43 protein-coding genes, 1 pseudogene and 2 riboswitches (1 of these 46 running past the window's edge) are annotated in these 57,671 nt (G+C 55.6%); of the genes and pseudogenes, 15 read left to right on the top strand and 29 right to left on the bottom strand.

Annotated elements, in window-relative coordinates; all coding sequences use genetic code 11:
• On the top strand, positions 1 to 602 hold the 3' portion of the coding sequence (locus HK24_RS12045) for a cobalt-precorrin-6A reductase (RefSeq protein WP_086634668.1). 160 nt of this gene lie to the left of the window's left edge; only the last 602 of its 762 coding nucleotides appear in the window; its start codon lies beyond the left edge, outside the window; the stop codon is at positions 600 to 602.
• Here HK24_RS12045 and cobJ read toward each other — a convergent pair.
• From cobJ to cobU, 8 genes are all read right to left on the bottom strand, one after another.
• Complete coding sequence (cobJ, locus tag HK24_RS12040; protein WP_086634667.1) at positions 575 to 1,327, bottom strand: precorrin-3B C(17)-methyltransferase; 753 nt, start codon at positions 1,325 to 1,327, stop codon at positions 575 to 577. The two genes, HK24_RS12045 and cobJ, sit on opposite strands and share 28 nt — an antisense overlap.
• Positions 1,324 to 2,049, bottom strand: a complete 726-nt coding sequence (locus HK24_RS12035; protein ID WP_086634666.1) for a precorrin-2 C(20)-methyltransferase — start codon at positions 2,047 to 2,049, stop codon at positions 1,324 to 1,326. Before HK24_RS12035 ends, cobJ begins: the two co-directional genes overlap by 4 nt.
• Complete coding sequence (locus HK24_RS12030) at positions 2,046 to 2,687, bottom strand: precorrin-8X methylmutase (RefSeq protein WP_086634665.1); 642 nt, start codon at positions 2,685 to 2,687, stop codon at positions 2,046 to 2,048. The genes HK24_RS12035 and HK24_RS12030 overlap by 4 nt, the downstream gene beginning before the upstream one ends.
• Positions 2,684 to 3,868: a precorrin-3B synthase gene (cobG, locus tag HK24_RS12025; protein ID WP_086634664.1), complete on the bottom strand. Its 1,185-nt coding sequence runs from the start codon at positions 3,866 to 3,868 to the stop codon at positions 2,684 to 2,686. Before cobG ends, HK24_RS12030 begins: the two co-directional genes overlap by 4 nt.
• Positions 3,865 to 7,233, bottom strand: coding sequence for a cobaltochelatase subunit CobN (gene cobN / locus HK24_RS12020; protein ID WP_086634663.1), 3,369 nt, complete (start codon positions 7,231 to 7,233; stop codon positions 3,865 to 3,867). The genes cobG and cobN overlap by 4 nt, the downstream gene beginning before the upstream one ends.
• Before the next feature lie 4 nt (positions 7,234 to 7,237).
• Positions 7,238 to 8,290 (bottom strand): cobalamin biosynthesis protein CobW, encoded by a 1,053-nt coding sequence (gene cobW, locus HK24_RS12015; protein WP_086634662.1) that lies wholly within the window; start codon positions 8,288 to 8,290, stop codon positions 7,238 to 7,240.
• Complete coding sequence (locus HK24_RS12010) at positions 8,287 to 8,700, bottom strand: DUF1636 domain-containing protein (protein WP_086634661.1); 414 nt, start codon at positions 8,698 to 8,700, stop codon at positions 8,287 to 8,289. Before HK24_RS12010 ends, cobW begins: the two co-directional genes overlap by 4 nt.
• A 120-nt stretch (positions 8,701 to 8,820) precedes the next feature.
• A riboswitch (cobalamin riboswitch) is annotated at positions 8,821 to 9,059 on the bottom strand.
• A 37-nt stretch (positions 9,060 to 9,096) separates the two neighbouring features.
• Complete coding sequence (gene cobU / locus HK24_RS12005) at positions 9,097 to 9,657, bottom strand: bifunctional adenosylcobinamide kinase/adenosylcobinamide-phosphate guanylyltransferase (RefSeq protein ID WP_086634660.1); 561 nt, start codon at positions 9,655 to 9,657, stop codon at positions 9,097 to 9,099.
• A 45-nt stretch (positions 9,658 to 9,702) separates the two neighbouring features.
• On the opposite strand from cobU, the gene cobT reads away from it, so the two are divergent.
• From cobT to bluB, 5 genes are all read left to right on the top strand, one after another.
• Entirely contained in the window at positions 9,703 to 10,746 is a 1,044-nt protein-coding gene (gene cobT, locus HK24_RS12000) for a nicotinate-nucleotide--dimethylbenzimidazole phosphoribosyltransferase (RefSeq protein WP_086634681.1), read from the top strand.
• Positions 10,743 to 11,510 (top strand): adenosylcobinamide-GDP ribazoletransferase, encoded by a 768-nt coding sequence (cobS, locus tag HK24_RS11995; RefSeq protein WP_086634659.1) that lies wholly within the window; start codon positions 10,743 to 10,745, stop codon positions 11,508 to 11,510. Before cobT ends, cobS begins: the two co-directional genes overlap by 4 nt.
• A riboswitch (cobalamin riboswitch) is annotated at positions 11,507 to 11,648 on the top strand. It overlaps the preceding gene by 4 nt.
• A 28-nt stretch (positions 11,649 to 11,676) precedes the next feature.
• Positions 11,677 to 11,901, top strand: coding sequence for a CbtB-domain containing protein (locus HK24_RS11990; RefSeq protein ID WP_086634658.1), 225 nt, complete (start codon positions 11,677 to 11,679; stop codon positions 11,899 to 11,901).
• Positions 11,902 to 11,916: 15 nt separating this feature from the next.
• On the top strand, positions 11,917 to 12,654 hold the full coding sequence (locus tag HK24_RS11985) for a CbtA family protein (protein ID WP_086634657.1): 738 nt from the start codon (positions 11,917 to 11,919) through the stop codon (positions 12,652 to 12,654).
• Positions 12,655 to 12,657: 3 nt separating this feature from the next.
• On the top strand, positions 12,658 to 13,296 hold the full coding sequence (bluB, locus tag HK24_RS11980) for a 5,6-dimethylbenzimidazole synthase (protein WP_086634656.1): 639 nt from the start codon (positions 12,658 to 12,660) through the stop codon (positions 13,294 to 13,296).
• On the opposite strand, the gene HK24_RS11975 is transcribed toward bluB, so the two are convergent.
• On the bottom strand, positions 13,286 to 13,837 hold the full coding sequence (locus tag HK24_RS11975; protein WP_086634655.1) for a histidine phosphatase family protein: 552 nt from the start codon (positions 13,835 to 13,837) through the stop codon (positions 13,286 to 13,288). The genes bluB and HK24_RS11975 overlap by 11 nt on opposite strands.
• A gap of 139 nt (positions 13,838 to 13,976) precedes the next feature.
• Between HK24_RS11975 and HK24_RS11970 the strand changes: the two genes are divergently transcribed.
• Complete coding sequence (locus tag HK24_RS11970; RefSeq protein WP_086634680.1) at positions 13,977 to 15,695, top strand: M20/M25/M40 family metallo-hydrolase; 1,719 nt, start codon at positions 13,977 to 13,979, stop codon at positions 15,693 to 15,695.
• A gap of 209 nt (positions 15,696 to 15,904) precedes the next feature.
• Entirely contained in the window at positions 15,905 to 16,810 is a 906-nt protein-coding gene (locus HK24_RS11965; RefSeq protein WP_086634654.1) for a LysR family transcriptional regulator, read from the top strand.
• Here HK24_RS11965 and HK24_RS11960 read toward each other — a convergent pair.
• Together HK24_RS11960 and HK24_RS11955 are read right to left on the bottom strand one after the other, a co-directional pair.
• Positions 16,797 to 17,726, bottom strand: coding sequence for a bile acid:sodium symporter family protein (locus tag HK24_RS11960; protein ID WP_086634679.1), 930 nt, complete (start codon positions 17,724 to 17,726; stop codon positions 16,797 to 16,799). The genes HK24_RS11965 and HK24_RS11960 overlap by 14 nt on opposite strands.
• An 85-nt stretch (positions 17,727 to 17,811) precedes the next feature.
• Positions 17,812 to 18,264, bottom strand: coding sequence for an Lrp/AsnC ligand binding domain-containing protein (locus tag HK24_RS11955; RefSeq protein ID WP_086634653.1), 453 nt, complete (start codon positions 18,262 to 18,264; stop codon positions 17,812 to 17,814).
• A 136-nt stretch (positions 18,265 to 18,400) separates the two neighbouring features.
• Here HK24_RS11955 and putA point away from each other — a divergent pair, with 136 nt between their 5' ends.
• Together putA and HK24_RS11945 are read left to right on the top strand one after the other, a co-directional pair.
• Positions 18,401 to 21,970, top strand: coding sequence for a bifunctional proline dehydrogenase/L-glutamate gamma-semialdehyde dehydrogenase PutA (putA, locus tag HK24_RS11950; protein ID WP_086634652.1), 3,570 nt, complete (start codon positions 18,401 to 18,403; stop codon positions 21,968 to 21,970).
• Between the two features lie 185 nt (positions 21,971 to 22,155).
• Positions 22,156 to 24,789 carry a M1 family metallopeptidase gene (locus HK24_RS11945; protein WP_086634651.1) on the top strand — a complete coding sequence of 878 codons (2,634 nt, stop codon included), beginning with the start codon at positions 22,156 to 22,158 and terminating at the stop codon, positions 24,787 to 24,789.
• A gap of 56 nt (positions 24,790 to 24,845) precedes the next feature.
• Here the strand turns inward: HK24_RS11945 and HK24_RS11940 are convergent, their stop codons facing one another.
• The 8 genes from HK24_RS11940 to HK24_RS11905 all read right to left on the bottom strand — a co-directional run bounded on the left by HK24_RS11940 (position 24,846) and on the right by HK24_RS11905 (position 32,209).
• Positions 24,846 to 26,063 (bottom strand): cation:proton antiporter, encoded by a 1,218-nt coding sequence (locus HK24_RS11940; protein WP_086634650.1) that lies wholly within the window; start codon positions 26,061 to 26,063, stop codon positions 24,846 to 24,848.
• A 111-nt stretch (positions 26,064 to 26,174) separates the two neighbouring features.
• The gene (locus HK24_RS11935; protein WP_064274479.1) at positions 26,175 to 27,110 is read right to left on the bottom strand and encodes an ABC transporter permease; all 936 of its coding nucleotides are present in this window, start codon (positions 27,108 to 27,110) and stop codon (positions 26,175 to 26,177) included.
• A gap of 2 nt (positions 27,111 to 27,112) precedes the next feature.
• Entirely contained in the window at positions 27,113 to 28,159 is a 1,047-nt protein-coding gene (locus tag HK24_RS11930; RefSeq protein WP_086634649.1) for an ABC transporter permease, read from the bottom strand.
• On the bottom strand, positions 28,156 to 29,742 hold the full coding sequence (locus HK24_RS11925) for an ABC transporter ATP-binding protein (RefSeq protein ID WP_086634648.1): 1,587 nt from the start codon (positions 29,740 to 29,742) through the stop codon (positions 28,156 to 28,158). Before HK24_RS11925 ends, HK24_RS11930 begins: the two co-directional genes overlap by 4 nt.
• Positions 29,735 to 30,838 (bottom strand): BMP family ABC transporter substrate-binding protein, encoded by a 1,104-nt coding sequence (locus tag HK24_RS11920; RefSeq protein ID WP_086634647.1) that lies wholly within the window; start codon positions 30,836 to 30,838, stop codon positions 29,735 to 29,737. Before HK24_RS11920 ends, HK24_RS11925 begins: the two co-directional genes overlap by 8 nt.
• Complete coding sequence (locus HK24_RS11915) at positions 30,829 to 31,380, bottom strand: glutathione S-transferase C-terminal domain-containing protein (RefSeq protein ID WP_086634646.1); 552 nt, start codon at positions 31,378 to 31,380, stop codon at positions 30,829 to 30,831. Before HK24_RS11915 ends, HK24_RS11920 begins: the two co-directional genes overlap by 10 nt.
• Entirely contained in the window at positions 31,377 to 31,988 is a 612-nt protein-coding gene (locus HK24_RS11910) for a Rieske (2Fe-2S) protein (protein ID WP_086634645.1), read from the bottom strand. Before HK24_RS11910 ends, HK24_RS11915 begins: the two co-directional genes overlap by 4 nt.
• Positions 31,985 to 32,209 (bottom strand): hypothetical protein, encoded by a 225-nt coding sequence (locus HK24_RS11905; protein ID WP_233126255.1) that lies wholly within the window; start codon positions 32,207 to 32,209, stop codon positions 31,985 to 31,987. Before HK24_RS11905 ends, HK24_RS11910 begins: the two co-directional genes overlap by 4 nt.
• A gap of 131 nt (positions 32,210 to 32,340) precedes the next feature.
• On the opposite strand from HK24_RS11905, the gene HK24_RS11900 reads away from it, so the two are divergent.
• The 5 genes from HK24_RS11900 (at position 32,341) to HK24_RS11880 (ending at position 38,396) form a co-directional block, all read left to right on the top strand.
• Positions 32,341 to 33,180, top strand: coding sequence for an aromatic ring-hydroxylating dioxygenase subunit alpha (locus HK24_RS11900; protein ID WP_086634643.1), 840 nt, complete (start codon positions 32,341 to 32,343; stop codon positions 33,178 to 33,180).
• On the top strand, positions 33,177 to 34,508 hold the full coding sequence (locus tag HK24_RS11895; protein WP_086634642.1) for an amidohydrolase family protein: 1,332 nt from the start codon (positions 33,177 to 33,179) through the stop codon (positions 34,506 to 34,508). Before HK24_RS11900 ends, HK24_RS11895 begins: the two co-directional genes overlap by 4 nt.
• Before the next feature lie 12 nt (positions 34,509 to 34,520).
• Positions 34,521 to 35,015: a nucleoside deaminase gene (locus HK24_RS11890; RefSeq protein ID WP_064274486.1), complete on the top strand. Its 495-nt coding sequence runs from the start codon at positions 34,521 to 34,523 to the stop codon at positions 35,013 to 35,015.
• 152 nt (positions 35,016 to 35,167) lie between these two features.
• The gene (locus HK24_RS11885) at positions 35,168 to 36,529 is read left to right on the top strand and encodes an 8-oxoguanine deaminase (RefSeq protein ID WP_086634641.1); all 1,362 of its coding nucleotides are present in this window, start codon (positions 35,168 to 35,170) and stop codon (positions 36,527 to 36,529) included.
• Between the two features lie 232 nt (positions 36,530 to 36,761).
• A complete protein-coding gene (locus HK24_RS11880) occupies positions 36,762 to 38,396 on the top strand; it encodes a S10 family peptidase (RefSeq protein WP_064274488.1) in 1,635 nt (544 codons plus the stop codon).
• 85 nt (positions 38,397 to 38,481) lie between these two features.
• On the opposite strand, the gene HK24_RS11875 is transcribed toward HK24_RS11880, so the two are convergent.
• From HK24_RS11875 to HK24_RS11820, 10 genes and pseudogenes are all read right to left on the bottom strand, one after another.
• Positions 38,482 to 39,660: a serine hydrolase gene (locus HK24_RS11875; protein WP_086634640.1), complete on the bottom strand. Its 1,179-nt coding sequence runs from the start codon at positions 39,658 to 39,660 to the stop codon at positions 38,482 to 38,484.
• Between the two features lie 148 nt (positions 39,661 to 39,808).
• Positions 39,809 to 41,155: an autotransporter strand-loop-strand O-heptosyltransferase gene (locus HK24_RS11870; protein ID WP_086634639.1), complete on the bottom strand. Its 1,347-nt coding sequence runs from the start codon at positions 41,153 to 41,155 to the stop codon at positions 39,809 to 39,811.
• On the bottom strand, positions 41,152 to 42,336 hold the full coding sequence (locus HK24_RS11865) for an autotransporter strand-loop-strand O-heptosyltransferase (protein ID WP_086634638.1): 1,185 nt from the start codon (positions 42,334 to 42,336) through the stop codon (positions 41,152 to 41,154). The genes HK24_RS11870 and HK24_RS11865 overlap by 4 nt, the downstream gene beginning before the upstream one ends.
• 2 nt (positions 42,337 to 42,338) lie before the next feature.
• A complete protein-coding gene (locus tag HK24_RS11860; protein WP_086634637.1) occupies positions 42,339 to 44,150 on the bottom strand; it encodes a fatty acyl-AMP ligase in 1,812 nt (603 codons plus the stop codon).
• Entirely contained in the window at positions 44,147 to 50,500 is a 6,354-nt protein-coding gene (locus tag HK24_RS11855; RefSeq protein WP_086634636.1) for a type I polyketide synthase, read from the bottom strand. Before HK24_RS11855 ends, HK24_RS11860 begins: the two co-directional genes overlap by 4 nt.
• A gap of 59 nt (positions 50,501 to 50,559) precedes the next feature.
• Positions 50,560 to 52,011 carry an AMP-binding protein gene (locus tag HK24_RS11850; protein ID WP_086634635.1) on the bottom strand — a complete coding sequence of 484 codons (1,452 nt, stop codon included), beginning with the start codon at positions 52,009 to 52,011 and terminating at the stop codon, positions 50,560 to 50,562.
• Positions 52,012 to 52,128: 117 nt separating this feature from the next.
• Positions 52,129 to 54,312 (bottom strand): Hint domain-containing protein, encoded by a 2,184-nt coding sequence (locus HK24_RS11845; RefSeq protein ID WP_086634634.1) that lies wholly within the window; start codon positions 54,310 to 54,312, stop codon positions 52,129 to 52,131.
• Positions 54,313 to 54,921: 609 nt separating this feature from the next.
• A complete protein-coding gene (gene rsgA, locus HK24_RS11840; RefSeq protein ID WP_158093006.1) occupies positions 54,922 to 55,953 on the bottom strand; it encodes a ribosome small subunit-dependent GTPase A in 1,032 nt (343 codons plus the stop codon).
• Positions 55,954 to 56,136: 183 nt separating this feature from the next.
• Positions 56,137 to 56,681, bottom strand: a pseudogene (locus tag HK24_RS14050) (ABC transporter permease).
• Between the two features lie 379 nt (positions 56,682 to 57,060).
• Entirely contained in the window at positions 57,061 to 57,513 is a 453-nt protein-coding gene (locus tag HK24_RS11820) for an ATP-binding cassette domain-containing protein (RefSeq protein ID WP_158093005.1), read from the bottom strand.
• Positions 57,514 to 57,671: the final 158 nt, after the last annotated feature.

Genomic DNA, 57,671 nt, shown 5'->3' with positions numbered 1-57,671 from the left:
CGGGGTTGGAAGCGTTCTTGGCCAAACAGAACATTGGTGCGGTGGTGGACGCGACCCATCCGTTCGCCGCACAAATGAGCCGACACGCCGTGACGGCATGTGAGCAAATGGACCTTCCTCTGCTTCGGATAGACCGCCCTAGCTGGGAAGCCCGACCTGACGATCAATGGGCGTTCGTTCCCAGTATTGATGCCGCCGTAGAAGCGCTGGGGACCGCCGCACGAACAGTCTTTCTGACGACGGGCCGCAAGGACCTGCTGCCGTTCCAGAAGGCTCCGCATCATCATTACGTTCTGCGCAGTATCGACCAGCCTGATCCCTTGTCCCTGCCGTCTAACGTCACGCTTCTGCTCGCCCGCCCTCCGTTCACGGTAGAAAGCGAAATCGCGCTCATGAGAGATCATGCGGTGCAGGTTCTCGTCACCAAGAATGCTGGAGCTGATGCGACGGGCGCCAAGTTGATTGCCGCCAGAGCATTGAAATTGCCCGTTATCATGATTGACCGCCCGACGCTTCCGCCAGCGGAGAGTGTCACGACGGTCGAAGACGCGCTGGACTGGTTGGAGCGCCATGATCACGCGGGCACAGACCGGGACGTGTAAAGCCATGCCTGTCCATCCGGCCGCTCGATGCGATGTGTCAGAGTGGTCCCGATCAGGACAAGTGTACTCATATCCACCAGTTCGGGGTCAGCATGGTCTAGATCCGTTAGGTGCAGCCGTTCATCGACCCTTCCAATAGCCCTTGCGAAGGCCACAGGCACAGTTCCAGACAATTCCTGACGCAGCACTTCGAAAGCCTCGCCCAACTGCCAGGGACGTGCCTTTGAACGGGGGTTGTAGAGCGCAATCACGAAGCCCGCCTGCGCGGCCAACGTCAGACGCCGGCAGACTGTCTCCCAGGGCTTGAGATTATCTGACAGAGACATGACGCAGAAATCTCCCCCAAGAGGCGCGCCAATACGGGCTGCGGCCGCCAGAACGGCGGAAACACCGGGAATGACCGTGACATTCATACCATTCCATCGATCTGGTTCGTGATCGATGGCTTCAAACAGGGCACTTGCCATGCCAAACACGCCCGCATCTCCGCCTGACACGATCGCCACACAACGCCCCTGCTCCGCAAGTTCCAGGGCATGGCGAGCGCGATCCAGTTCGACACGATTATCCGATGGATGGCGAATGATATGCGCTGGCAGGTCCACACGATCCACGTATGGGCCATATCCTATAACGTCCGTTGCCTGAGCAAGTGCCTCTTGAGCCTCAGGGGTTCTCTGGCTGGGCTTTCCCGGCCCGAGACCAATGACGAAGATCCGGCTCACCGGACACCCCGGCGGCCTGGCAACAACGCCAGAGAGAAATAAGGAGCCGCACCGTCCATGTCATTCAACGGCAGAACACGAGCCTCTTCCTGCGTCCCCCGTTCCACATAGACGGCATCCTGCAATCGCCCCGCGCGTTCCAGTGCTGTGCGAAGCTTTGGAAGATTGCGCCCCAGTTTCATCACCACGGCTGCATCAGCCTGCTTCAGCCACTGAGTCAGATCATCTTCCGGCATAGTGGCAGGCAGGACGCACAGGACATCATCACCATGCGTCATGGGGAGTGCCGCCTGTGTCCAGCATCCACTCATTCCTGTGATTCCGGGGATGACTTCGCAAGGTCCGACAGGCTCAAGCCGATCAAACACATACATGGCGGACCCATACAAAAACGGGTCCCCCTCACAAAGAAGAGCAACGCTCCGGCCAGCTTCTATTTCAACCGCAATCTGCTTCGCACACTCATCGTAAAACGACGACATATCAGGATGATAGGACGGGTCATTAACGAGGCGCTCCGTCGTAAAGGGATACGCAAAACGCAGCTCTTTCGTGCCCGGCGTAATGTGCGAGTCAGCAATCTTGCGCGCATGACCCATTTTGTCATGACGGCAGAAATAGGCGATGACGGGAGCTGTTGAAATAACCCGCGCTGCCTTGAGCGTCATAAGTTCCGGATCACCAGGCCCTACGCCGACGACATAAACTGTAGCAGCTGTCATTCTGCCTCGCTGGCAAGGGCGTTCAGGGCAGCGGCAGCCATGGCGCTTCCGCCCAGCCGGCCACGTACGATGACATGCGCGAGGTCAGGGCGAGCCGCCAGTGCGTCCTTGGATTCTGCGGCCCCCACAAAGCCAACGGGCATACCGATAATTGCCGCGGGGCGCGGGCCACCTGCATCAATGAGCTCAAGAAGATGAAAAAGCGCTGTCGGGGCATTCCCGATCGCTACAACAGCCCCTTCAATCTGATCGCCCCAAAGATCAAGAGCTGCGGCAGAGCGCGTATTACCAATTTGTCTGGCAAGATCTGGCGTCCGTTCATCGCGCAACGTGCAGATAACGGCATTATTGGCTGGCAACCGGGCGCGCGTAACACCATGGGCGACCATCTCGGAATCACACAGGATTGGCTTACCCGCCTGCAACGCTGCACGCGCTTTGCTAACAAGATCAGACGTCATGGCGACTGATGCTGCGACCTCCACCATTCCGCATGCATGGATAATGCGCACTGCAATTTTGGACTGTTCAGGCGTAAAACCCGACAGATCGGCCTCTGCACGTATCGTTGCAAAGGACCGGGCATAAATGGCCGCGCCATCCCGAATATAATCGTAGGAAGAGGGTCCGGCGCTCAAACCTGTGTCTCCTTCAATTCATGACGCAACAAGGCCCGTATCTGCGGAATATCCCTGCCGTGCCATGATGGCGTATCTGTTGTGCGCCCATTGCGCACAACCTCATAATGCCCGTCATCGGCAACGAGCGTCATATCTGCCGCACGGGGATGCGCACACCCCTTTATGCAGCCTGAAACATGCAGCACACAGCCGGGCGGCACATCAGATGCCAGAGCCAAGGCTGTCCCGACAACATCTGCGGTTGCTTTCGCACATCCGGCACGGCCAATACAGGCTTCCACTCGCAACAATGGATCTACCGAACTGGTGATGAAGCCGGGCCACGTTCCGTCCTGCTGTGGCAGAAGAACACTACGCCAAGGTGTAATCCGCAGACGTGATGTCCCGGCGAGTTCGGCAAGAATCTCAAAGTCTTTAGCATGGCATCGGCCGAATGGCACACCAACGCCCATGACCTTCCCCGGCAATGGCCCTATGAGAGACACCGGACGAGTACCCTGCGGTTTGCAAGGAATTCCCTCTAGCCCGCCCTTCGCGAGGACGAATGCTGCTGTATCGGCGTCTCGCGATGGTCGGCCAAGGTCAGAATTTTCTGCACAAATCCGGGACATCACCACGGCTGCTCTGACAGCCCGAGCGTTATCCAGCACTCCGGTTTCCATAGCACCACAGACAACTGACCATCCATCCGGGCGGGACTGAAGGGCAATATCCGCTGATAACGTGCCTTCTGGAACATACCCGCCACCATCAACGGCCCAACCGAACTTGCCGCTCAGCGCCGACAATGCGTTTTCCTCAAGAAGCGCCGTCTGAAGCGACTGGGCGACGTCCAACGTCTCCGGATTACATGCAGGATCCAAGCCAGCAAGGGGTGAAACCAGAATGGCCCTTCGGCGCTCTTTTGCTGGATCAGGATCTACGAGCCCTTCTGCCAGTGCGCTTTCTAACGCGAGTTTTGCACTCGTCGAAGAAAATCCTCGCAACTGCACGTTGCCACGATTGGTCAGTTCAACAACGCCGTTTCCGAAACGTCTTGCCAGCTCTGCAATAGCCAGCACTTGTTGCCCCTCAAAACCGCCGAGCGGGGAACGGATACGGACCAGATATCCGTCTCGTGCTTCCATCGGCGCGAACATATCCGGACACCAGCCGCGAACAAGGGGGGGAACTGTCATTCGCTCCCACTCTCCAACATCGCAGAGACGCTATTCAGGCGCGGGTGCCAGAGGCCTCGACGGATCATATCCTGGAACCGCGTGCGCATTGCCTGACGTGCCTGAGGGTTAGCGCTTTTCAGGAAAGCATCACAGGTGTCATCGCCAAGCGTTGCGGCAAATACCAAGTCAAACTGTTGGTCAAACCGAACAGAAAGGGTCGAGGCAAAAGCGCAGAGCGCGTCCAGTCCCCGTGCAATTTCGGCGCCTCCCCGATAATCATGCCGCTGCATCCCTGCCAGCCAACGGGGATTGGCCAGACGCCCTCGAACGATGCGCTTCACTTCGTTTTCAACTCTCCGAAGACGGGGCGCGTCCGCACGGGACGTATCGCCATGCCAAAGGACGGGATCAGCCCCTAGCAAAGCAGCCGCCGCTGCAAGTCCACCCTCATGAGCAGCAAAATCCGGGCTTTCGAGAATATCCGTCTCTGCATGGTCCTGCACATGCAGGATTGCATCTGCCCGTGCCAGATTTTGGGCCAATGCTGCGCTGCTACGTGTCCCGTCACGACCGCCACCATACATCCAGTCGTTGCCATCCAGATAGGACTGGCCAAGATCAGATCGTTCTTCCCAGTTACTCCGCGTGAGAGCGTCTTCAATGCCTGTCCCGTACGTACCGGGCGCTGCACCAAAAATCCGCGCTCCAGCAATTTTTCGGGCCTCACCCTCCAGATTTCTCACACGGGCAGACAACGGGTTCCATTCCTCGCCTTCCTCCAAACAGGAAACAGCTTCAACCACCTGATCGAAAAGAGAAATCTGTGCCGGAAAAGCGTCCCGGAACAATCCTGAAATTCGAAGTGTCACATCGACACGCGGACGATCGAGAACAGCCAGCGGTGTAATTTCAAATCCAGATACCCGACCGCTCGACGCATCCCACGTGGGGTCAACTCCCATCAGGATCAGAGCCAGCGCCAGATCCTCTCCCCCCGTGCGCAGGGTGGAGGAACCCCACAGATCTATAACGATGCTTTGAAGCGGCTCGCCCTCGTTCTGCAAATGACACAGCAGGATCTGCTTTGCCTGCGTTCGGGCAAGCTCTACCGCAGAAGCCGTGGGAACAGCTCTCGGATCAAGCGTGAAAAGATTGCGGCCGGTCGGCAGAACATCCACTCGCCCACGTGTCGGAGCACCGGACGGTCCGGGTTGAATGAACCGTCCTTCCAGCCCAGCCAGAAGTGCATTCATTTCCGCATCTGCGCTGGCTTCGATCAGAGTAGCAACCGTTTGCTGGGGCACCTGTGCGACAGAAGACACCATTTCGGCCAGTTTCTCGGCATGAGGTGCTACTTGACCAAAAACATGCAGACCATCACGGATCTGAAGGTCCTTCACATCACAGAGATAAGCATCCAGCCGCGCCAGAGCCTCTGCTTCGTCGCCTTCCCCCGCTTTGACACCACTTTCGCTCAAAAGCCCCATTCGCGTGGCTCGGTCCAGAATATCACGCTTCAGAATGGCGCCACGACGCCTGTCCAGACCATCCGCCTCTGCAAACTCATCGATCAGTTGTTCCAGCTCTGCCATGTCCGGATCAAGTCCGGCCTTCATAACAGGCGGTGTCATATGTCCGATGGTGACTGCGCCGAGACGACGTTTCGCCGAAGCTGCTTCTCCCGGATTGTTGACGATAAAGGGATACAAAACCGTCAACGCGCCGCGAAGAACGGCGGGAGCGCACTGATTGGAAAGCGCTACAGCTTTTCCGGGAAGCCATTCGAGTGTGCCATGCGTTCCAAGATGAAGCATGGCATCTGTCTGGCAGACATGACGTAGCCAGAGGTGGAACGCGATATAGGCATGGCGTGGGGGTGTATCAGGGTCGTGGTACTGGGCTTTACGATCCTGCGCGCTGCCACGATCGGGCTGGACAGCGACTACGATGTTACCAAGCGCAACGAATTTAAGACAAAATGAACCGTCCTGAACGGCAGGGTCTTCCGCAGAGGTTCCCCAACTCTGGGTCACAGCGTCCCGGAAGGGGACGGGCAAGCGCGCAAAGAGTTCGTTATAATCGTTCAGAGACAAACAGGGCTGTGGCAGGTCTTCACACAAAGCCTCCACCAACGCCCTACTGGCGGGTATTTTCGCAGCTCCACCGTCATACCCTGCCTGTTTCAAGGCCTGCAGGATGGATTCAAGGCTGGCAAAAGTATCTAACCCGACGGCGTGTGCAGTCTGTCCATCCGCACCGGGATAATCAGAAAGGACAATCGCAAGACGCTTCTCGCGCGGAGGTGTTTTCTTGAGCCTTGCCCATGCGAGAGCTTGCTCTGCGACAGCGGCAATACCCGGTTGAAAGGGCATGTGCCTTGCCGCATCCCCCGGGACTGTCTCGGATTTGAAGGAGATCGGAGACGAAGAAATTCGCCCATCAAGTTCTGGCAAAACGACCTGCATCGCGAGGTCGGATTGTGATAAACCGCGCCCGCTCTCAGCCCAGGCCGAGGCTGTCACACCAGGCTGCAAAACCTGAAGAACCGGAACAGCAGCAACATCAAGAGGAGATGCCCCCTCTTTTCCGCGTGCAGAAAAGAAGGTCGCGTTCAGAATAATGTCTGGCAGAGTTTCAATCAGGCGGCTTTGAATCCACTCGGCAACATCCGGGTTCTTCAGCGATGCGACATATAGAACATCTGTCGCGACCCCGGACTTTTCCAGTTCATCGGCAAGACCGTCAATCGCTGCTGTATCGGCAGCCAGAAGGTGAGCGCGGTAGAAAACGATTGTGGCTCTTAAAAGAAAATCCGCAGTCGTCTGGCGATAAATTCCAGCCGGGGGAAGCGCTGCGGGTTGTCCTGAAACGTCTTCTCCATGCCCGGCAAGATAAGCCATGAGCAAAAGGGCGCGACGCGCATTCTCAGGACCACCTTCCCTCAGAAACCCCGTGAGTCTGGAATGGTTTGCTGCTTCGATGCTGGACCACTCTCCAAGCCGTGCATCCTGACGGGCATCTCCGGGCAACAGAGCCAGTGGAATGCTGTTCCTGCTACAAAAATTCCGGAGTTCTTCCGCCCCATAGCGCCAGTAATCCACCCCACCAAGAAGCCGTGCGATGACGCAGCGGGACGATGCTATGGTCTGCTCAACGTATAAATCGACCGACATGGGGTGTCTGAGGCGAGCAAGACTGACCAGCCGCAGCGAAAAACCTGCGCCGTTTGGGGTCTGCTCATTCAGACGGGAATAGGCCCTCTCAAGCGCCAGAAGATCGCTATCCGAGAAGGACAGAAACACGACGTCAGCAGGCGCATGACCGAGATCCTCGGCCACGTCCTGATCGTCTATTCCGTGTCGTTCCCGGACAAGCAGATGCATCAGGTCAGTCCGCCAGCAATGCGGCTTCGATGGCTGCGCGATCCAGGCCTGTCTGGCCAATTACAACGAGGCGCCCGTCCCGGCCTGCATCTGCGAGAGGCACATCAAATTCATGACGGAAACGGGTCCCGACACCCTGCACGGCCAATCGCATTTTCTTACCCTGCACGGCTGCAAAGCCTTTCATACGGAGGATATCGAATTGCCCCGCAACCTCGCTCAAGCGCTTGAGCAACGCTTCAGCACTTTTCTGCTCCGGAAGGACTACGACGAAACTCTCGAAGTCATCATGTTCGTGGTCATCTGCGCCATCATGATTGGACGGGCGCGCTTGAAGATCGTCTTCGGCACCGGCACCAATTCCCAGCAGAACAGCGGGGTCCAGTCGTCCCTCTACTGCCCGCAGCGTAATAACTTTCCGCGGCACGGCCTCGGTAATGCCCTTCTCAACCGCATCAATCCCGGCTTCGTCCAGAAGATCAGTCTTGTTCAGAACAATAAGATCCGCCGCATTCAGCTGGTCTTCATAGACTTCAGCCAACGGATTATCGTGATCCAGAGAAGGGTCAGCCGCCTGCTGTGCGGCAACAGATTCCGGATCGTCCGCAAAGCGACCAGCGGCGACAGCAGGTGCATCCACCAGCGTAATCACACCATCAACGGTCATGCGGGTACGGATCCCGGGCCAACTAAATGCCTTGAGAAGGGGCTTGGGCAGCGCAAGGCCAGATGTCTCGATCACGATGTGCTCTGGCGGATCAGGACGATCGATCAGAGCCTCCATGGTCGGAATGAAGTCGTCTGCAACCGTGCAGCAGAGGCATCCGTTGGTGAGTTCGACAATATCCTCGTCAGCACATCCTTCGATCCCGCAGGACCTTAGAATTTCACCGTCAATCCCAAGCGAACCGAACTCGTTCACGACGATCGCGATACGGCGCCCATCAGCCTGTGCGAGAAGGTTTCGCAGAAGGGTTGTTTTCCCTGCCCCCAGAAAACCCGTGATGATCGTAACCGGAATCTTGCGACCGGAGCCTGAAACAGTCTGGGACATCATGAAAGTTCCTGTGAAGCAGACAATGAAGATGGAAGACGGGCGATAACCATATCAGAAAGCGATGCGGGTCGCTTTGACGGCATCACTGTTCCGGTTTTCGATGCTCGGTAAAGCTGAAGGTAAGCCAGCAGGTCAGACAGCTTTTCCGGACCAAGTTCACCTAGAACAAAAGTCCATTTTTCCGGCATGGAAAGCGTGGCCATACAGCCTCGGCTACAGGCTGCCATACATTCAACGGGCTGGACGCTGAAATCACCTTCAGCAGCCTGGTCAAGCAAGGCATCGTAGAGCTGTCGCCCCTGAACAGGGTCATTCCCGACCGGTAGACCGCGACGACACGTCACACAGACGTGGAAAACTGGCGAAACGGATGATTGGCCCGCTTCAGCATAGGGCAGTGGATCTGCCATGGTTTCGTCTCTCTTGCAGCCACAACGGCATAACAAAAGGCGCGATGAAAGGCCTTCGCAATCGCGAAAGTGACACGCACATGATGGCGCGCCCTCACAGTCCGGGCACCCCGCCGGATCATGACACTTGGCTCAGATGGCAGGTCTCCTGACTCACGGCCGAGGCACCATTGGCACCTCCTCTCCCACCGGGCCTTCCCAGATCGAAATCCAGTGGCTGCCTTTCCTGAAAGAAAGACTGGCAGGACAGAAAACCGTCCACAGTTGCGGGGGCAGTGCCGGGTTTGACCTACTTCTAAGGCCGCACCAGCTTCCCTTTTCATCCTCTTCTCAGAGGAACCATCAAACCCTCTCCTATCTCTGGGATGAAAGCGTGTCAAAGCCCGGGAAATGGGCTCATTTCATTTTCAAAGACAAACCCGCCGCCACAAACAGCACTTCTCCGGCGACTGCGGCGATCTTCTGATGAAGAAGACCCGCTTCATCGCGGAAACGACGAGCCAGGGCATTGTCCGGGACAATTCCGAGCCCTACCTCGTTGCCCACAAGAACGGTACGGCCTTTCCGTGTTTGCAACGCCTCGAGAAGATCTTTCGTCGCGGCGTGTATATTACGGTCTTCCAGAATGAGATTTGTCAGCCATAAAGTGAGGCAATCAATCAGGATCGGCGCGCCCTGCTCTGCCTGTAAGGCATCTGCGATATCAAATGGCTCTTCAACTGTACGCCACCCTTTGTTCCCACGGGTGGTACGATGCAAATCTATCCTGGCCTGCATTTCTTCATCAAAAGCCCGACCGGTCGCGAGATAAACCCAAGGGGCCGGAAGACCAGTGATGATTGCCTCAGCGATCCTACTTTTTCCTGACCTGGCGCCCCCGAGGACCAGTGACACATCCGGTAGTCCTGTTTGCGTGATGGTCTGTGCCACAATGTCTCCTGCGCCTTCTTCTTGCATGGTCCCTGATAACAGCACAAAAGACCTGTCATGCCACCGCACATCATGCCCTCGTCCTGTCAGCCCCCTTTCGCCAGCATGGCAGAACTTCGCACTGCCTGCCTGTCACTTCCAGACCCCGACCCAAAAGTCGCCGCCCTGATAGCGGAGCGAGACGCGACTCTGACCAAACCTCCCGGCAGCCTCGGGCGGTTGGAAGAGCTGTCCATTTGGCTCGGTGAATGGCAAGGCCATCAGAAACCAACGCTAGAACAGGTTCAGATAACGATTTTTGCAGGAAATCATGGTGTGGTCCGCCGGGGGGTATCTCCGTGGCCTTCGGATGTTACGGCCCAGATGGTGTCGAATTTCCAGAGTGGCGGCGCAGCAATCAATCAGCTTGCCCGGAATGCTGGTGCGGACCTTGCTGTTGTGCCCGTCCGAAATCTAAAGGCCACAGCAGATTTTACCGCGACCCCGGCTATGGGCGAAGACGAATTTCTCGATGCGGTCTCGGTCGGATACACCGCCGTATCCCCCACGCTGGATCTGTTTTGCCCCGGCGAAATGGGTATTGGCAACACAACCCCCTCCGCCGCACTTTGCGCAGCACTCCTGGGGGGTACAGGCGCGGACTGGGCAGGACGTGGCACGGGTCTCGATCAGGGGGGCGTCAATCTCAAGGCTTCTGTGATTGATGAGGCTCTGTGTCTGCACGCGGCGTCACTTAACGACCCCTTGGACGCCGCACGTTGTCTGGGTGGTTACGAACTGGCCGCCATACTCGGAAGTGTTCTGGCCGCCAGACACCATCGTATCCCGGTTCTGCTTGACGGCTTCGTCTGTACCGCAGCCGTGCTGCCATTGATCAAATTGACCGCCTCAGCACTCGACCACACACAGCTCTCGCATTGTTCCGCTGAGGCTGGTCACCGCAAGCTGGCAGATGCCCTCAGGCTGAAACCAATACTGGACCTAGGCTTGCGCCTTGGAGAGGGATCGGGGTCTGCCGTTGCCATTCCCGTCCTCAGAGCGGCATTGGCCTGCCACAACGGTATGGCGACGTTCGCAGAGGCTGCTGTTTCCCAATCAGACGTCTCCATTCAATGAGGCTTTGGCGCACCATTCGAGAAGACATCGCCTGTGGTGCGGGCCTGCTGACCCGCCTTCCCTTGGGATGGCTGCGCGTCAGCGGACAGGACTGGTCTCTGGCGCGGTCTGCCTGGTGCTGGCCCCTGGTTGGGGCGCTTGTCGGTATTCTCAGCGCATCAGTGTTCTTGCTGCTGAGCGCCTTGAGTGTTCCCCCTCTGGTAGCCGCAGCCTGGAGCGTCGGCCTACAAGTTCTCTTAACCGGAGGCCTGCACGAAGACGGACTGGCGGATATGGCGGATGGCTGTGGCGGACGCCATACTCCTGAGAAGCGCCTGACCATCATGCGCGATAGTCGTATCGGCAGCTATGGGGCGTTAGCTTTGGGCATCTGCTTAATCGTCCGCGTTACGACGTTAGCAGCGCTGCCTCCTTCAATGATCTTGCCGGCAATGGCTGTAACGGGAGCACTTTCCCGCACTATCCTGCCTCTCCTGACGTTCCTCACAAAGCCTGCTCGTGACAATGGGTTGGCACAGCAGCTCTCCAACCTGACCCGGGATCAGCTACTGGCCGCCTTGTTTTCTGGCTTTTGCATGACGGTGATTTGCCTCCCCGCACACTTAGGTCTTCAGACTATTCTTGCCGCACTGTTCACGATGCTTGGAGTTCGCGCCGTAGCCCGGAAACTGCTCGGCGGATATACAGGAGACGTACTCGGAGCAACGGCCAGTCTCGCTGAGTGCGTTCTCCTGACAGTGCTGGCCTCAGCATGGAAAAGTTGACACTCCCGCATGAAAGGTTACATCCTCCCTGTTAGCGAAAGCAGGGAGAAGCCGGTGCAAATCCGGTGCGGTCGCGCCACTGTAATGCTCGTGAAATCACGTTGCGAAGCCAGACCTCCTTTATCAATTTTCAACCGCAGAACGCGCTTTTCCAGCGGAGCCTATTATGAGCCAGAGCCTTTCCCCGCCCCACCTGCCCGCCAGCATCGCCGCACCGGTTGCGCTGCCGATCCGCACGCTCCTTCCATGGGCTGCCTTTACGGTCGTGCTCAGCCTTATGCTGCTTTATTTTGTTGGTGCAGAACAAGGTGCGACGTCTTTGATTTCAGGGCACGCAGTTCATGAATTTGTTCATGATGGGCGCCATCTTCTCGGCTTCCCCTGCCACTAAACGCAGCATAGTTTCATGACAGGTCGTCTTTTGAGCCGCGGCATGATTGCCGGGATTGCTGCCGCATTGCTTGCGTTCGTGTTTGCGCGTTTTTTTGGAGAGCCGCAGGTCAATCTTGCGATTGCATTCGAGAGCGCGAAAGACCTCGCTGCTGGCGATCCGCCTGAACCGGAAATTATCAGCCGAGGCATACAGGCGTCTTTCGGGCTTCTCACCGCTGCCGTTATGTATGGCGCGGCTTACGGTGGCATTTTCGCGACTATTTTTGCTTTTGTGTACGGTCGCATAGGCCGCTTTTCGCCGCGAGCCTTGTCTGCACTTCTGGCTGCCGCAGCATTCGTTGTGTTCGTGCTGGTGCCGGACCTGAAATATCCTCCCAATCCCCCTGCCGTTGGCCTTCCATCGACCATTGGCCTACGAACCGGCGCCTATTTCGGTATGATCGCTCTGTCACTTTGCGCGGCAGCCGCGTCCTACATGGTCAGCCGACCACTCATCCGGCACCTGGGTCATTGGAACGGCGTACTAGCCTCTCTGGGTATCTTCATCATTCTGGTGGCCGCCGTACAAGCCGGTATGCCTGATATCAATGAAGTTCCAACAGATTTCCCGGCAACAGTGCTCTGGCGTTTCCGCGAGGCAGCCTTGGGGATGCAGATCGTTCTGTGGGCTACGATCGGACTGCTCTTCGGGCCTCTGGCATCCCGTGTCCTGACGGCGGGCGCTGACAAACCTTTTGCACGCAACGGATAAACCATGACGGCACCAGCCTTTTCAGACGATTTCAGAAAAGATCTGGAGCGCCTTTTCACATGGCGCCGGGATGCGCGACATTTCCAACGTGACCCTCTGCCCGCATCGGTTCTGGACGATCTCCTGCATGCATCGACCCTAGCGCCTTCCGTTGGTTTGAGTGAGCCCTGGCGCTTCGTGCTCGTTGAAAACCCGGAGCGAAAAGCAGCCGTTCGGAAGAGCTTTGAAACCTGTAACCGGGAAGCCCTTCAGGGATATGCAGGCGAACAAGCAGCATCCTATGCAACGCTCAAACTGGCCGGATTAGATGATGCCCCGCATCATGTCGCCGTCTTCTGCGAAACCTTCCCGGATCAAGGACATGGTCTTGGACGTGCGACCATGCCGGAAACAACGACGTGGTCCGCTGTGATGGCTATCCATACGTTTTGGCTGGCTGCAACGGCGGCAGGTGTTGGGCTGGGCTGGGTCTCAATTCTTGAGCCCGAGCACGTGTCAGACCTTCTCGATGCCGAGCCGGGATGGAACCTTATCGCGTATCTTTGCATCGGATATCCGGCAGCCCATGCCAAAACGCCAGAACTGGAGCGCATGGGCTGGGAAACAAGAAACCCGGACCGACGTGAGTGGATCAAACGCTGACGTAATGGAGCCTGCTGCTGCCCTGCGGCATTGAAGGTGCTAGCAGGTTCGCCCTTTCTCCTTTGGCAAGCCCATCAAGGAGACGAAGTGGGCCGCCGTGCGAAAGAACTAACGCGGGCTCTCCGGCACGAATAAGGTCTGCCCAGAAAGACTGCACACGTTCCTGTAGCGCTCGCCCACTTTCACCACGCGGCGGAGAAAACCCTTCAGGATCTTCGGCCCAGCTATCGAGAGCCACACGCGGCACAACATTCCAGGATAGCCCTTCCCACTGGCCAAAATTTAGCTCCAGTAACCGGTCATCCAAACGCAGCGGCCACCCGGTCTGCGCCTCAAGTCTTCGCGCGACAGACAGACACCGGGCCGATGGTGACGTGTAGATGACTGAACAACCAGCGCCCTTTGCGAGGGTCAACAGACCAGCGGCCTGGGCCTCCCACCCCGCTCTCAGTTCCATCTCCTGTCGCCCATAACAAAGGCCTTCACTCCCCTCAACGGGGGGATGGCGGGACAGGAGAACCGGAATGGTGAGAGTGGTCATTAATCGTAGATGGGGGTGCGACGCGTTTTCCGTCAACCAGCCAGTCCGATGATTTTATGCCATTTCCTGATCAGCAATCCGATGTGTAAGGTGTGCCTCATCTCGTCAGACACGCGTTATGACAAAGACTGAGGACATGATGCACAAATCTTCCCTTCGAAACCGCCTGAAATTGGCTACCGCTCTTGCCGCTTTCGCGATAGCTCCACTCGCAATCGGCTTTTCCGGGGCCCATGCAGCGTCTGACGCAGGCGCCTCCGGCCCTATCGACCCGGCTAGAATGTCGGAGACAATGCGGGTTCTGGCTTCGGATTCATTTGAGGGACGTGCCCCTGGCACCCCGGGTGAGGCCGTCACGGTCAAGTGGCTGATCGATCAGTATCAGAAGCTTGGACTGGAACCTGGCGGCGAAAATGGCGGATGGACGCAGAATGTCCCCATGATCCGTACCCGTCCTGATCCGAAAGCAATCGCGACGATTAAGACACGGGGTCAGGCTGCTCTGCCGCTTCATCAGCTAACAGATATCGTCATGTCAACGCTCCAGCCGATCGAGCGCCTTCAGCTGTCAAACGTCCCTCTGGTCTTCGTGGGCTATGGTGTGACGGCGCCGGAACGTCGCTGGAATGACTTCAAGCAGGTTGATCTACACGGCAAAATTGCGGTCTTTCTGGTGAATGATCCTGATTTCGATGCTGGACCAGAGGAGCCTGTTGCTGGCCGCTTTGGTGGCAAGACCATGACGTATTACGGCCGCTGGACCTACAAGTTCGAGGAAGCAGCCCGTCGCGGTGCAGCTGGAGCGCTGATCATTCATGATACTCCGGGCGCGTCCTATCCCTGGAGCACCGTCGTCGCACCTCAGGGTGAAGAATATGACATTCTTCACGACGATAAGGACCTGAAGTCCGTACCGATGATCGGCTGGATTGAAGGCAATGCAGCCAAAACATTGTTTGCGCGCGCCGGGCTGGATCTTAACCGTCTGCGTCGTCAGGCGCGTTCGCCCGATTTCCATCCGGTCAACATTCATGACACGACGCTTTCAGTGGACATGCCGGTCAAGGTCGATCACCTCCAGAGCCAGAACGTCATCGGCAAGATCACGGGTACGGATTATCCCGACGAAACCGTGATGTTCGGCGCGCACTGGGATGCGTTTGGTAAAAGCACTGACGCCGCAGGCAAGACCGTTATTCGGCGCGGAGCGATTGACGATGGTTCGGGTATTGCAGCCGTTCTGGAAATCGCACGAGCTTTCAAGAACGGGCCAAAGCCAAAACGGACTGTCAGTTTTGCATCCTGGACCGGTGAAGAGCGTGGCCTTCTGGGATCGAGCTGGTATGTCGCCCATCCGCTAGCACCGCTCAACAAGACTGCGGCTAACCTGACCATGGATGTACTGCAGATGGCAGGCCCAGCTCATAATGCCTTCATTATTGGCGCTGGACAGGACACTCTGCAGGACGACTTCGCAGCCGCAGCCCTCAAGCAGGGCCGTACAACCCAGCCGGAAGCTATGCCGGAGCGCGGAGCCTTCTACCGTGCGGACCATCTGCCTTTCGCCCGGGCTGGCGTGCCCGTTCTCGCGGTTATGGATATGGCTGGCCCGTTCGATCTCCTTCAGGGTGGAACAGCCGCGGGCAGCAAATGGCTGACGGCGTATATGGCCTGCTATCATCAGGCCTGCGATGCCTGGAGCCCTGACTGGGACGTCAGAGGTGCAGCGCAGGACGTCGATGTTGTCCGCCAGGTCGGATATGATGCGGCCTTCTCGCATGATTGGCCGACGTGGAAAGGTGGCTCCGAGTTCAGGGCCATACGTGAAAAGAGCAACGACGTTCGTTCGGCTCACTAAACTTCAGGTTCAGGCGGCTCGGAGAAAGAGCCGCCTGAATCTTGATTTTAAACGATATATTGTGAAAATTTCTTAATCCGTTTCGTAGCGAAGAACATTTCCGGCGACCTTGTTCAAGCAGGGGGCAATCCACGCTTGGCATCATGCGCGCCTGAAAATTCGCGTGCTTTGAAGAAAGTCCCTGCAACCCGTTCACAGATGAGATCGAGATGGACAATCGCGTTGGCGAAATGCAGGTTTTTCTACGGGTAGTCGAAAGCGGCAGTTTCTCGGAAGCCGCCCGGCTGCTGGTCATGACGCCGTCAACCGTCAGCAAGCTCATCGCCAGAATTGAAGCCCGTCTGGGTGTCCGCCTGATCGAACGCTCGACCCGCCGCCTTTCCGTAACGCAGGAAGGACAGATCTATTATACGCGCGCTGTCACTCTGATAGCGGATCTCGATGATATTGAACGCAGCCTCACAACGGGAACCATGCAGCCCAGAGGGACAGTCCGGGTCAATGCGTCCGTTGCGTTCGGCACCCTTGGACTAGAGCCATTCCTCCCCGCGTTCTGGAATGCCTATCCAGAAATCCTGATTGATCTCTCACTTTCTGACGACGTAACAGACCTTTACCTTGACCGGACAGACGTGGCTTTCCGTGTCGGCCGACTGCAGGATTCAGGCCTCACAGTCCGTCACCTGGGGGCGGTGCCACGCAGGATTGTAGCCTCACCCACCTATCTTGAACGACACGGAACGCCTCAGACCGTTGCGGATTTAGACAGCCATCAATGCCTTGGGTTCAACTTCCAGCGCACAACCCCTGTCTGGCCGTTTCAGGAAAAAGGGCGGCTGATTGACCGCCGCGTGCACGGTCCCCTTCTGGCGAATAATGGTGAAACGGTAAGGCGTATGGCCCTGCAAGGCGTCGGCTTGGCACGGCTTGGCGAATATCATGTCCGTGAAGACCTGAAAGCTGGCCGCTTGGTTGAAGTTATGAGTGACGCCACGATACAGGACGAAGAAGACATTCATGCCCTCTTCCCTGCAGGACATCAGAGCCCACCGCGAGTGCGTGCCTTTCTTGATTTCATGGTTCCGCGAATACAGGATTATCTCAAGGTGCCTTGATCCGTGACGTGCCCTTACTGAGAGGCCGCGCGGCCCAGTATGCGGCCAGAACGGAGCCGGACACATTGTGCCAGACGGAGAAAACTGCTCCTGGCAGCGCTGCAAGGGGTGAGAAGTAAAGACGGCCCAGCGTTGCGGCGAGCGCCGAGTTTTGCATCCCGACTTCAAGCGCAAGCGTTCGGCAGACGGACTCATCAAAACCCAGAAGCCTGCCGCCCCAGTATCCGCCCAACAAACCAATAGCGTTATGCAGAATAACGCCCAGGATCAAAAGGGGGCCAGCTTGAGCCAAGGAGGGACTGGCGCCCGCGACGACGCAACCAATGATCAGCAAAATGGACACCATGGCCACGGGCGGCAAGGCGCTCTCAATCCGCTGGATGGTCCGATGCCACAGCGTATTGACAATCACACCGGCAAAAACCGGTAACGCAACCATGGTAATGATGCTTCGGAACAACCCCCAGCTATCAACAGAGACACCCGCAGACACATACAGTCGTGTCAGTAATGGTGTTGCAAAAATTCCCACCAAAGTAGACAGCGCACTAATACTGACGGACAGCGCGACGTCCCCTTTGGAAAGAAAGATCATCACGTTGGACGCTGTGCCGCTAGAGACACAGCCCACAAGAACCATGCCTGTCGCCAGACCGGGAGGCATACCGAGCAGATGTGCAATCCCCCATGCTGCCAAAGGCATGACGAGATAATGCAATCCTACACCTGCCAGAACAGGATAAGGGCGCCGGGCTATGCGGGAAAAATCCTGCACTGTCAGAGACACACCCATCGTAAACATGATGAACGCGAGCAGCGGTGTGATGACCGGCAACAGTTTCAGGAACGGCGCGGGAAGCACGATGGCTGCCAGCGAGACCAGAATGGCCCAGACCGGGAAAAGGCGCGTCATCATCTGGCAGAGCGTCTCCATTGTTAGAACACGGGTAAGGTAACGTTCCTCATACCGTCATCCTGCCTACTTGGGAAAATGATGGCCGTCAGATAGGCAATTCGGGATCGGATTTGACCTCTTCCATGACGGTGTAAGTGTGCGTCTGGCGTACTCCCGGGAGCCGGGTCAGGGTTTTCCCCAGAAAATTACGATATGCGGTCATGTCCTTGACCCGCGCCTTCACCAGATAGTCGAACCCGCCCGCAACCATATAACACTCACTGACCTGAGGAATGGTTTTGAGTGCTTTAGAAAATGCCTCGAAAATATCCGGACTGGTCCGATCCAGCGTGACCTGAATGAAAACAAGTAGCCCAAGATTGACGGTTTCAGGATCCAGACGGGCCATATAGCCGCGGATTACCCCACTTTGCTCCAGCTTTTTGACGCGCTCCAGCGTAGCGGCCGGGCTCAGATGAATCTGCCGTGACAGATCAATGTTCGTGATGCGGCCATCCTTCTGAAGAAACCTCAGAATTCTGCGATCTATGTCATCCAATTCGCACCACCTGCTAAATATAATTTTCCATAAATTCGATAAACCGAATTTAATTCGTCGTCTCCCTTAAAATACCAGCACCTGTTTCGTAAACGTTTCAATATCTGTGAGAGACCATCAGAACAGCGGTATCCTCATGACCTCACCTTTCGCGTCCCTTGCAGCCATCGTTCCGCCGCGGTCTCCGCTACGTCAGGCTATCACCGACCACACCCGCGTAGCGGAAGCCCCGCGGGTGACGGAACTTTCGCGTGAGGCTCGCCTTGAGGACGATCAGGCTGCCCTCGCCCGTCAGACAGCGAGGCGTTTGGTCGAAGCTCTTCGTCAAGGCCGCAGTAGCGGTATCGTTCAGGATCTGGTGCAGGAATACGATCTCTCCTCTCAGGAGGGTGTCGCCCTGATGTGCCTGGCGGAGGCCCTGCTTCGTATCCCTGACCTTCCCACACGTGACGCCCTCATTCGCGACAAGATCGGGAACGGTCAGTGGCATGAGCATATCAGTCGCAAGTCCTCCCTGTTCGTAAACGCGGCGACCTGGGGACTGGTCGTCTCCGGCAAGGTCCTGTCGACGGAAGAGACGAAAGCCCTGCCGGGAAGCCTCAAACGCCTGATCGGGCGGTGCGGTGAGCCTGTGATCCGCAAGGGCGTCGATATGGCAATGCGTATGATGGGTGAGCAGTTTGTAACCGGCCAAACCATCGCGAACGCGCTCGAAAACAGCAAACCCCTCGTCGCAAAAGGATTCCGTTACTCCTACGACATGCTGGGAGAAGCTGCCACGACCATGGCGGACGCTGATCGGTATTACCGTGACTACGAAACGGCCATTCACGCTATTGGCCAGGCATCGGCAGGCGCTGGCGCCTATCAAGGCCCGGGTATTTCAGTCAAGCTGTCTGCCCTTCATCCGCGCTATAGCCGCCTCCAGAGGGAACGCGTTCTCGCCGAGTTGGGCCCTCGCCTGACAGCACTTGCGCGCCTTGCCTGTCACTATGACATTGGCTTCAACATCGATGCTGAAGAGACAGACCGGCTGGAGCTCTCTCTGGACCTGCTGGAAACGCTTTGTTTCGACCCAGCCCTGAAAGACTGGAAGGGCATTGGCTTCGTTGTTCAGGCTTATCAGAAGCGTGCCTCGTTCGTACTCGACTGGGTGATTGATCTGGCCCGTCGCACAAATCACCGCCTGATGGTCCGATTGGTTAAGGGTGCCTATTGGGACAGTGAAATCAAACGTGCCCAGGTCGATGGGATGGAGGATTTTCCGCTCTTCACGCAGAAGATCCATACCGACATTTCCTACATTGCCTGCGCCAAGAAGCTTCTGGCTGCTCCAGACGCCATTTTCCCACAGTTTGCAACGCATAACGCGCAGACACTGGCCAGCATTCACGCCTTGGCAGGCCCGAATTTCACGACTGAGTCCTATGAGTTTCAATGCCTGCACGGCATGGGAGAAACGCTGTACAAAGAAGTTGTTGGTCCGGAAAAGCTGAATCGGCCTGTCCGCGTCTATGCTCCTGTGGGTACGCATGAAACGCTTTTGGCCTATCTCGTACGCCGCCTACTGGAAAATGGCGCGAATTCGTCCTTTGTGAACCGTATTCAGGATCCCGCAGTTTCGGTGGAAGAACTGATCACCGACCCCGTCACGCTCTCCGCCAATGCCCTCCCCAGCACACTGCGCCAGCCGAGCGATCTTTTCCAGCCTGAGCGTGAAAACTCGCATGGGCTGGATCTTGCAGACGAAAACACTCTGAAAACACTTGGTATTGCCCTGAGTAAGGAGGCCTCATTTGGTGAAACAGCGGGCGAGGATGTCGTTAATCCTGCCGACAAGTCAGATGTCATTGGGTATATCAAACCCACGGCTGTCGAAAGCGTAGGGGCTGTCATCAGCAAAGCCGTAACAGGTTTTGATGTCTGGAAGAACACACCAGTCTCCGAACGCGCTACATGTCTGGAGAAGGCCGCTCAGAGCCTCGAAGACGACATGCCCAGACTGATGGGACTGATTATCCGGGAAGCAGGAAAGACCCTTGCCAATGCGGTGTCTGAAATCCGCGAGGCTGTAGACTTCCTACGCTATTATGCTGCCCAGATCCGCCGTGAATTTACTGCTGAAAATGCTGCGCCACTGGGTCCCGTCGTCTGCATTAGCCCCTGGAACTTCCCTCTCGCCATTTTTCTGGGGCAGGTTTCTGCTTCTCTGGCAGCCGGGAACAGCGTTCTCGCCAAACCTGCGGAAGAAACGCCTCTCATTGCGCAAGAAGCTATCCGCATTCTCCATGATGCCGGAGTGCCAGCAGAAGCCTTACAGCTTGTACCGGGTGGAGGCGAAATCGGAGCGGCGCTCGTCGCCGATCCCCGCATAACCGGCGTTCTTTTCACCGGCTCGACGGACGTCGCAAAGCTTATCCAAAAGCAGCTTGCCGGACGCCTGAATGCAGATGGCACACCTATTCCTCTGATTGCGGAAACGGGCGGCCAGAATGCACTTGTTGTGGACAGCTCGGCTCTGTCCGAACAGGTCGTCGGGGATGTGCTGTCTTCCGCATTTGACAGTGCTGGGCAGCGATGCAGCGCACTCCGGGTACTGTGCCTGCAAAACGATAGCGCGGATCGTGTTCTGACGATGCTCAAAGGGGCGATGGCAGAACTGCGTACGGGAAATCCAGCTCTTCCGCAGACAGATGTCGGGCCAGTCATCACAGAAGAGGCTCAGAGCGGAATTCTCAGCCATATTGAAGACATGCGCGCTCGTGGTTTTTCGATCCATCAGTCTGCAATTTCTGAAGAGTGCGCAAACGGGACCTTTGTGCCGCCGACCCTGATTGAAATCGACAGTTTGTCAGCTCTGCGCCGCGAGGTATTTGGGCCGGTTCTGCATGTTGTCAGATATCGCCGCGAAGAACGCGCGCAGTTGATGGCTGCCATCAACAACACCGGTTATGCCCTGACCTTCGGCGTTCACTCACGCATCGACAGTACGATTGAAGACCTTAAAGCCACCTCAGATGCGGGAAATATCTACGTCAACCGTAATCTTGTGGGTGCTGTAGTCGGGTCTCAGCCGTTTGGGGGGCATGGCCTTTCCGGAACGGGCCCGAAGGCAGGTGGCCCGCTTTACCTGCGTCGCCTTCTGTCCCGACGCCCTGAACTAGGTGCTCTGGCGCACCATGACCTGCCAGTTGTCCTGAATTTTGCCGGGCAGTGGTTAAGGGCCATAGCACCAGACTTCAGAGCCGTTGTGCCTGCCGGAACGCCTTTGGGAACAACCCTTACCCTCCCCGGCCCTGTCGGAGAAGACAACGTTTACACTTTGACAGCACGAGGCACCGTACTGTGTGCAGGCCCTACACTTGAGGATCTGTGTCAGCAAGTCACAGATGCCCTGTCCACTGGAAATGCCTGTGCGATCCCTGCGGAAATCTGGCGCCGTTTGCCCCCACCGCCTGCGGCCTTGGGAGCCTCTATCCTTCCACTATCAACAGACGTTCAGGTGGATGTGGCGCTGTGCAATGGCGATGCAACAGACCGCAAGCAGGTCTTGGCAGCACTGGAACGTAAAGACGGGCCAGTAGTCTGCCTGCACACACCAGATGCAGACGGACGCTACCCACTGGAATGGCTGGTTCAGGAGCGGGCCTGCAGCAGCAATACGACGGCTGCTGGCGGAAATGCGGCTCTTATGGCGACGGTTTAACACGAGACACACTCCCATCGTGGTCATACAGGCTGCGGTGGGAGGTCTTGGTTTACAGAGACAGACGCATCAAACCTGCCTCCCACTTTCATGTCAGGACCGAGTGTGCGACCCTTGCGCCACCATTGAAACAAAGCGTTACGCTGTTTCTTCAATATTCTGACTGATTAAGGATACGCATCGTTATGCGCCGCCTTCTGGCTTTCAGCACCCTTCTTGCCGGTCTTCCCTTTGCCATGGTGGCGCATGCCGAAGGAACGTTTTCCTTCCAGCAGACACCAGGCCAACTTCCCAAAACTGTTGTTCCTGCCTCCTATGCCATCGATCTCGAAACAGACTCGGAGCATCTGACCCTCAAGGGCCAGGAAACCATCGACGTCACGGTCCTGACAGATACGCAGGACATTGTTCTCAATCAGGCAGGACTGAAGCTGTCTGGTGCCCTTCTGGATGGGACGCAGCATGCGACCATCACTCAGGATGACGCTGCAGAAACTGCCACGCTGCATTTCTCACAGCCTGTACCCAAGGGCCCCCACACTCTTTCCATCGATTACACGGGCCCAATCCTCAAGACGCCAAATGGCCTCTACATCAACGATTATACGTCAGCCACCGGTCAGGCACGCCGCATGCTGGTGACGCAGTTCGAAGTTGCTGATGCCCGCCGCATGTTCCCCGGATGGGATGAACCCGCATTCAAGGCCAGCTTCCAGCTGAATGTAACGTTGCCGTTTGATGATGTTGCTGTCAGCAATATGCCCATTATCGGCACCACGCAGCAGGACACTAAGACCAAGCGCGTTTCCTTTGCCCCAACACCTCGCATGTCCAGCTACCTGCTGGCACTTGTTGCCGGTGACATGGGAGCCGTTCATGGAGAGGCTGATGGCACGCCCCTGAGTGTTTATGCCCCGGCCGGTCTTGAGGAACAGGGTCGGTATGCTCTTGAATCAGCCCAGCGCATTCTGCCGTATTACAACAGCTATTTCGGGGTAAAATATCCTCTCCCGAAGATGGATATGCTGGCCATTCCAGGAAATTATCAGGCCGGTGCGATGGAGAACTGGGGCGCTCTCACATACATCGACAATGTGCTTCTGTTTGACCCGAAAAACAGCACACCCAAAACACGCGAGCTGATTCACGAAGTCGTTGCGCATGAGATGGCGCATCAGTGGTCTGGCGATCTTGTGACGATGGGCTGGTGGAACAACATCTGGCTCAACGAAGGCTTTGCGTCCTGGATGGAAATCAAGGTCACGGATAAGCTGAACCCACAGTGGGACATCTGGCCACGCCAGCATGAGACCCGCGAAGAAACGATGGGCATTGATGCCCTTTCAACGACCCATCCGATCCAGCAGACCATTCACAACGTCAGTGAAGCAAATTCAGCGTTTGACAGCATCAGCTATGGCAAAGGCGAGCTGGTCATCCGGATGCTGGAAGGCTGGCTGGGTGAGGACAAATTCCGTGATGGCATGCGGGCCTACATGAAAGCTCACGCATTCGGCAATGCTACCAGTCAGGATCTGTGGAATGCCCTTTCGTCCACCTCTGGCGAAGACGTTGCCAAGGTAGCGCGCAGCTTTACGGAGCAGCCGGGTATCCCGCAGGTTAATGTCACATCGTTCTGTCAGAATGATCAGGCCACCTACACACTCACCCAGAGCCGCTTCACAATCCATGACCCACAGGCTCAGCCTCTAACATGGAGCGTTCCGGTTGTGGCTGGCGGCCCAGGACTTCCGACAAAAACCCTCGTTCTCGGCACTGAACCCGTCACTATCACAGCGCCCCGTTGCGATACGGCCTTCAAACTCAATCTTGGCGAGAGCGGCTATTATCGCGTTTCTTATGACAAGAACGCGCTCGGCGCCCTTGCAACATCTCTCAGCAAATTTGCTCCCGTTGATCGCGCCAACCTGCTTGGGGACCAGTATGCCCTTTTCCGGTCAGGACAGGCCAAACTTGGGTCTTATCTGGATCTGGTCGATAGCCTGACTGCAGCGCATGAAAGCGACATTGCGGTTCTGGAAGAGATCATCAGCCGCCTTGAAACGATTGATCAGTACGAAATCGGCAATGCCGATCGTGATGACTTCCAGACATATGCTCGCAGCCGTCTGGCACCGGTTCTGGCGCGTTTGGGCTGGGACGAAAAACCGCACGAGAACGTTCTCGACACGATGCTACGGCCATCGGTGATCAGCGCACTCGGAACATTCAACGATCCGCAGGTTATTGCGGAAGCCAAGCGTCGCTTTGCGCTCTGGAAGGCAAACCCAGCCTCTCTCCGCCCCGATCTTGTCGGTGCTGTTACGACCATTGCCATGAAGACGGCGGATGGCCAGACATATGACTTCATGGCTGAGAAAGTTCGTACCACCCAGGCGACAGAACTCAAACTGCGCTACTTCGCCGCTCTTGCCAGCGCAACTAACCCGGATCTGATCCGCAAGAACGTGGCCCTCGCCTATAGCGGAGCCATCCCGAACGGACGGATTGCACGCTCACTGGCCGTCATTGCAGCGTCGAGCGAAAATCCTGATCTGGTGTGGCAACTGGTGAAGGAGCATGAGGCAGATATTCGTACGCATCTGGCTCCGTGGTCGCAGGATGACTTCCTGGCCTCAATCGCCGCACACTCCAATAACCCACAGGTCCTTGAAGCACTTCAGAACGATCCGTGGTCCACGAAGACAACAGGTGCAAAAATCGCGACAGCAAAAGCGGTCAATACGATCAATGCCCGTCAGGATGCTATTAAAGCCACTCAGGAACAGATCCACGACTGGCTGGCAACGCATCACTGATTGCTTTGAAGAATGATTATGGAGAGGGGATTAATTCCCCTCTCCTCTTCAAGCCCTTAAGACGCCGCAGAAGATCGGGGCGCGACCAGCTTGAACATGGGCCCTGTCAGGACCGTGGAAATGACGGCAAGAACCATCAGAGATGCGAAGGCAAACTCTGAAATCATGCCCTGGGCGTGGAAAATCGTTGCAGCAACAATTTCCATGAGCCCCTTGCACTGCAACAGAACACCGACGCTCAACGCCTGACGCCTGCTCAGGCCGGATGCAGGCGGGTAAATATAGACCGCCAAAATCTTCGTCACGATTGAGATTGCAACGAGTGACAGAGAAGCGATCACGGAGGGCCATGTCAGAGCATCACCATCGATATTCAGGCCACTATGACCAAAGAACATCGGGGCGAGCCAGATGAGTGAGAACGTTCCCACCTTCTCAACGGGCAACCGCCGAACCCACGACGGCGGCATGATCGCGCCAGCAAAGTAAGCGCCAATCAGTTCGTGCAGACCGAGCTGCATGCTGGCCCACGAACCGGCAGCAAGATAAATCGGCACCGCAATCCAGATAACAGCGGAAGGCGGATTCCTGAAATGACGGGAAGCCCAGTTTCCGGCAACGGCCAGCCCCACCAGCAGCGCAATCGCGAGGACTTCGAGGCCCGTCCATCCATGGAGGGCTGCCGTCCCACGCTCGGCAACCTGAAGCATTGCCAGACCAATCCAGAGAGCAGCATCGTCGACAACGGCCAGCTTAAGCGCCAGCTGACCCAACGGACGTTGAGACGGATTAAGCTCACGCACCACGCCAATCAGAACCGGCAAAGCACTCACGGCAATGCACAGGCCAATAGACGCTGCGGCGACCCAAGGCTGTGCATGTGGCGGATGCCATCCGGGAAGTGGCAGAAAAAATTCGTAGGCGAGTATGGATCCCATCAGAAGCGGACCACCCAGCGCAACGGCCGCACCCGTTAGCAGACGCCCCAATGTCGGCGCTGGCAGGGCGTGATCGTCCGCCACGCTTCCCGGGGACTGCCACATTTCAAGACCGGCAGTAAACGCCAGAACCAGAACGGCAACCCAGCCAATATCGCTTCCATAAACCGATGGAATACCAAGTGATTTTACAGGAATATGCCAGACAGAAATCAATATACCGACAAGTATTGGCAGAACCACAATCGGTATTGTTTTCTTCAGTATCCTCCATACAACCCATGGAAGAAAAACAAAAACTGCGGCGTCTGCAATAAGTGCCGTAATGTTTGTCATCAGCCTCCCCTCTATGCCTAAATGAAGAGACAGAGTACGCGATTATGGGGAAAAGGTGCAAACCAAAGTGTTTGGGACGCCTGCTGGCGCCCCACCCCACACCCGGTTCGCTTATCTTCCACTTCGATAATAGGGCGTCCCGAGCGCCGCGGGAGCCGCCATGGCAGAGCGCAGTTTTGCGAACGCCAGCATCGGCACAATAATGCAGGCAACCGTCCCGAGATATGGCAGCGTATTCAGGATCGCGGGTGCAACAGGCCAGCCTCTGGCCTGCCCCATGAACCCAACTGCCGTTACCAGCCCGAACAGTAGCCCGGACAGGACGGCAACAATTGGGCGGTATCCAGCAAAGATCACCAGCGCCACGGCAATCCAGCCACGTCCGGCGATCATCCCGTCTGACCAGACAGGCACGACGGCGAGCGTCAGATCAGCGCCAGCCACACCAGCCAGAACGCCCCCAACAATCACGGCAAGAGCTCTGTACTTCATGACGGGCACCCCAACCGCGTCCGCTGCTGCCGGATTTTCGCCCACGGCCCGCAGATCCAAACCCGAACGCGTCCGAAACAGCCAGAAATGCGCCATTACAGGAAAGACGAGATAGATCAGGTAAACGAGAATATTCTGGCTAAAGAAGGCAGGTCCGATAACAGGAATGGCAGACAGAACCGGAATGGAGACTGGTTCGAACACAGCAGAGACCGGAACACCGGCAACGGACCGCCCGATTACAGAACTAAGACCCAGCCCCAGAAAGGTGATCGCCACGCCACACAGAACCTGATTGGCACGAAGTACAACGCTGGAGAGCGCAAGCACACTTGCTCCCAGCCCACCCACCAGTCCTGCTGCCAGCAGACCCAGCCATGGATGAGGCGTCGCGTTCACAGTCATGACTGCAACGACGGCCCCGAGGGACATCAGGCCCTCCACTCCGAGATTCAGAACACCTGCACGTTCGGCAATCACCTCGCCGAGGGCACCAAGCGCCAGAACACCGCCTGACAGAACGGCATGACCGAGAAGGTCGCTGAGAAGTGCCATGATCAGTTCCTGTTCACACGGACATAGGCTGCCATTTCGTCTCCGGCAGCAATCGCAAGGACCAACAGACCGGTAATGGCAAGAACGGCGGAAGAACTGATCTGGGTTGTCTGGAGAACAATCCCCGTATCCAGAATCAGTGCCATCAGAAGCGCTGCTGGAATAAGGGCAAAGCACGACCCGCGAGCCAGAAGCGCCACGACAATGCCCAAGTATCCATAATTATTGGCAAGGCCACCCTGAAGACGGTGAACGGTTCCCGCGACTTCAAACACGCCAGCCAACCCGGCCAAAGCGCCTGACAACAACAGCACAGCCAGAATACGGGGAGCGACCTTAATCCCAGCATAATGCGCAGCCTGCGGATTGGAGCCGCACACAGCCGTTTCATAACCAAACCGGCTTTTCGCGAGGCCTACTCCCAAACCAACAACAATACCTAATGCGAGCAAGAACCCCAGATGAACCGCTCCCCAGAGCTCCGGAAGTGCCACATGCAGGCGTTCGGTTGAGGCCAGGGCACCAGTCACGCGATCAGCCCACGGTCCGGTTGCCAGATAATAGACAAGCAGGGAGGCCACGAAGTTCAGAAGAAGAGACGTAACAATCTCACTGACGCCAAGCCAAGCCCGGGCCGCAGCGGGAATAAAAATCCATGCCGCTCCCGCCAGAGCGCCAGCTACAACCATCGCCGGAAGTGCGACAATGGCGGGCCAATGCGTGAACAGACCAACAGCCGTCGCTGCCGTCGCACCTGCATAAAGCTGCCCTTCCGCCCCGATATTCCAGAGATTGACACGGATCCCGACCCAAACTGCCGCCCCTGTAAGCATCAGAGGCGTCATGAAGAGTGCGAGATCCTCAATGCCAAAGCGCGACCCGACGGTCGATCGAACGATGAGCCCGGCGAGTTCGATCGGAGATCGTCCCATCGCGGCGAGCGTAATCGCTACAATGCCCAGAGCCGCAAGGATGGAGAGCCCGCGGCCAACGGCAATACGATGAGACGGAACAACCGTAAGACGCGTGCGAGGGGATACGGCGCTCATGCGGCCTCCGACAGATTACGGCCACTCATGAGCGCGCCTATGCTTTCCCGATCCGCGTCTGCACGAGCCATGACCCCCATGAGACGCCCGGCATACAGAACAGCAATACGATCACTCAGGGCGAAGATTTCATCCAGATCTTCTGACATCAGAACCACGGCAACACCTGCGTCACGCGCACGGGCGAGCATATCCCTCATGGCTGAGATAGCCCCGATGTCCAGACCACGGCTGGGATAACTGGCCACCAGAACATGACTGGCAATCCGGATCTCACGCTCCAGAACCAGCCTCTGCTGATTGCCGCCAGACAACCCGCGAATTTGCACCTGTGTGCCCGGAAGCTTCACACCTGCCCTGTCTGCGAGCAACTGGGCAAACTTGCGCGCCTGCGCCATGGAGAAGCTGAACCGTCCGCCAATCGGCGGACGGTCATACTCCCGGAGTGCCATGTTTTCCGCAACGCTCAGCCCCGGCATCAGGGCACGTTTCAGCCGGTCTTCCGGTACGTGACCCACGCCCGCATGCGCAAACATTGCCGGGTCTGCACGATTGGCAGCCTTGCCATTCAAATAGACCGTCCCGCCCTCAGGCGCCTTCAATCCGGTCAGAACCTCTGCCAGCTCAGGCTGGCCATTGCCCGTCACCCCTGCAATCCCCAGGACTTCTCCCGGACGAAGAGAAAGACTGACATCATCCAGACGGACTACGCCTGCGGCATCCCGCACTGTCACCTGTTTCAGAGACAGAGGTTCAGAGCCATCGCCAGCCGGAGCAGGAGACTGCCGTGGATAAGAGGTTGCAAGCGTAACAGGTCGCCCGATCATCTCTGTTACGAGACTGTCAGGCGTTACATCGGACGTCTGATGCGTACCCACCAGTCGCCCTTGCCGCAGAACGGAAACCCGGTCCGCAAGCGCCATGATCTCATCAAGCTTGTGGCTGATGATAACAACTGCGCCTCCCTCGGAACGAAACCGACGAAGAGCGGAAAACAGTTCGCCGACTTCGACGGGGCTGAGAACAGCCGTTGGCTCATCAAGGATAAGAAGTCGCGCGCCCCGAGACAGAACACGAAGGATTTCAACACGCTGCTGCTCGCCCGCAGACAAGGAAGACACAACGGCCGAGGGCGTAATCGGGAGGCCAAACTTCTTGGAAAGTGCAGAGGCACGCTCTTCAATGTCTTTCCCCGCAAGGCGCCGAGGTGTTTCAGACCAGCCCAGGTGGAGGTTTTCAGCGACGGTAAAACGGGGAACCAGACGAAAATGCTGGTGAACCATGCCAATCCCGGCAGCGATGGCTGCGTCGGGGGCGGGAAACGTGGTCCCATATCCATCAATGATGATCTCCCCGGCATCGGGCTGATAGAGGCCCGTCACCACGTTCATCAGTGTGGACTTCCCTGCACCATTCTCCCCTAACAGGGCGTGAATTTCACCGGGGAACACATTCAGGGAAACATTTTCGTTCGCAATAACGCCTGGAAAGTATTTCGCAATATTCACCAGCTCCAGAATGGGCGGTGTCCCCGCTGCAAGATGAGCAGGAGGCGCGTTGGACGCATGCGTGACATCAGCCAAGACCAGACACTCCCTGAACCTGCCACGACCAGTTATACATCTCCATGTCAGTCATGACATGGCCTGCTGGAACCCGCAGCGTTCCCTCAGAGTCATAGATCGGCCCCTGAAAAGGCGACCATCCAGCCAGCATCCGGTCCCGCGCAGCGTCGGCTTCTTTCTGTACAGCCTCAGGAACGTTCTGCCCCCAGCGATCCCGATCGACGCCTTTGGCCAATGTGAGAAAACGTCCCTCCGGCGCCCACTCTCCCCGGATCCGCGCACCAACCTGCTGAATATAGTAGTCAGCAAAGTCCAGCACGACAGAGCTGACATATGCATTGGGCCCGAACTCACGCATGTCGGTGTTCCACATCGCAGCCCAGACACCGCGTTTCTCCGCGACACGCAGATAGCCCGGATCATCCATAATCCCGCACAGGAAGTCACAGCCACTATCTACCAGAGCAGCCCCCGCTTCAGTTGCAGCCTGCGGGTCAAACCACGAATTGATGGAGATAACACGCATCGTCGCCTGCGGATTAACCGAGCGCGCCCCCAAAAGCACAGCATTCGCACTTGCATAGACGGAAGGAACCGGGAAAGAGGCCACGTAGCCAAGCTTGCCGGTTTTGCTCAGACGGGCTGCGGCGATACCAATGACATAACTAGCGTACCAGTGCGTGATATAATACCAGCCAAGATTATTGCTGACAGCATGGCCATCACACTCCATGAACGCAACGTCCGGAGCACGATCGGCGACGTCGCGAATGAAGTCTCCATAATTGGACGTGGAAATTACCATCTGCGCTCCTTCCGCCACGAACTGGCGGAAGATGCGGGTTGCATCTGCGGAGTAAGGCACGCTCTCGACAAAGAGGGTTTTGACAGCTGGATAGGCACGTTTAACGGCTTGAACCGCCAGATCGTGAGCGTGGCTCCATCCGCCATCGGTGATGGGGCTGGTGTGCCCAAAGCCAATCAGAAGATCCTCTTCCCGAATGGGCGCAAAACGACGTGACGCTGCCTTCAGAGCCGACGGCATCACAAGCGAGCTGCCCAGAGCAGCCAGTACGGAACGCCGCGGGAGCATCAGAGGATTTTTCAGTGACATTCCGGCACTCCCGGCATCGTTATGAACCCAGGCAGCGCCTTGAAGTGCCTCATGAAGTTCCGAACTGCCGGATAAAGATCCAAAGGAACTTCAAGGTCCTGGCTCAAGGCAACAACTGGAAACAGCATGATGTCGGCAACTCCTGGATGATCCCCTGACACCCAGCATCGACCGTCCAAGCGGTTCTCTGCAAGCCGATCTTCAATCTCGCCCATCAACGGCATCGCAAGCTGGGCGGGATTTTCAACAGAAAGAGACGCCAGCATGACCGTCCTGCGCATAATGGAAAAGGTGTCCAAGGCGTTCGCTGCCCACGTTATTGCATCCGTTCCGGAATTCCATTCCTGCAGGACGTCTGGAAGCGTTACGAGCCGTTTCAGGATCTCTAACGGCCCATGAAGAACATCGTCGACGAGTTCAAGGGCTGGGCCACTTTCCAAGGCGCTATCATCCGTGACCGTAGGCAGCTTCACTCCCATCAGGGACGCTCCCAGCCGAACAGCATAGCATCTGTCATCAAGTGCCCAGTCTCGTAACCTCATGCTGAAACGGTCTCCTTGATGGCTTCCAGACGATCCCGTAACTGCACAGCTTGTCGCGCAGCCTCCCGCTGCCCGGCGACAGTCCATGACGCAACATGCAACATGGTCAGGCCAACTGTTGGTTCATGCACAGCGAAAAGACAGTTATCCTGATGCTTCCAGTTCGAAGCCTCCATATTGAGAGACGTCCGCGCAGTTTGCAAAGGCACCTGAACCAGCAAGCTCCGAACGCCTGACGCCTCGCCTTCCGGCATGGGCGAAAGTGATGGCGTCTCATCGAGGCTCACCCAAATCATTCCGCATCTCTCCTGCACCTGATAAGCTGTAGCGCGAATGGTGCCCGGCACACGGAGTTCAGGATGAGCTGGAATGTGGCGACACGTTGAATCTGCTCCAAACTGCCAGCCGTGGTAGAGACAAGCCAGATTTCCGTTCCGCACGAAACCGAAACTCAGCCGCATTCCTCTGTGTGGGCAGCGATCTTCCCAGGCATGGATCTCACCATCTGTGCCACGCCAAAGAGCAATTTCTTTGCCAGACAAGCGTGCCGGAGCTGCTGTTCCAGCGGGAACATCCATACTGAGAGCAACTGGAAACCACCCTGTCATCCGAGGCTCTCCGTGCCTGTCACAATACAGCCCCCTGGCCCGAGGAGACACGCCATCTCGAACATTCCGAGAAGTGCTTCTTCACCCACCAGCCGAACTGAAAAACAATGACCTGAAACAGACATGTCTGTAATCTCCACGGCCAGAAGGCGCGCCCGGGCAACAGCAAAATCCCGGAACAGCTCGGGATCAAAGCGCCCTTCGAAACGAATCTCCCGCACCACTGGATCATGCCTTTCTTATCTCATTTCACAATAAGAATTTTCCGGTTTATCAATATTCTGTATTCCATCAATGCCAGAGAGCATGATTAACTCTTCCCATCCGTCACCAGCAGCAGGTTGCCCGTGCCATGACCAGCCCCGATCCAGAGACGTTATCACACTGGTATCCTGTGGCTATGGTCGGGGATCTGACAAATGTGACTTTCCAGACCATGCTGCTCGACCGGCTGATTGAGATCTCCCGCGACGAAAACAATGCGTTTCACGCGCTCTGCGGCAATCGTCCCCTCCCCGTGCAGGAACGCTACGGTTATCTCTGGACGTCTCTTGGAGAGCCAGTCAGGGATATCCCCGCCATTCCCGAAGCGGCTGAGGCAGACCGCCGGCAGGTATGTTGCGGGTCTATTGCCGTACATTCGTCAGGCCTAAGGGTCGTCGAAAACTTCCTCGATATGGCCCACTTCCCTTTTGTTCATACCAATATTCTTGGGGCAGAGCCTGAAACCGAAGTTCGGCGGTATCAGATCGAAACGCGTGAAGACGGTGCAGAGATCTGGGCAACCGACTGTACATTCTTCCAGCCTCAGGCGGCACTCTCTGCGTCCGGCGGGATTTTAACTGACTATACCTATCGAGTTGCTGCCCCGTTCTCGACGCTTCTTTATAAAACCTGCCCGGCCTCTCCCGAAAGACAGGACGTCATCGCTCTGTTCGTCCAACCGATGACCGCAACCCGCTCCCGCGCCCATCCTGTGATGTTCCTGATCGACGACAGTTCCTCACTGGGCGGACTGGTTGAATTCCAGCAATTCATTTTTCTTCAGGACAGGATCATTCTTGAAAACCAGCGCCCTCGCCTGATGCCCCTGGACGGAAAATATGAAATTCCGACCATGGCAGATCGTTCGTCTGTGGCTTACCGGCGCTGGCTTAAAGGAAAAGGCGTGACGTATGGTGCTCTGTCGTGAGTGCATTTGTCGTCACCGGCCGGGCGCTGGCATCCCGAACGCCGCAGGAGGCCGTTCTGGAAAATGTGGCTATTCTGGTTGGCGACGACGGGATCATTCAGCAACGCGCAATCTCCGGAACGCAGGCCTATCAAGACCTGCAAAGCAGTGAAACGCTTGTTCACCTGCCAGACGACACTCTCCTCGTTCCCGGCCTGGCAGATCTACACATTCATGCGCCTCAGTGGCCTCAAGCTGGCACGGCTCTGGATCGTCCACTGGAAGAGTGGCTTGGCACATATACCTTTCCTCTAGAGGCCCGCTATTCGGACGCAGCCTTCGCAGCCACGGTTTATGAGGACCTGGTTCAAACCCTTCTGCGAAATGGCACAACCACTGCGCTCTATTTTGCCACGATCCACGAAGAAGCCAGTCTTGTTCTTGCCCGCACATGCATCAAATACGGGCAACGCGGGTTCGTTGGACTGGTGGCAATGGATCATCCGGACCTGTGTCCGCCAGACTATCGTCAGGCCAGCGCCCAGGATGCTCTCGATGCAACGCGACGCTTCATTCATGCCGTCCGAGCTTTGCCAGGCAACGAGGCCGATTTGGTCCAGCCTGTTATTACGCCTCGATTCATTCCTGCCTGCTCCGACGCACTGTTAAATGGTCTTGGCGCACTTGCCGCAGAAATGAATGTCAAAGTGCAGACCCATGCGTCAGAAAGTGACTGGGAGCATCATCATGTTCTGGAGAGAACAGGCCAGACAGACACGTCTGCACTGGATACTTTTGGTCTCCTGCGAGACCATACCATCCTGGCGCACGCAGGGTTCCTAAACCAGAATGACCGAACCCTGGTTAAAAACCGCAATGCTGGACTTGCCCACTGCCCGATTTCTAACGTCTTTTTTGCTGGAGCAGCCCTGCCCGTTCGCGACGTTCTCGATGATCACGTTCACTGTGGGCTGGGAACAGACCTTTCCGGCGGTTATTCTCCGTCCATCTTTGAAAATGCACGGCAGGCCGTTCTGGCGTCCAGGATGCTGGAAAGCGGGACAAACCCGGAAATTCCACCGACAAAACGGGGTCTGCCTAACCACAGGATAGATTTTCAGGAAGCGTTCTGGCTTGCAACACGAGGCGGCGCGGAAGCTCTCGGGGTGCCAAGTGGACAACTCCTGCCCGGACAGGCGTTCGATGCGCTGGAGCTTCGCTGCACGTCAGGCAGTCTGCGATTATCATCGCAAGACAGTGCGGCCAGCTGTGCCCAGAAAATTGTCTGTCATGCCTCGCCTGAGACGATTGATCGTGTCTGGATCAATGGCCGTCTGGTCAAGGAATAAGGAACTGATTGCATGATTACAGAAACAGACGACCTGCGTTTTCTCCGTATGGCGTTCGATGTTGCCAGAAAAGCACGTGACGGCGGGGATCATCCGTTCGGGTCTATTCTCGTGGACGAGACAGGCACTGTTTTGATGGAGCAGGGTAATGGCTACAGCGCAGAAGGATGCGACATGACAGCCCATGCCGAGCGTCTCCTCGCCAGCCGGGCCAGCAAAGCTTATGGGGCAGAACGCCTGCGCCAATGCACGCTCTACAGCTCTGCAGAACCCTGCGCAATGTGTTCAGGTGCGATCTACTGGTCCGGGATCGGACGCGTTGTTTACGGCCAGTCCGAAAAGGACCTGAAAGACATGACTGGCAATCACGCGGAAAATCCCACACTTGATCTCCCATGCAGGACCGTCTTTGCTGCTGGCCAGCAGCCAGTGGACGTCGTAGGGCCTCTGCTGGAACAGGAAGCAGCTGCATTGCAGGCAGAATTCTGGGCGGCACATGGCTCGTGACAGCAGGACGAACCTGATGCTACGATAAGCCTTCCTCGCCCGCTCAAAGCAAGTTTGATGACGATCCGGACTTCGCATCTCCGGAACAGGGCCTTCTGCGAAAGCCATGAGTGATCATGGCTTGCTGATGGTTATTGGGAAAGGATGCCGCAATGACGGTCAACCTCCTCATCACAAATGCTTCTCTGTACATTGATCGGAATTGGGAAATCCCCAATGGGTGGATCGCCATTAAAGACGGGCGCGTTCATTCCACAGGTCACTCCGGAGAAGCTGCTCCACAAGCAGAAAAAATCATATCGGCTAATGGAAAGCTGGTAACTCCGGGCCTGATCAATGCCCACCATCACATGTATCAAAATCTCACACGCTCTTATGCCCCCGTAACCAATGGGACGCTGTTCGAGTGGCTTCAGGGATTGTATCCGCTCTGGGCCGGACTGGACGAAGAGTCTGTTTACCTCTCAACAGCTGTTGCAATGATTGAACTGCTGATGGGGGGCTGCACGACATCCATGGATCACATGTATGTCCATCCCAAGCCCTTTCTGATCGACGCCCAGTTTCGTGCGGCCAAGGATATAGGCTTTCGTTTCCATGCCACTCGCGGCTCCATGACGCGATCCGTAGAGGATGGAGGACTTCCCCCCGCATCTGTCGTGCAGGACGAAGAGACCATTCTGGCAGACAGCGAAAGGCTAGTAAAAACCTATCATGATGCCTCTCCAGGCGCGATGGGTCGGGTCGCTCTGGCCCCCTGCTCTCTTTTCAGTGTCTCCGAACGGATCATGACAGAATCTGCTGCCATGGCAGACAGATATGACCTTAGGTTACACACCCATCTGGCAGAAGATCACGATGAGGACCGCTATTGTGCGGAGGTCTATGGCTGCACACCAACAGAATATTTCGAACGTGTAGGTTGGGCTAGCCCTCGCTCCTGGGTGGCACACTACATTTACCCTTCCTCTGACGAAATCGACCGTCTGGCGCATGCTGGCGTCTGCACGGCGCAATGTCCCTGCTCCAACATGATGATTGGAGGCGGCTCTGCGGATGCCATGGATATGCGGCGGCGTGGGATGCGTGTGGGGCTTGGTTGTGATGGTTCAGCTTCGACAGACCATGCATCGCTCTGGCTGGAGACCCGTATGGCGCTGCTTCTGGGTCGTTTCCGCAATGGGCCACATTCCATGACGGCCCGAGACGCTTTGGATATGGCCACACGCGGGGGAGCGGCCTGCCTGGGCTGGGATGATGAGATCGGGCATCTGCGTCCCGGGGCATGTGCGGATCTGGTTATCTGGCAGATGTCGGACATTTCCCTTGCAGGAGCTTTGACGGACCCCGTGGAGGCGTGGCTTCGCTGCGCCCCGGCGACTGCCGGAACCACTATCGTCAACGGCAAAATTCTGGTTGAGAACGGGCAGCCTGTGCTGAAAAACCTGGGGGATATCCTTGGGGCTCATCGCAAGGAAGCCATGCGCATCCAGCGTTTGACGCCCGCGTCCTGAAACAGAGCTGAACGATGATCTGGACATCCGTCTGGATCATCATTCAGCTAACGGAAAACCATCGTTCTGAAGATTGCGAAAATATTATTTTCAACGAAAAGAGTGCGGTATGCCCCTGTTTCGTGAGACAGAACGTGACAGTTCAGAGGTGCCGCATTTCCCTCACCAGATCCTGAACTTGTAACGGTTCCGTATTCCTTACAAAATCATTTTAATCTGTAAGGAGTTACCCATGCGTTCAGGCATCCTGACCCGTTCTTTTCTTGCTGTCAGCCTGCTGGCAGCCACCTGTCTCACAGCTCACGCGGAGGCCCCCGTCTCTGACAACGTCAAACAGGCTGAAACGGCATCGCAGTTTCTGACAACACCCCAGAAGGTTGTATCAGATGGAGCTGTAACCATTCGTGGTCAGCACATTCCTTACCAGGCCGTCACCGGCACGCTGATTGTCCATGCCCAAGGGTGGGATGATTCCGATACCGGCCCCAGCGATCCAAAAGCTGAAAAGAAAAACCCGGACGCCGTCGCTTCCATTTTCTATGTAGCCTATTTCAAGAAGGGCGCGCACGCAGAGAACCGCCCGATTACGTTTGTTTATAATGGTGGTCCCGGTTCTTCGAGTGTCTGGATGCATATGGGTGCTTTTGGCCCACATCGTATCGTCACCGCAGATGACAGCCACACCGCAGCTGCCCCGTACAAACTGATTGATAACAATGACAGTCCGCTGGATGCCACGGATCTTGTCTTTATTGATGCGCCAGGCACTGGCTTTGGGCGCCTTGTCGGCAAAGACAAGGAAAAAGCCTTCTACGGTACAGATCCGGACGCCGCAGCCTTCACAGACTTCATTGCTCAGTTTCTGACCCGTTTCGGGCGATATAACTCTCCCAAATACCTGTTCGGAGAAAGCTATGGCACGACGCGCTCAGCAATCGTCGCCAACCAGTTGGCCTCTGAAAAAGGCATCGATCTGAATGGCGTTATGCTGTTGTCGCAGATTCTGGATTACGACAATTCGATCGACAACGTGAAATCAAACCCCAGTGTTGATCAGCCTTATGTCCTTGCGCTGCCTAGCTTCGCTGCCACGGCCTGGTATCATCACAAATTGCCAGCACAACCCAAAGACCTGAAAACCTTCCTGAGCGAAGTCGAACATTTTGCTCTGACGGACTATACCAGCGCCCTCCAGGACGGCACCGCCATTTCAGACGAAAAGCTGGAACAAACGGCCCAGAAACTGCACCAATATACGGGCCTTCCCGTCGACTACCTGAAAAAAGCTGATCTTCGCGTCAGTGGTGGCGAATTTGCCAAAACCCTGCTCGGAGATGACGGAATGGATACAGGCCGTCTGGACAGTCGCTTCTCCGGGCCAGCCATTGATCCACTGGCGCAGACCCCTGACTATGACCCCCAGTTTGCCGCGATGCAGTCAGCGTATGTGTCCGCCTTCAACGATTATGCGCGCAATACACTGCATTACGGCACAAACCCGGCTTTCAATGACGGCTACGAAGAATACAAGGTCAGCGCCCATTCAATCGGCAAATGGGCCTTTGTGCATAAACAGCCAGGCGCCGGTCGGCCAGCCAAGGGCGCGCCAAACGTCCTGCCGGACCTTGCAAGCGCCATGAAGCAGAACCCGAGCCTGAAGATTATGCTCAATCAGGGATACTACGATCTTGGGACGCCCTTCTTTGAAGGGATCTATGAGATGCAGCATCTCCCGATCCCTCACAAGCTGGCCTCAAACATCGAAATTCATCAGTATGAGTCCGGTCACATGGTCTATGCCCATGCACCAGCCCTCACCGAACTCCATGATAATGTTGTCAACTTCATCAACAAGACGCATGGCTAACACCATACACCTTGACGATTAAGCGACGCTAAAAGGCAGATCTGTCAACTTTTGAGCTGTGACAGGTCTGCCATTCAAAATATGATCAGGGGTGTGCTGCTACGCCCAGTGCCCGAGCAGCGTCTGTGGCAATATCATGCCGGAGTTTCACGACACTGTGGCCCCCGGACGGATGAACCCGATTGGTCAGAATGAGAACATAACTGTCACTCTCAGGGTCAATCCAGAGCGACGTCCCGGTAAAGCCGGTATGGCCGAATGATCTCGCCGAAAACAGATCCCCTCTTGGGGAGGAATAGTGCGTGGCGATATCCCATCCCAGTCCTCGCAGGTCAGTTTTCCCAGCGGGCTGTTGTGGGGTTGTCATCAACTCCAATGTACTTCTTTGAAGCGGAAACGTGCTGGGACGACCAGCGAGACGATCCAGTAACGCCTGTGCATACAGGCACATGTCCTGCGCATTGGAGAAAAGCCCCGCATGCCCTGCAACGCCCCCCATGCGGCGGGCAGTCGGATCATGCACGACACCACGCAACATGTGATGTTGATCATCATACTGCGTAGGCGCAATATCAGGCTGTAAGGCAGCGTCCGGCAGATAACCGGAGTGCGACATTCCCAAAGGCGTTAGAATATTGTCAGCGACATACTGGTTCAGGGGCTGACCTGTAACCTTTTCCACGATCAGACCCAGCGTAATGTAATTGATATCGCTATAGACAAACTTTGCCCCCGGCGGATTGGCAAGCGGCGATGTCATGGCAAGCCGGACGGCCTCTGCTTTTCCACTCCATGGGCTATCAAGCGGCACATCCGGGGGGAAACCCGAATAATGGGTCAGCAGAAGCCGCAGGGTGACAGCCGATTTTTTGTTGGCTGCGAACTCTGGAAGATAACGCACGACCGGATCGTCAATATTGATTTTTCCGTGTTCCACCAACTGCATGACAGCCAGAGCCGTCATTGTTGGCTTGGTCAAAGACGCCATATCGAACCGCGTGTCCCAAGTCATAGGCTCACGAGTAGGCACCAGAGCCCGGCTTCCATACACATAGCGATGTGCGATCTCGCCATTATGACCAACAGCAAGAACAACGCCAGGAGTCTCTTTGTCTTTCACGGCCTGTCGCGCCAAGGCGTCAACTTTGGAAAACCTTCCCTCACTGGAAGAGGCACATCCCACCAGAGCGCTACAGGATAGCGCCGCACCGCCGATCAGAAACTGACGCCGACTGCTGCGCTCTTTGGTCAATGAATAAAGCAATCTGGCCTCCTGCTTCCCGGTTCTTCCGGATACGTAAGAACCGGAACAGTAACGCGGTTCAGGGAGAGCGCAAGCAGGGTAGCTTTAGGGAGCAGATCAAAAAAGATCTACCCGAACTGCCCCTTGCTCGGGAAGAGCGTTTTATAATTCACTCTGAAGGACGATGCGCGCTCTCTAGCAGGTGCTCAAGCATCACTGCTTTAATAGTCCGAATGACCTGACCAGATGTGATATTCCGCGTACATTCAAACTGACGACTGGTGCCCGCATGACGGGGGCAGAAAAGAAAGTCACTATGGATGAACGGATGCCGAATATCGTGCCAGCAACTGTTGCAGCCGTTGGTATTAAAAACCCGATACGGTGTCTGAAATTCGTTTATCGGATGTGTAAATCCGGAAATCATGACAACGGGTGTGTCCGCCGCCCAGGCGAGCCAGGAGAGACCGCTCGACAGCCCCACAAAAAACTCTGCGTGCTTCAGCCACTGAAGGCGTTCGCGAAGGGGCCGGGCGCCAGTCTCATCTTCCGCGTTATGAGGGATCTGGTTCCAATGAAGGCCCTGCCCATACTTTATTTCTCGGTCGATACAGATAACGCGATACCCTGACCGCTTGAGAAACTCCACGACGTCATACCAACCCGTCGGGTTATTCCAGTATTTGCACTGGGCACTAGCCTGACTGGCGATGACAACATAAGGTTCTGCAATCGGTCGTTCGTCAGGAATATCCAGATGTAGAGGCTCTTCCTCGGGGGAAACCCCGAGAATATAGCCTGCTGTTCTGTGCAATCCAACAATCCGGAAGTCAGCAGGTTGCCAGGTGTTATCTTCATCCCCGAAGAACAAACCGATGTAATATGTGGCGTAAAACTCGTCTTTTAACGCGCTGAACTCCTGCTTTTCAACAAATCTGATATCTGGGTATGACGCGGAAAGCAGTTCTTTCATCTGTGCCGATACCATCACTGTGAGTTCGCATGCATGGTCTCGTGCAAAACGCACAGCATATGGCACCCAACCAGCCGTATCGCCGATCGTATTGCCAGCCATAAGAATGGCTATTTTTTTACCCTGAGCGTCATAGTCGTGAGAGAAAACGAGCATGCCCGCCTGAAAAACTTCGATCCTTGCGTTCAGGTAATGCTTCTTTCGGCTTTGAAAGGTCGCATTACTCCCCTCACCGTCAAAAATAACCGCGTCCGTATCAAGATCAGTAAGCCGAATGCGCCATATCCCTTTGGGAACCGTGACACGGACCCCTTGGTTAAAATCATAACGAATACCCGCAAAACCTTCCTGCGTTGCTAGGCTTGAAGGGCTCGGAAATGTCGCGGTCTCGATTGATGACGCAGAACCGGCAGCCGCATCTAATTTCGAGACACTATCAGTCTCATTAGACGTATCTACGGCAGGCGGCGTCGCAACAGGCTTACTGGAATGTCCAGCAAGCATGATCGACTGGAAGATGTCATTCGCTTTTGCAGTCGTCATTCTGACACTCCCTCAAAATCGGGAATTTTCCTGATTGTGTCGATTACCTGCTGCGAAGAAATCAGTCGGGTACATTCGAACTGTTTGTCAGTGCCGCTCTGCCGCGGACACCAAAGATAATCGGCTGGATCAAGCTGACACCGGATATCATTGGAACACCCATTGCAGGCATTCCAGTTAATCACGCGGTAGGGTGTTTCAAACTCATTATCAGGCCGCGTGAAACCACTGATCAGCACAATAGGCGTACCGACTGCCCAAGCAAGCCAGCTTAGACCGCTGGAAAGCCCAATAAAAAACTCCGCATGTCGCAACCATCGCGCACGTTCAGCAAGAGGCAGCGCACCTGTGAAATCTTCCGCCCCATATGGGATATTATTCCATATGGTTCCGACGCCGTTGACCCGGCTCCTGTCGATACAGATGACTCTATAGCCATGCTTTTTCAGGAAACGGATCGTCTCTAGCCAACCAAACGGATTATTCCAGTATTTGTTCTGGGATGTGGCCTGGGTCGCAATGCAGACATATCGTTCCGCAAGAGGCCTCCCTCCCTCCATGATGTCAACATCGGGTGGGCGTGATGTCCTCGAAAGGCCCAGAATAAGAGCCGCATTATTTTCCAGCCCTGCTTCACGATAATCCACCGGGCTATGGTTGCGGGCAACGTCATTGTAAAAAATCAGAACTTTATAAGAGGCATAATAGTCTTTTCCTGCCTCTTCTTCAGTCGAGACAAGCCGAATGTTGGGATACACCGGGATGAGAAGACTGGCGATGTCCGGGCGCACCATGCATGTCAGCCGACATTCGTGTTTACGGGCAAACTCTGCCACCTGCCCGAACCAAGCAAGATGATCACCGATGCCGCCTTCCCGCATTCGCACGAGAACGGGTTGATCGTGCAGGTCCATTTCATACGTGAAGAAGGGTTCGCCGTCCTTTGTAATCTCGATCTGATAGCGCAGGTAATATCTTTTTATGCTCTGTACGATCCCCTGAGACACGTCCTCAGAAAATAAAACCGTGTGCGTATCCAGATCTTTCAGGACAACATGCCAATTACCGGCAGGCAGGAGAACGCGGCATCCATCGTTAAAATCGAAGCGAATACCTCCCGGCCCTTCCTGCGTCGGCACAATGGAAGCGGGTTGAGCTGGAGGCACTGAGGGGCTGCTCATGCTCACATTTTCCCCTCTGCAATTTTCAGAATGCGCACCTGGCCAGATCCTGCTGGACTATGAGTATATTCGCCAAGGATCGGAATATTGCCCTGAAGAAGCTCGTTCTTGGTTTCCGCCGCTCTGATTTTTCCGCTCGGCGTTTTTAGGATCGCACTGGCGCGTAGGAAAACAACACGGCAACGCCGCGTCGGAAAATGTGTGCAGATCGTCTCGCCGATAGCTTTACCCAGTTGCGTCAGATCACCATCCGATCCCGATGGCAGTTCTGTCACAAGAACAAGCGACGTTTTGTCTTCAATGGTCTCATCAAAGACTGCCGTTGAGAATAGCCGAATATCGGCCTCGAACGCTCCCAGACAAGCAATAATATCTTCCGGATCAAGAACACTATCGCCGAGTTTGATCCGATTATCCTGGCGGCCAGTGACATAAAGCGTTCCATCCAACAGAAAACCGCGATCTCCCGTTCTCAGAAAAGTCCCCTCTTCGCCCGCAACATGTCCTTCGAAAACTCGACTGTTTTCTACAGGTCGGCTCACATACCCCGTTGCGACGCCGGGACTATGAATACGAATTTCTCCGACGTCTCCATCTGGTAGCGCTGTTTCAGTGTCCCCATCGGCAATTCGTACGATAATGTCAGATGGTGGCCTGCCGCAGCCTGCTAAAAGGCGCCTATCAAGGATATCGCGCGGCGGGAGTGCATGACCATGCGCAAGACCGTCACGGGAAAACTCCCGAAACGACACGCCTTGCCCACGCTCACTGGCCGTGACCAGCAACGTCGCTTCTGCAAGGCCATAACATGCAAAAAACGCACGTTCATCAAACCCGGATGACGCAAAACGTTCTGTAAATGACTGCATCGTCTCTGCGCGGATATATTCTGCCCCGTTGAACGCTACTTCCCAGCAGGACAGATCCAGCGATGCAACGTCTTCGGGAGCGATAGACCGCACGCACATTCCGTATGCGAAATTGGGGCCACCTGAGAGCGTCGCCCTGTAACGACTGATAGCCTGCAACCACCGTATCGGTTTTTCAGCAACAGCTTCTGGCGGCAACAGAATACACCGCCCTCCGGTTGCCAGTGTCATGAGGGCGCCCCCAATCAATCCCATGTCATGAGAGAGAGGAAGCCAGTTAACGCCGCAATCGCCCTGCCGATACCCAAAAGCCTCTGCCTGACGGAACAGATTATGCGCGATATTCCGATGCGTGAGCAGAACACCCCGTGGTGTCCGTGTGGAGCCCGACGTGTACTGAATAAGCGCAACATCCGTTGGTAAAGGATGTGCCACACTTTCGTACTTTGCAGACGGGCGGATCTTGTCTGTCGGGATCCACAGAAACCGCGAACCATCGACTTTATCCGGGCAAACTTTCTGAAATTCGGTGAGAATGCTGCGGTTGCCGATAACCGCCGCAGCCTCAACATCATCTCTCAGCGCGACAAACCGGTCCCGCGCGCCAAATGCTTTGGGATACACGCCTGAAACCGGTACCAGCCCCGCGCACAGACATCCGAGAAGCCCCCGAATATAATCAAGGCTGCTTTCATACAGCAAAAGCACCCTAGCACCGGGCTCAAGCATTCGCTTCAGCCATACAGCCAACGCCGTAGCCTGCGCAGCAATCTCAGACGCCGTTACAGTGTCCGTTTCGTTTTCGCCGTCTCCGAGCAAAGTATAGACTTTGAGGTCCGGTGTTCTGGCGGCATGAAAGAACAGCGCATCAACGATCGTGCTCCGCTGCCAATCCAGTATTTCCTGTCCATCAGCGGCAAGAACCGTGGCAAAGGACTGTGTCATGGGAGTTGCGCCGTCTGGCCGATCTTGACCCTGTTCAAAAGAAACTGGGACATTTTCCGGATACTTTCATCACGTGCGAGAACAAGGATGGAGACTTCGACACCAAACTCTACCCGCAGAGCCGTTTGAAGTTCAACGCCAGCCAAAGAGTCGATCCCAAGTTCGGACAAGCGTGCACGGTCATCAATGCTTGTCGGCTCCAGATGCAATGTCTGGGCAATCAGAACCTTCACCTGCTCTACAACATAAGGAAGACGTTCATCTTCCGGCAATGCCGAGAGCGTTGCGAGCCGCTCACTGGTCGCTCCATTACTGGCATCCGCCAGGCGAACAAGTGAAAAGCGGGCCAGCACATTTGCCCCGGGAACAATCTGCGCCCATTTTTTCCAGTCAATCTCAACACAGGCAACTTCCGGCAACTCTAGCGCAAGCATTTCCGGCAAGTGGTCCAATGCATCATGAGCCGGCATTCCCTTAAGACCGGCGGCCTCCAAAGCCCGGGCTGCAGTCTCGTTGCGGCTTAGCATGCCCACATCTGCAATCGCTCCCCAATCAACCGCGAGAGCTGCCTCTCCATCCTTCCAGCGATTGGCCGCTACCGCACCCAGAACGGCATTGGCGGCGATATAAGCACTCTGGCCGACGTTCCCCAGCACCGTCGTGACGGACGAAAACAGCACGAAATAATCCAGGTCCATGCCTTGAACCAAACGGTCGAGGATGATTGCGCCCTGGGCTTTTGCCTCAAGAACCCGGCCAATCCGCTCTTCGTCCAGATTTTGGACAAGCGCGTCGTCCAAAATTCCAGCACAATGAAAAATACCACGAATTGGCGGGAGATTGCTCGTAAAGGCAATTTCCTCGAAGACATCCTGCATAGCCTCTTCGTGCGAGACATCGACCAGGATGGTATGAATGTGCACGCCTGCGGCACGCTGGATTGCCAATTGCTCGCTCACCCCGGTTTCCTCCGGTGTTCTGCGACCCAGCAGAACTAAGTTACGAGCGCCCTGTTCAATCAACCATTCAGCGGTTGCCCAGCCAAAGCCACTCAGGCCGCCTGTAACAAGATATGTTTTTCCATCCGACACCTGCGGCTGCGGCCTCGGCAAGGGCGAGGCTTTGAGGTCGTCCAGATCGGAGTAATCAATAACAACCTTGCCCATGTGCTTGGCAGACGCCAGCAGGCGGAACGCTCCGGCGGCATCACGCGCAGGAAAACTTTCCAACGGCAAAGGTTGCACGTCTCCGCTTTTGGATAGCGCGGCCACATCTGACAGGAGGGACCGCATCAGCGCGGGCCGCTCCAGCATCATCCGATCAAGGTCGAGTGAGAAGAAAGACAGGTTTTCATTGAACGGAGCGAGGGGCAATCCGCGTTTTTCAATGATGTCCTTTTTCCCGATTTCGACAAATCGGCCATAGGGAGCCACGATGGACAAGCTGTGCGTCTGCCCCTCTCCGGGCAAGGAGTTCAAAACGACATCAACACCGCGCCCCTGCGTGACGTCTCGGATCCCTTCTGCAAATTCCAGCGAACGGGAATCCCAAACTCCCTCACATCCGAGTTCTTTAAGATACTGCCGTTTCTCCGGGCTGCCCGCAGTAGCGAAAATTCGTGCTCCGACCCTTTTCGCCAACTGGATCGCCGCCAGACCAACGCCACCAGTCCCGGAATGAATTAGGACTGTTTCACCCTTTTCGAGATGAGCGAGACGGCACAAACCATAATACGCCGTGATGAACGCCACAGGCAGCGTGGCGGCTTCAAGTGGCGACCCAAGCCCTTCAATGGGAAGCGCAAAAATGCTTTCTGCGTCAGCAGTGAAATGAGACGCAAAACACCCCGGCCAGGAGACGAGATATCGTTCGCCCGGCGCAAAATCCGTTACGCCCTCGCCGAGGGCAATTACCTCAGCAGAGGCTTCCATGCCAAGGGTTTCGCCATGGAACGTATCATCCACAACACTTTGCGGAATAAGGCCGGTCGCTTTCAGGATATCCTTGAAGTTCAGTGCTGCGGCGAGCGTTCGAAACAGGACCTGACCTGGTTGCAGAGGATCTGCGACAAACCGCTCATGATGCAGCCGATCCAGCGAACCATTCGACGCACTCACAAGACGGACCCCGACAAGCCGTCCATCCGCCGTTTCGTTGGGATGATAAAGCGTCGGCACAGGTTCTGGCTTCGTTTCCGACGGGGTTAGACGCCCGACAGCCCGCAGACCAGGGCGCAGAACGATATCGTCCTCTGTATCCTGCTGAACAATTTCCGCACAGAGCTGCTGCAACGTGGCTTCGTCAACCACACGACCGATATCGACGATGCGAAGCGCAAGATCCGGCCGCTCTGATGCGACCCCTCGTGCAAAACCCCGGATAGCGGCCTGCCCTGTATCCAGATCATCGCTTTGAAGCGCTTCCGCAGAAACCGCCCCGCGCGTGACGATCAGGCATTTCGGCGCAGCTTCACCGTCTTCCGAAACCCTGATCGCCCTGACGAGACGCAAGATCTCTGCAATACCCTGTTTTCCGGTTGCGTCTTCGGTAGGTGAGCACAGATAAAGGATTGCATCATTCGTCTGAGCCAGCGCCTCTGCCAGGACCGCCTGATCCACATCATCGATCTTCAGGGTATCAACCATAATCCCCTGGCCAGCAGAAACCTGACTGAACTGCTCCAGCAGAGGTCCATCACGCCCCAGAACCAGTGCTGTTAGAGGCTCAGCAAAATGCGGAAGCAACTCCGTCTGGACCCACGCCGGGCGATAGAAACGACGGACATTTTCCGCCCCCATACCTGCAGCGATCAGCTTTCGAATAGCCCGCGCCTTGAATCCGAGGATTTCGGCAACAGGTTCACCCGCTTCTGTAAAGAGCCGGATATCGCCCTCAATGCCGGTTTCGGAACGACGCGTCAGAGCAGCATGAGCCAGAAGGACTTTATGGTGTCCTCCACGATAGACGACTTGCCGCGCGCCTGTCGGAACGAAAACTCTTTCTTCCGCAGCGCTGTATCCGGCACCGATCAATGCCTGGAAAGCACCATCAAGCAATGCTGGATGAAGAAAATACTCTGCGATGCTCTCAGCATCTGCCAACTCCAGACGCGCGAAGGCAATACCTTCACCGGCCTTCAGCTCTTTGATTGTCTGAAAAGTCGAGCCGTACGAGAACCCATGCTCTGCAAGTCTCGCATAGAACGTTTCTGGCAGAATTTCGTGTTTGAGATCGGCTTGTAGTCTCTCAGGCACTACCGGGTCTGCTGCCCATGGCACACTCGTCAAAACACGGAGCTTAGCGTGCTGAATCCACTCTTCTTCGCCATCGTCGCCATGAGACGATGATACCGTCAGGACGCGCGTTTCTTCATCAAATGCCCACTCGACAACAGGCGGCGTGAGGCTATCCAGAAGCAGAGCCTGACCAATTTCCAGATCTTCCAGAATTGCGGTATCAGAGCGTTCGATCTGACGATGTAAAGCCAGACCGCCTTCAATATAGCCCGCAGCCGGAAACAGGCAGATCCCATCCACTTTATGATCGGGCAACCACGGCATATAGTTGCGATTAATGTCCGCAAGCCAACCCGGCCGGGATGCACTGACTGGAATACCGAGAACCGGATGAACGGTTCCGTCCAGCCGATCCTTGCGCGAAACTTCAGTCTCAGACCAGAACCGGCTGCGAGACCAGGCATAATGAGGAAGGTCCGTCCGATGCCCTCCCGTCAGCAGAGACCAATCCAACGGCACGGCAGCCATGTAGAGTTTGGCGATACTGCGCGCTATGGCTGTATCTTCCGCGTCTTTGCGGCTCAGGCTGGCAATGACGGCAACGTCCCCGTCAATCTGCTGCGCTGTTTCCCTTATCAAACCGCCCAGTACAGGGTGCGCACCAATCTCAAGGAAAACCCGGTGCCCATCGCCCATTAAGTTCTGAATAGCATCATGGAACAGGACGGGCTGCCGTGCATTTCCGTACCAGTATTCCGCATCATGAAGAGCATCGTCAGCCCAGCGCGTACCCGTTACTGTTGAATAGAGCGGAATGTTCGGGTTTTTCGGAGCGAGTGCGGCAAGCGGGTTTAGAAGATCATCACGGATCTCTTCCATCAGGATGCTGTGATAGGGGACTTCAACTCTGAGAAGGCGATTGAACGTGCCATCCTGATCACATCGCACAGCAAGCTCTTTAAGTGCGGCCTCTTCACCCGCCAGCGTCGCAGACTTCGCGCTATTAAGAGCGGCGACTGACACCCGGTCTTCATAGCTTGGAAGTAGTTTTTCGGCAGCCTGCCTGCCAGACATCCCAATCGCGAGCATCGCACCGCGCCCGGCCAAACGCGCCTGTTGCTGGCTCCGATGAAAGATAACAGTTACAGCGTCTTCAAGAGACAGGGCGCCAGCGATGTAACTCGCGGCAACCTCGCCCACGCTATGGCCGACGATCGCTGCGGGTACCACGCCATGAAAACGGAAGAGCTCCGCAAGAACAACCTGAACCATAAAGATGGCCGGCTGGGCGACAACCGTCTCATCAATGCGGGAATGTTCCGCAGGCTTCAGGATTTCATCCAGAATGGACCATCCTGCAAGTGCAGAAAACAGGCTATCGATCTGCTGAATAGTGCTGGAAACAGGTTCAGGGGCATGCCTGAGAATATGCTGCCCCATGCCCTTCCATTGGGAGCCCATTCCTGAAAACACAAAGACCGGGTGCTGCATCTCACCATTGCGACGCCGCCCCACCGTGACCGCTGGCGAAGATTGTCCTTCAGAGAGCGCTTTCAAGCCTGCAATCAGCTCTTCCCGATCCCGGCCAGACACGACGGCCTGCATTGGCAGACGCGTCCGGTAGGTTGCTGCAGAAAAACAGACATTGGCTACGGACGGAGTGGCAGAAGATGCCAGAAGACTTGCATAAGAGCGCGCAAGTGTTTTCAAAGATGCGTCTACCAGCGCATTCACAGGCAGCAGGAAACGTCCAGATGGCATCCTGACGATCTCTTCCAGCCTTTTCTGAGGCTGATCCGCTACCGTCGGTGCCCTGAGAAGCGCAACTGCGTTTGTTCCGCCATACCCAAACGAATTCACACCTGCATACACCGTTCCGGCCTCAGCCTTCAGCGGGGTGAGAGTGTCTTGAGCGACCTTCAAATGAAGATCTGCGAACGGGATTGCAGGATTAACCTGTGTGAGGTTCGCCTGCGGCGGGATAGCGCCATGTTTCAGGCAAAGGAGCGCCTTTATAAGCCCGGTAACACCGGCCGCGGCTTCCAGATGTCCTAGATTGGCTTTGATGGACCCAACAATTAGGGGACTGTCTGAGGCACGCTTGTGACCAATTGCCGTTCCCAACGCACGCGCTTCAATAGGGTCGCCAACTGGTGTGCCGGTACCATGTGCTTCTACATATCCAATCGTGGCGAGATCGATGTGCGCCTTTTGGGCTACCTCTTCGATAAGCGCACGTTGAGCATCTTCACTGGGCATCGTTAATGACAGGGTACGACCGTCCTGATTGACGCCCGTTCCCGCGATCACACCGTGAATAACGTCTCCATCCCGTTTTGCATCCGCAAGTCGCTTAAGCAGGACGATGCCCGCGCCCTCCCCGCGCCCATAGCCGTCCGCATCAGCAGAGAAGCTTTTGCAGCGCCCATCAGCCGCCAGAAAGTGCCCTTTGGACATGGTGATAGAAGCTGGTGGAGCAACCATGATGTTGACGCCTCCCGCCACGACGACATCACTTTCCCCATTCAGCAGGCTGATACGGGCCTGATGAATGGCCACCAATGATGATGAGCATGCCGTATCGATAGACATGCATGGTCCCTGAAGACCAAGATTGTGCGAAATACGCGCGGCAAGCATCGTAGCTGACGCAGCAGTTGCGGCAAAATGATCCGTGATCAGGGGCCGGTTAAGAGGGGAACCGCAAGCAACGAGCCAGTCCAGAGAAAACGTGCCGATGAAGACACCGGTGCGGGTTCCTGCCAGAGTGGCAGGAAGAATTCCGGCATTTTCCATCGCCTCCCAGACGACTTCCAAAAGAAGCCGCTGTTGAGGATCCATGAGGGTGGCTTCACGCGGCGAAATACCGAAAAACAACGGGTCCATTTCATCGATCTTCTGATCAATGAATGAGCCACGCCGCATATAGGTCTTGTTGGGGGTTTCGTATTCGGGATCGTAAAAACGCTTGATACCCCACCGATCGGCCGGAACATCGGATGTGGCGTCACCTTGTTCACACAGAAAGCGCCAGAGAGCCTCGGTTGTCTCTATTCCCCCGGGAAGGCGACATCCGATCCCGACGACTGCCACTTCATGTCCGTAATCGATCATTTAAAACCCGCTTTTTGTCTTCTAATCTGTATGGAACGGAGCATATGAAATATTATTGTTCAGGAGGGTTTGACTGCCTTCTGTAAAGCCACTCTGTCAGGCTGGCCGTCCTCAGTCCGGGGAAGAGCATCAATCCACACAGCCGCCGCATCCGGCAGATTGGGAAAGTCATGCCGCATCCATTTTGAAAGCAGTTCCAGGTTAAAATCATCTTCTGTCACGAGAGCGACCCATGGCGTTGGAAGTCCCTGATCATCAGGGACAACAAACATCGCACCATCCTTGACGCCGGAACATGCCAGAAGGCGCGCATCCAACTTCTCCAGATCGAACTTATCCCCGCCAAAACTGATCAGATCGTCCGCGCGTCCTCGCAGGTGCAACGTACCATGTGCGTCCACAAAACCGGTATCACCAGGGTAGAACCATCCGTCCCGAAATTGTGCCGCAGTCGCAGCCGGGTCCAGATTGTATCCGCCGATAACCCCAGTGCCGCTGACACGAATGCGCCCCACCTCACCGGCAGAAACACGTTGATGATTTTCGTCCACGATCTCCAGTCCAACCCAGGGAAGTGGCTTTCCAACCTCATCATCGCTGGACTGAACGTCCGTCGAGACAATGGTAATCACTCCACATTCATCAGCGCCGTAAACAACCTGAACATTCGGGGTGAGCTTTTGCCGGATGGAGGCACAAAGCGCTTTTGGTAACTTCCCTCCCGCAACCGTCAGAAACAGATTGTCCAAGGGACTCATGCCGGGTGGTAGCTGAGAGAGTATGCCCTCCACATGCCGAGGAGAAACGACGGCAACTGTCGGAATATCCTGGCTGAAGACGAGCCCTAACTCGGAACCCGTCATCATTTGCAAACGCGTCCCGGCTACCAGGGCGGAGAGAATGATGAGAAAGCCGCTGGAAGTTTCTGCCCCCAGCGTCGGCAAGACGCGCAGGTTTTCAGGACGATGGGTATGGGACAACACATCCTGAAACAGCAGGTGATAAACCACTGTTTCTACGTATCGCGATGTCAGGGCGATACGACGCGCATCCTGGCTTGTCCCGCCGGCTACAGAGAAACGCACGACGTCGTCAGGCTGAACTGTGATGGTTTCAGCACATTCCGCCCCGGTCTGGCAGACATGCTCAAACCAGGCGTCGTTCAGTATCAGAACCTGTTGCTCGAGACCTTCGACAGGTTCATCAAGCAATATAATGTCCGGAGACAGGATTTTCACAAAGCGGTAGAAGTTAGCATCCACATATCCCGGCAACGAAGCCGAGGGTATTCCGAGCCGGGCCAAAGCAAGAATGAAAACCCAGTGTCTGTATGGATGTACGCATCGAATGGCCACAACTAACGGGAGAAGATCCCGAAGTTGAAAAAGTGCGTTGGCAACTCGGCTGACATCGTGGGAAAGCTGATCGAAGCTTGCCTCTCCCTCAAACCAGCTCATCGCAATTGAGGCCGGATGTCCGGCTGCATATTTCAGGGCCAGACGTTCAAACATATTGCGTCAACCTATTCCTCGGAACTCTATGAAAATCCTGCAAATAGAAAGAAGGAAGTAACATGCGTTCCTGAAACGCACGTTACTTCCATTTCGTTCAACTTTCTAAGCAGTTTTTCAGGATGCGATGACAGCTACGTTGTCAGTCTCATCTTCAAGCAGGTATGGCCCTGCGTTCTTCACTTCAATTGTCAGAACAGCAATCGAAAGATCCTGACGCGCAGGAAGCTTCAGAACAGCGTTGCCATTCGTCCACCGAACGCCACCCTCTTCGCGGTTGTTCCAACCTGACAGCTCGTCTTCCGTGATGTGTGCAGTCAGGCTCTTCTGACCGTTACCTGCCCAGAGGCTGATACCCCCAACCAGAACGCCAAGGTAACGACGGTCATCAACCACCGGACCAAAGACATCGGCCGGACGAGACGCACGGGACATGATACGGACTTCGTCAACGCCAGCAGGAAGCATGAAAACAAAGTCGCCGTTTTCTGCACGACGTGCCGCGTTAATCCGATGACCAGCAGGGGTCACAAGATGCAGGTTGGCATCTTCGGTTAGAACAACGGGCTTCCGCTGGTCTGGAATGGACATTGCTACAGCGCGCTCTTCAAGTGCACGGTAGATTGGCTCAACCAGATCACGCGTCACTGCCAGCGGTGCCGCTGCATCAACACTCCATTCACGAGCCGGACCACTGACAAGACGGACAACACCACCCTGCTGACCGAATTCACGACGGTTTCCAGTGTCCAGATAGCTTTCGCTGAGGGCACCGTTAGACCACAGAATGGAATGATTTTCCGTCTCAACGTGGAAGTACTCGTAGTTCGTCATTGTCAGATCGTAGAAAACGCTACGACCATTAACGAGCATACGTGCCGGGACGAAGCGCCCTTCGAAATACAGGCAATGCTCGGGAGTGACCACGAGATCCTGATGCGGCACGCCAGGCGAGATAGCATCCTTGAGGATACGGACAGGATATCCAGCCTGATCAACTGGCAGATCCGTACGAACCTGCGCCGTGCGATGACCAACCCAAGTGATAGGCTCGATGACTTCACGACCAGCCACATATGTGATGGCGCGATCACCAATCTGAAGGTCCTCGACGCGCTTTTCGCCATCTTCTGTAAGGATCAGCGTCCCGGCGCAGAAGCAAACGAACGTTGCAATCGTGCTGCCATCGGTGTCACGGCCAATCACAAAATAGTCGGTGCTCTTGAAGGTGCCACCAAACGTTGTCTGCCAGGTGGAACCACCTTCGGAAATCGTAAGGGTGTTACCGTCAAGCTTAACAGTGCCGCCCGAAGCGTAGGTCAGTGTATCGACATCGATAACTGCACCCTGAGCAACCTGTGTTCCCGACAGGACAGCGCCAGCAACAACTGTGAGCGAGCCGCCGGACGAGACTGTGACGTTGTAAGACGTTGCACCGGAAGCAACAGATTCCTTGCCGCCGCTGAGCACTGTGCCGCCAGAAATGACACCACCAGACAGCACGCTCTCCGTACCGCCAGACGATACAGTCACGCTGGATGCAGTTGCTCCACTTGAGACAGTAAGCTTGCCCCCGGCGCTCACGACCGCACCGCGGAGAATAGCAGCAGCATTCAGCTGAACAACACCACCAGAAATGTTTGTCGCACTGATGGTAGCGCCACTGCTCGCAACCGTCGTACCACCAGAGGCAACAATCGTCCCACTGGTGATAGCACCACTATACAGGTTCTGAACGCCACCACTGTTGACGGTGTTGCTGATCGTGAGGCCACCGGCAGAAACATACTGACTGCCCTGGATCAGGGATCCCCGGTCAGTACCACCACTCGTGATGATTTCCTGTGCCCCAGCATGTAAGGTGCCAGCCGAGACAATGCCAGGCCCACTTAGATTCGTCAGTCCCTTGGACGTCAGGATCGCAGAAGCAGACGTGTTGAGCGACTGGTCGCCAACGAAAACTGCGCCACCTGCTGCTACATTGTAATTCGTAACGGTTCCACCGTTAAAGGCCAGAACTGCGGCAGAGTTTCCAACCGTTGCGCCAGTAATGGTACCGCCGGAAGCAAGCAGAGCACCCGCGGACGTCGCAACGAGATTTGTTCCGACGTCGCCAGTCTGAGCTATGATAGCTCCGTACTGTGCCGCAGTAGAACCAGAAAGCGTATTATTTATTAGAAAATAGGATTCATTAACGGTCACATCTCCAAAAATATCTGTCGATGTAGAACCCGATATTGTGCCACCATTAGCAAGGACGTACTGTCGAGTACCAAGATTATAAGTTGTTCCGCCAGCCATGCTTAATTCCTCCATCACTAGAAGCGTTAAGCATTTATTAACAAATAATAAATTGTTAATCCGTGCTCAGCGCTACAATCGAACATAAGATAGGGCGTTAATTTTAATCAATAGGAATCATTGATGGTGTTGATATAAAAAAAACCAAATAACTATTGATTAACGATAAAACTGTCATCTCCAGATACCATACCATAAATTAGTCGTGATATTTTACATTTATGGATGAATTTATCGGTATGATTTTAAATTCTTGGGCGCATTGACCAATATAAAATTGATCAATTCCCTATTTAAACGACAATACAAACAAGATACACGAGTCCCGACCCCTCATCACCGGATGCACGGGCGAGGCCTCATTCTGTGATTGTTCCAAAAGCTTTTTTAGAGGGAAGAAAAATTTGCCGGAGGATAAACCGAAATAAACACCAGCTCTTTATCTAAAAAAAAACACGACCATGACGCGAGACCATTTTAGAATGCACCGTTCGACAGTCGCTTTAAACGAAACCCTGACTCATCATTTGTATCATCAAATTCTTAAAATATGCACAAACCCCTGCTAGCAGCAGAAACTGAAGGGGGGCTGTTATATCCGATCCCGGTTCAATCATTACGCTTCGCTTTCCGGGCTTCTCTATTAAGACGCAACTGTTCGCGCCGCTCCGCTCTTCGTCCCGCTGGATTTTTCTGCTCCTGCAGCAGGATTTCATGTTTCATCTTGAGCCAGTTATTCCAGCGCCGCTCATCAAGCTTCCCATCTTCACGAGCCTTCCGGACCGCACAACTGGGCTCGGCTTCATGTTTGCAGTCTCGGAAGCGGCATTGCTGAGCAATCTCTTCGACTTCAGCATTGAACTCCCCGAATGCGGCGGCGAGACCCTCCGCGGCATTCACCATGCCGAGTTCACGCATTCCTGGCGTGTCGATCAGCAGTCCACCCGAAGGAAGGCTCACCATCTCCCTATGGGTCGTCGTATGCCTGCCCTGCCCGTCATACTCGGAGACAGCCCCCGTTGCAGCATGGTCGGTTTTCATTAGGGCATTGAGAAGGGTAGATTTTCCCGCCCCGGAACTTCCCACCATAACGCCAGTACGATGCCCGTCGAGATATGCCGAAATCTCGTTCAGCCCCGTACCCTCAAGAGAAGACACGATCCTGAGATCCACTCCAGGGGCGCAAGTCTCGGCAGCATTGGCGACTTGCTCAATATCCTCACACAGATCAGCCTTGGTCAGGACCATGACAGGCTTTGCGCCGCTTTCCCTTGTTAGCGCCAGATACCGTTCAAGACGGGACAGGTTGAAATCTGCCCCAGTTGTCATAACCAGGAATGCGACATCAATATTAGCTGCGATGACCTGCGATTGCGTCCGCTTCCCGACTTCTTTACGGACAAAACAGGTCGTGCGCGGCAGAACAGCCTGAATGGTGCCACGTCGTTCGTAAAACCTCGGATGGCACACCACCCAGTCACCAATAGCCGGCCGATCCAATGGATCCGACGTATGCAGAAGCTTCCCTGCAGTATCAGCCTGAATCAGACCACTTTCAGTAATGACACCAAGAAGGCCTCGTTGCTGTGCAACGACACGCCCAGGGATCAGCTCACTTCCGGAGTAAGGCTGGAAGGCCAACGCAGTTTCAGCGCTCCACCCATAAGATGTCAGTACGGTCAGGGATCTTGTCTTTCGTTCAGGCTTGGGTCTCTGCCTGCTTTATAAGCACTGTCCCAGCGTTTTGGTATGCTCCTTTATTGGGGCACTGGGTAGTCCTTTAAGCAGCAACTCCTGTAGCCCCAACAAAAAGTACCCTGCCCCTCAAAGGTGTGGGGCACGCCGCCAGGGTGATGTCGCTCTGTGCCGCCATGGCATGGCGCCGTATTCCAGCAGCAGCAGCATTGCGAAAGAGCCAATGCCAATCAACGTCATCAGAAGCATGGCACCATAAACCCCGACAGAATTCATCTGCGCATTCGCCGCCAGCAAGTAGGTTCCCAGTCCCATTTTGGACGATGCTGTCCACTCCCCGATCACCGCCCCCGTTACAGCGTAAGAAGCGCCGATCTTAAGGCCGGAAAAAAGCGGTCCCAGACAGGCTGGCAGGCGTATGTAGAAAATGTCCGAAGGCGCGTCGCCCCAAGCAGACGGGCGAGATTGATCTGGTCACGATCTATATGCGCCAGCCCGTCCATCATATTGACTACGACCGGAAAGAAGACGATCCAGGCCACAATAATAAGCTTTGGCGTCATACCGAAGCCGAAAATGATTACGAGCGGCGCTGCGATACCCACAATCGGAATGGTTTGAGATGTAACAAGTGCCGGATACAGCAAGCGCCCCAGACCCGGCAACTGTGACATCACGACAGCCAGGAGCACACCAACTGCTGCGCCGACAAGATAGCCTGCCACCGTTTCCTTGAAAGTCTACCACAACAGTCCGCGTATCATGACCTCATTCTGAAACAAGGCACTTATCGTGGCGACTGGAGACGGAATGACAAAAGCGGGGACGTGGAACACGGAAATAATGGCCTGCCATACCCCCAAAAGCATGAGCATGGCCAAAGACCAAAAACCCATGGATTTGACCACAGGATGAATAAAAATCGACCGGATCAGGCTCATTTCAAAATTCATTTCTGATAAAGGTCAACGATAAAGGAGATCAAGCGCTTCAGCTTTTAGCGACATGAATGTGCTGGACGTCATGCATGAAACATCTCGAGGGCGCTCCAGATCAACGTTGAGAATACGACCGATCCGTCCCGGGCGTGGCAAGCGCCGCAGCCCTAAGGCGGTCATCCTGAGTGGCACCGCGGGTCAGAGATGCCCCAAGAACAATGTTATCAAGCGCTGTCAGCCACAGAAGGAGCAGGTCCTTCTGCAGCATATAACCCACATTACCGGGCTTTCCGACAATATCTTCTCCATCAAGCCTGATGCTGCCCTTAGTGATAGGCAACAAGCCGGACACCGCATTAAACAGTGTGCTTTTGCCGCAGCCAGATGCCCCCAGAACACATACAAACTCTCCCGGTGCGATATCGAGGCTGACATTGTCCAGCACAAGATTATCACCGAATGCATGCGACACCCCATCAATGGAAAGCTTGACGGCACGACCTGCAGTATTCCCGTTCGCACCAGTATGCGCCTGAGAACAGAGTGCGTCGGAAGTATTGGGCATCATGAGGTCTTTCTGTTGAAGGCGCATCCAAGGCGTGCCTCAGCCAAGCCCGGCACGGTGATCGTGTATGACCTTCAGACCATTTTAACTAGCTCGTGTTGACAAAAGACCTAATCCAGAGCCTTGCTGCGGCGATATTGAGGAAACTCATGAAGGACAAG

It is taken from the genome of Gluconobacter sp. DsW_058, assembly GCF_002153615.1.
Lineage (GTDB): Bacteria > Pseudomonadota > Alphaproteobacteria > Acetobacterales > Acetobacteraceae > Gluconobacter > Gluconobacter cerinus.
Note: the sequence above shows the minus strand (reverse complement) of the source record. Positions and strands in the feature narration are given on the sequence as shown.

Bases quoted from the DNA above. Each gene is read 5' to 3' on its own strand.
- HK24_RS11860 (WP_086634637.1), bottom strand. From the start codon at position 44,150: ATGACACAGTCCTTTGCCACGGTTCTTGCCGCTGATGGACAGGAAATA.
- HK24_RS11910 (WP_086634645.1), bottom strand. From the start codon at position 31,988: ATGACAGGGTGGTTTCCAGTTGCTCTCAGTATGGATGTTCCCGCTGGA.
- putA (WP_086634652.1), top strand. From the start codon at position 18,401: ATGACCTCACCTTTCGCGTCCCTTGCAGCCATCGTTCCGCCGCGGTCT.
- HK24_RS11935 (WP_064274479.1), bottom strand. From the start codon at position 27,110: ATGGCACTTCTCAGCGACCTTCTCGGTCATGCCGTTCTGTCAGGCGGT.
- cobW (WP_086634662.1), bottom strand. From the start codon at position 8,290: ATGATGTCCCAGACTGTTTCAGGCTCCGGTCGCAAGATTCCGGTTACG.
- HK24_RS11900 (WP_086634643.1), top strand. From the start codon at position 32,341: ATGACCAGCCCCGATCCAGAGACGTTATCACACTGGTATCCTGTGGCT.
- cobN (WP_086634663.1), bottom strand. From the start codon at position 7,233: ATGCATCTGCTTGTCCGGGAACGACACGGAATAGACGATCAGGACGTG.
- HK24_RS11970 (WP_086634680.1), top strand. From the start codon at position 13,977: ATGCACAAATCTTCCCTTCGAAACCGCCTGAAATTGGCTACCGCTCTT.
- HK24_RS11990 (WP_086634658.1), top strand. From the start codon at position 11,677: ATGAGCCAGAGCCTTTCCCCGCCCCACCTGCCCGCCAGCATCGCCGCA.
- cobT (WP_086634681.1), top strand. From the start codon at position 9,703: ATGCCCTCGTCCTGTCAGCCCCCTTTCGCCAGCATGGCAGAACTTCGC.
- HK24_RS11870 (WP_086634639.1), bottom strand. From the start codon at position 41,155: ATGACGACTGCAAAAGCGAATGACATCTTCCAGTCGATCATGCTTGCT.
- HK24_RS11865 (WP_086634638.1), bottom strand. From the start codon at position 42,336: ATGAGCAGCCCCTCAGTGCCTCCAGCTCAACCCGCTTCCATTGTGCCG.
- HK24_RS11880 (WP_064274488.1), top strand. From the start codon at position 36,762: ATGCGTTCAGGCATCCTGACCCGTTCTTTTCTTGCTGTCAGCCTGCTG.
- HK24_RS11855 (WP_086634636.1), bottom strand. From the start codon at position 50,500: ATGATCGATTACGGACATGAAGTGGCAGTCGTCGGGATCGGATGTCGC.
- cobG (WP_086634664.1), bottom strand. From the start codon at position 3,868: ATGACAGTTCCCCCCCTTGTTCGCGGCTGGTGTCCGGATATGTTCGCG.
- HK24_RS11985 (WP_086634657.1), top strand. From the start codon at position 11,917: ATGACAGGTCGTCTTTTGAGCCGCGGCATGATTGCCGGGATTGCTGCC.
- HK24_RS11965 (WP_086634654.1), top strand. From the start codon at position 15,905: ATGGACAATCGCGTTGGCGAAATGCAGGTTTTTCTACGGGTAGTCGAA.
- HK24_RS11915 (WP_086634646.1), bottom strand. From the start codon at position 31,380: ATGAGGTTACGAGACTGGGCACTTGATGACAGATGCTATGCTGTTCGG.
- HK24_RS11920 (WP_086634647.1), bottom strand. From the start codon at position 30,838: ATGTCACTGAAAAATCCTCTGATGCTCCCGCGGCGTTCCGTACTGGCT.
- HK24_RS11890 (WP_064274486.1), top strand. From the start codon at position 34,521: ATGATTACAGAAACAGACGACCTGCGTTTTCTCCGTATGGCGTTCGAT.
- HK24_RS11940 (WP_086634650.1), bottom strand. From the start codon at position 26,063: ATGACAAACATTACGGCACTTATTGCAGACGCCGCAGTTTTTGTTTTT.
- HK24_RS12010 (WP_086634661.1), bottom strand. From the start codon at position 8,700: ATGGCAGATCCACTGCCCTATGCTGAAGCGGGCCAATCATCCGTTTCG.
- cobU (WP_086634660.1), bottom strand. From the start codon at position 9,657: ATGCAAGAAGAAGGCGCAGGAGACATTGTGGCACAGACCATCACGCAA.
- HK24_RS11885 (WP_086634641.1), top strand. From the start codon at position 35,168: ATGACGGTCAACCTCCTCATCACAAATGCTTCTCTGTACATTGATCGG.
- cobS (WP_086634659.1), top strand. From the start codon at position 10,743: ATGAGGCTTTGGCGCACCATTCGAGAAGACATCGCCTGTGGTGCGGGC.
- HK24_RS11945 (WP_086634651.1), top strand. From the start codon at position 22,156: ATGCGCCGCCTTCTGGCTTTCAGCACCCTTCTTGCCGGTCTTCCCTTT.
- HK24_RS11930 (WP_086634649.1), bottom strand. From the start codon at position 28,159: ATGAGCGCCGTATCCCCTCGCACGCGTCTTACGGTTGTTCCGTCTCAT.
- HK24_RS11820 (WP_158093005.1), bottom strand. From the start codon at position 57,513: ATGATGCCCAATACTTCCGACGCACTCTGTTCTCAGGCGCATACTGGT.
- HK24_RS11850 (WP_086634635.1), bottom strand. From the start codon at position 52,011: ATGTTTGAACGTCTGGCCCTGAAATATGCAGCCGGACATCCGGCCTCA.
- bluB (WP_086634656.1), top strand. From the start codon at position 12,658: ATGACGGCACCAGCCTTTTCAGACGATTTCAGAAAAGATCTGGAGCGC.
- HK24_RS11845 (WP_086634634.1), bottom strand. From the start codon at position 54,312: ATGGCTGGCGGAACAACTTATAATCTTGGTACTCGACAGTACGTCCTT.
- HK24_RS11975 (WP_086634655.1), bottom strand. From the start codon at position 13,837: ATGACCACTCTCACCATTCCGGTTCTCCTGTCCCGCCATCCCCCCGTT.
- HK24_RS12035 (WP_086634666.1), bottom strand. From the start codon at position 2,049: ATGACAGCTGCTACAGTTTATGTCGTCGGCGTAGGGCCTGGTGATCCG.
- HK24_RS11960 (WP_086634679.1), bottom strand. From the start codon at position 17,726: ATGATGACGCGCCTTTTCCCGGTCTGGGCCATTCTGGTCTCGCTGGCA.